53 protein-coding genes and 1 pseudogene (2 of these 54 cut by a window edge) are annotated in these 56,120 nt (G+C 65.7%); 29 read left to right on the top strand and 25 right to left on the bottom strand.

Annotation, left to right across the window (positions count from 1 at the left end):
* Positions 1-415: the 3' portion of a flavin-containing monooxygenase gene (locus Ga0080574_RS02565; protein WP_076695037.1), read on the top strand. The gene continues 1,082 nt to the left of window position 1, outside the view; the window shows 415 of its 1,497 coding nt (coding positions 1,083-1,497); the start codon falls outside the window, past its left edge; it ends in the stop codon at positions 413-415.
* Positions 416-672: 257 nt separating this feature from the next.
* Positions 673-2,271: an acyl-CoA synthetase gene (locus Ga0080574_RS02560; RefSeq protein ID WP_076695034.1), complete on the top strand. Its 1,599-nt coding sequence runs from the start codon at positions 673-675 to the stop codon at positions 2,269-2,271.
* A 79-nt stretch (positions 2,272-2,350) separates the two neighbouring features.
* Here the strand turns inward: Ga0080574_RS02560 and Ga0080574_RS02555 are convergent, their stop codons facing one another.
* Positions 2,351-3,169, bottom strand: a complete 819-nt coding sequence (locus Ga0080574_RS02555) for an SDR family oxidoreductase (protein ID WP_076695031.1) — start codon at positions 3,167-3,169, stop codon at positions 2,351-2,353.
* An 80-nt stretch (positions 3,170-3,249) separates the two neighbouring features.
* Here Ga0080574_RS02555 and Ga0080574_RS02550 point away from each other — a divergent pair, with 80 nt between their 5' ends.
* The 6 genes from Ga0080574_RS02550 to Ga0080574_RS02525 all read left to right on the top strand — a co-directional run bounded on the left by Ga0080574_RS02550 (position 3,250) and on the right by Ga0080574_RS02525 (position 9,153).
* Positions 3,250-3,813: a PadR family transcriptional regulator gene (locus Ga0080574_RS02550; RefSeq protein WP_076695029.1), complete on the top strand. Its 564-nt coding sequence runs from the start codon at positions 3,250-3,252 to the stop codon at positions 3,811-3,813.
* A gap of 126 nt (positions 3,814-3,939) precedes the next feature.
* A complete protein-coding gene (locus Ga0080574_RS26790; RefSeq protein WP_076695026.1) occupies positions 3,940-4,680 on the top strand; it encodes a FadR/GntR family transcriptional regulator in 741 nt (246 codons plus the stop codon).
* Positions 4,681-5,688 (top strand): phosphotransferase family protein, encoded by a 1,008-nt coding sequence (locus tag Ga0080574_RS02540; protein WP_076695023.1) that lies wholly within the window; start codon positions 4,681-4,683, stop codon positions 5,686-5,688.
* Positions 5,689-5,711: 23 nt separating this feature from the next.
* On the top strand, positions 5,712-6,962 hold the full coding sequence (locus tag Ga0080574_RS02535) for an acyl-CoA dehydrogenase family protein (RefSeq protein ID WP_076695020.1): 1,251 nt from the start codon (positions 5,712-5,714) through the stop codon (positions 6,960-6,962).
* A 39-nt stretch (positions 6,963-7,001) separates the two neighbouring features.
* Positions 7,002-7,997, top strand: coding sequence for an NADPH:quinone oxidoreductase family protein (locus tag Ga0080574_RS02530; protein ID WP_076695017.1), 996 nt, complete (start codon positions 7,002-7,004; stop codon positions 7,995-7,997).
* Positions 7,998-8,142: 145 nt separating this feature from the next.
* A complete protein-coding gene (locus tag Ga0080574_RS02525) occupies positions 8,143-9,153 on the top strand; it encodes an IS30 family transposase (protein ID WP_076695015.1) in 1,011 nt (336 codons plus the stop codon).
* Positions 9,154-9,713: 560 nt separating this feature from the next.
* On the opposite strand, the gene Ga0080574_RS02520 is transcribed toward Ga0080574_RS02525, so the two are convergent.
* From Ga0080574_RS02520 to Ga0080574_RS02485, 8 genes are all read right to left on the bottom strand, one after another.
* Entirely contained in the window at positions 9,714-10,910 is a 1,197-nt protein-coding gene (locus Ga0080574_RS02520) for an aminotransferase class V-fold PLP-dependent enzyme (RefSeq protein ID WP_076695013.1), read from the bottom strand.
* Complete coding sequence (locus Ga0080574_RS02515) at positions 10,907-11,404, bottom strand: RidA family protein (protein ID WP_076695011.1); 498 nt, start codon at positions 11,402-11,404, stop codon at positions 10,907-10,909. The genes Ga0080574_RS02520 and Ga0080574_RS02515 overlap by 4 nt, the downstream gene beginning before the upstream one ends.
* Complete coding sequence (locus Ga0080574_RS02510) at positions 11,391-12,356, bottom strand: ABC transporter ATP-binding protein (protein ID WP_076695008.1); 966 nt, start codon at positions 12,354-12,356, stop codon at positions 11,391-11,393. The genes Ga0080574_RS02515 and Ga0080574_RS02510 overlap by 14 nt, the downstream gene beginning before the upstream one ends.
* Entirely contained in the window at positions 12,349-13,350 is a 1,002-nt protein-coding gene (locus Ga0080574_RS02505) for an ABC transporter ATP-binding protein (RefSeq protein ID WP_076695005.1), read from the bottom strand. Before Ga0080574_RS02505 ends, Ga0080574_RS02510 begins: the two co-directional genes overlap by 8 nt.
* Positions 13,347-14,465 carry an amidohydrolase family protein gene (locus Ga0080574_RS02500; RefSeq protein ID WP_076695002.1) on the bottom strand — a complete coding sequence of 373 codons (1,119 nt, stop codon included), beginning with the start codon at positions 14,463-14,465 and terminating at the stop codon, positions 13,347-13,349. The genes Ga0080574_RS02505 and Ga0080574_RS02500 overlap by 4 nt, the downstream gene beginning before the upstream one ends.
* Position 14,466: 1 nt before the next feature.
* On the bottom strand, positions 14,467-15,327 hold the full coding sequence (locus Ga0080574_RS02495) for an ABC transporter permease (RefSeq protein WP_076695000.1): 861 nt from the start codon (positions 15,325-15,327) through the stop codon (positions 14,467-14,469).
* A gap of 15 nt (positions 15,328-15,342) precedes the next feature.
* Positions 15,343-16,284, bottom strand: coding sequence for an ABC transporter permease (locus Ga0080574_RS02490; protein WP_076694998.1), 942 nt, complete (start codon positions 16,282-16,284; stop codon positions 15,343-15,345).
* A gap of 67 nt (positions 16,285-16,351) precedes the next feature.
* Positions 16,352-17,881, bottom strand: coding sequence for an ABC transporter substrate-binding protein (locus Ga0080574_RS02485; protein ID WP_083716747.1), 1,530 nt, complete (start codon positions 17,879-17,881; stop codon positions 16,352-16,354).
* Positions 17,882-18,103: 222 nt separating this feature from the next.
* Between Ga0080574_RS02485 and Ga0080574_RS02480 the strand changes: the two genes are divergently transcribed.
* The 3 genes from Ga0080574_RS02480 (at position 18,104) to Ga0080574_RS02470 (ending at position 21,446) form a co-directional block, all read left to right on the top strand.
* Positions 18,104-18,904, top strand: coding sequence for an IclR family transcriptional regulator (locus tag Ga0080574_RS02480; RefSeq protein ID WP_076694996.1), 801 nt, complete (start codon positions 18,104-18,106; stop codon positions 18,902-18,904).
* 148 nt (positions 18,905-19,052) lie between these two features.
* A complete protein-coding gene (locus Ga0080574_RS02475; protein ID WP_076694994.1) occupies positions 19,053-19,943 on the top strand; it encodes a MurR/RpiR family transcriptional regulator in 891 nt (296 codons plus the stop codon).
* Positions 19,944-19,961: 18 nt separating this feature from the next.
* A complete protein-coding gene (locus tag Ga0080574_RS02470) occupies positions 19,962-21,446 on the top strand; it encodes a sulfatase-like hydrolase/transferase (protein ID WP_076694991.1) in 1,485 nt (494 codons plus the stop codon).
* Positions 21,447-21,494: 48 nt separating this feature from the next.
* Here the strand turns inward: Ga0080574_RS02470 and Ga0080574_RS02465 are convergent, their stop codons facing one another.
* The 6 genes from Ga0080574_RS02465 to Ga0080574_RS02440 form a co-directional block, all read right to left on the bottom strand.
* Positions 21,495-22,538 carry an NAD(P)-dependent alcohol dehydrogenase gene (locus Ga0080574_RS02465; RefSeq protein WP_076694989.1) on the bottom strand — a complete coding sequence of 348 codons (1,044 nt, stop codon included), beginning with the start codon at positions 22,536-22,538 and terminating at the stop codon, positions 21,495-21,497.
* A 22-nt stretch (positions 22,539-22,560) separates the two neighbouring features.
* Positions 22,561-23,559: an ABC transporter ATP-binding protein gene (locus tag Ga0080574_RS02460; protein WP_076694986.1), complete on the bottom strand. Its 999-nt coding sequence runs from the start codon at positions 23,557-23,559 to the stop codon at positions 22,561-22,563.
* A 31-nt stretch (positions 23,560-23,590) separates the two neighbouring features.
* Positions 23,591-25,048: a sulfatase family protein gene (locus Ga0080574_RS02455; RefSeq protein WP_076694984.1), complete on the bottom strand. Its 1,458-nt coding sequence runs from the start codon at positions 25,046-25,048 to the stop codon at positions 23,591-23,593.
* Between the two features lie 116 nt (positions 25,049-25,164).
* Positions 25,165-26,484: an ABC transporter substrate-binding protein gene (locus Ga0080574_RS02450; protein ID WP_076694981.1), complete on the bottom strand. Its 1,320-nt coding sequence runs from the start codon at positions 26,482-26,484 to the stop codon at positions 25,165-25,167.
* A gap of 29 nt (positions 26,485-26,513) precedes the next feature.
* Complete coding sequence (locus Ga0080574_RS02445; RefSeq protein WP_076694979.1) at positions 26,514-27,332, bottom strand: carbohydrate ABC transporter permease; 819 nt, start codon at positions 27,330-27,332, stop codon at positions 26,514-26,516.
* Entirely contained in the window at positions 27,332-28,180 is an 849-nt protein-coding gene (locus tag Ga0080574_RS02440) for a carbohydrate ABC transporter permease (RefSeq protein ID WP_076694976.1), read from the bottom strand. Before Ga0080574_RS02440 ends, Ga0080574_RS02445 begins: the two co-directional genes overlap by 1 nt.
* 139 nt (positions 28,181-28,319) lie before the next feature.
* Between Ga0080574_RS02440 and Ga0080574_RS02435 the strand changes: the two genes are divergently transcribed.
* Positions 28,320-29,246, top strand: a complete 927-nt coding sequence (locus Ga0080574_RS02435; protein WP_076694969.1) for a LysR family transcriptional regulator — start codon at positions 28,320-28,322, stop codon at positions 29,244-29,246.
* Positions 29,247-29,353: 107 nt separating this feature from the next.
* On the top strand, positions 29,354-30,319 hold the full coding sequence (locus Ga0080574_RS02430; RefSeq protein WP_076695102.1) for a formylglycine-generating enzyme family protein: 966 nt from the start codon (positions 29,354-29,356) through the stop codon (positions 30,317-30,319).
* Here the strand turns inward: Ga0080574_RS02430 and Ga0080574_RS02425 are convergent.
* Positions 30,316-31,221 carry a LysR family transcriptional regulator gene (locus Ga0080574_RS02425; RefSeq protein WP_076694965.1) on the bottom strand — a complete coding sequence of 302 codons (906 nt, stop codon included), beginning with the start codon at positions 31,219-31,221 and terminating at the stop codon, positions 30,316-30,318. The two genes, Ga0080574_RS02430 and Ga0080574_RS02425, sit on opposite strands and share 4 nt — an antisense overlap.
* Before the next feature lie 89 nt (positions 31,222-31,310).
* Here Ga0080574_RS02425 and Ga0080574_RS02420 point away from each other — a divergent pair, with 89 nt between their 5' ends.
* The 4 genes from Ga0080574_RS02420 to Ga0080574_RS02405 all read left to right on the top strand — a co-directional run bounded on the left by Ga0080574_RS02420 (position 31,311) and on the right by Ga0080574_RS02405 (position 35,911).
* Positions 31,311-32,840: a sulfatase gene (locus tag Ga0080574_RS02420; protein WP_076694963.1), complete on the top strand. Its 1,530-nt coding sequence runs from the start codon at positions 31,311-31,313 to the stop codon at positions 32,838-32,840.
* Positions 32,841-32,854: 14 nt separating this feature from the next.
* Positions 32,855-33,844, top strand: coding sequence for a Bug family tripartite tricarboxylate transporter substrate binding protein (locus Ga0080574_RS02415; RefSeq protein WP_076694961.1), 990 nt, complete (start codon positions 32,855-32,857; stop codon positions 33,842-33,844).
* An 83-nt stretch (positions 33,845-33,927) separates the two neighbouring features.
* On the top strand, positions 33,928-34,416 hold the full coding sequence (locus tag Ga0080574_RS02410) for a tripartite tricarboxylate transporter TctB family protein (protein WP_076694960.1): 489 nt from the start codon (positions 33,928-33,930) through the stop codon (positions 34,414-34,416).
* Between the two features lie 10 nt (positions 34,417-34,426).
* Positions 34,427-35,911 carry a tripartite tricarboxylate transporter permease gene (locus Ga0080574_RS02405; protein WP_076694958.1) on the top strand — a complete coding sequence of 495 codons (1,485 nt, stop codon included), beginning with the start codon at positions 34,427-34,429 and terminating at the stop codon, positions 35,909-35,911.
* A gap of 57 nt (positions 35,912-35,968) precedes the next feature.
* On the opposite strand, the gene Ga0080574_RS02400 is transcribed toward Ga0080574_RS02405, so the two are convergent.
* Together Ga0080574_RS02400 and Ga0080574_RS02395 are read right to left on the bottom strand one after the other, a co-directional pair.
* Positions 35,969-36,877, bottom strand: a complete 909-nt coding sequence (locus tag Ga0080574_RS02400; RefSeq protein WP_076694955.1) for a sugar kinase — start codon at positions 36,875-36,877, stop codon at positions 35,969-35,971.
* A 12-nt stretch (positions 36,878-36,889) separates the two neighbouring features.
* Positions 36,890-38,683, bottom strand: coding sequence for an IlvD/Edd family dehydratase (locus Ga0080574_RS02395; RefSeq protein ID WP_076694952.1), 1,794 nt, complete (start codon positions 38,681-38,683; stop codon positions 36,890-36,892).
* 129 nt (positions 38,684-38,812) lie between these two features.
* Between Ga0080574_RS02395 and Ga0080574_RS02390 the strand changes: the two genes are divergently transcribed.
* A complete protein-coding gene (locus Ga0080574_RS02390; RefSeq protein ID WP_076694949.1) occupies positions 38,813-39,517 on the top strand; it encodes a FadR/GntR family transcriptional regulator in 705 nt (234 codons plus the stop codon).
* On the opposite strand, the gene Ga0080574_RS02385 is transcribed toward Ga0080574_RS02390, so the two are convergent.
* Complete coding sequence (locus tag Ga0080574_RS02385; protein WP_156876243.1) at positions 39,514-40,401, bottom strand: LysR family transcriptional regulator; 888 nt, start codon at positions 40,399-40,401, stop codon at positions 39,514-39,516. The genes Ga0080574_RS02390 and Ga0080574_RS02385 overlap by 4 nt on opposite strands.
* A 124-nt stretch (positions 40,402-40,525) precedes the next feature.
* Between Ga0080574_RS02385 and Ga0080574_RS02380 the strand changes: the two genes are divergently transcribed.
* From Ga0080574_RS02380 to Ga0080574_RS02350, 7 genes are all read left to right on the top strand, one after another.
* Positions 40,526-41,503, top strand: coding sequence for a Bug family tripartite tricarboxylate transporter substrate binding protein (locus tag Ga0080574_RS02380; RefSeq protein ID WP_076694943.1), 978 nt, complete (start codon positions 40,526-40,528; stop codon positions 41,501-41,503).
* 72 nt (positions 41,504-41,575) lie between these two features.
* Positions 41,576-43,057, top strand: a complete 1,482-nt coding sequence (locus Ga0080574_RS02375) for a sulfatase-like hydrolase/transferase (RefSeq protein ID WP_076695100.1) — start codon at positions 41,576-41,578, stop codon at positions 43,055-43,057.
* A 22-nt stretch (positions 43,058-43,079) separates the two neighbouring features.
* Positions 43,080-43,562: a tripartite tricarboxylate transporter TctB family protein gene (locus Ga0080574_RS02370; protein ID WP_198039717.1), complete on the top strand. Its 483-nt coding sequence runs from the start codon at positions 43,080-43,082 to the stop codon at positions 43,560-43,562.
* A gap of 10 nt (positions 43,563-43,572) precedes the next feature.
* Positions 43,573-45,048 (top strand): tripartite tricarboxylate transporter permease, encoded by a 1,476-nt coding sequence (locus tag Ga0080574_RS02365; protein ID WP_076694939.1) that lies wholly within the window; start codon positions 43,573-43,575, stop codon positions 45,046-45,048.
* 19 nt (positions 45,049-45,067) lie between these two features.
* Positions 45,068-45,973, top strand: a complete 906-nt coding sequence (locus Ga0080574_RS02360) for a sulfite exporter TauE/SafE family protein (protein WP_076694937.1) — start codon at positions 45,068-45,070, stop codon at positions 45,971-45,973.
* The gene (locus Ga0080574_RS02355) at positions 45,970-46,719 is read left to right on the top strand and encodes a TIGR02186 family protein (RefSeq protein ID WP_076694935.1); all 750 of its coding nucleotides are present in this window, start codon (positions 45,970-45,972) and stop codon (positions 46,717-46,719) included. Before Ga0080574_RS02360 ends, Ga0080574_RS02355 begins: the two co-directional genes overlap by 4 nt.
* Positions 46,720-47,021: 302 nt before the next feature.
* Positions 47,022-47,267, top strand: coding sequence for a helix-turn-helix domain-containing protein (locus tag Ga0080574_RS02350; RefSeq protein WP_076694933.1), 246 nt, complete (start codon positions 47,022-47,024; stop codon positions 47,265-47,267).
* A 95-nt stretch (positions 47,268-47,362) separates the two neighbouring features.
* Here Ga0080574_RS02350 and Ga0080574_RS02345 read toward each other — a convergent pair.
* Positions 47,363-48,013: pseudogene (locus Ga0080574_RS02345) on the bottom strand (acetyl-CoA C-acyltransferase); the annotation flags it as partial.
* On the opposite strand from Ga0080574_RS02345, the gene Ga0080574_RS02340 reads away from it, so the two are divergent.
* The 4 genes from Ga0080574_RS02340 (at position 48,012) to Ga0080574_RS02320 (ending at position 52,027) form a co-directional block, all read left to right on the top strand.
* The gene (locus Ga0080574_RS02340; protein WP_156876241.1) at positions 48,012-48,350 is read left to right on the top strand and encodes a hypothetical protein; all 339 of its coding nucleotides are present in this window, start codon (positions 48,012-48,014) and stop codon (positions 48,348-48,350) included. The pseudogene Ga0080574_RS02345 and the gene Ga0080574_RS02340 overlap by 2 nt on opposite strands.
* Before the next feature lie 554 nt (positions 48,351-48,904).
* Positions 48,905-49,585 carry a TetR/AcrR family transcriptional regulator gene (locus Ga0080574_RS02330; protein WP_083716734.1) on the top strand — a complete coding sequence of 227 codons (681 nt, stop codon included), beginning with the start codon at positions 48,905-48,907 and terminating at the stop codon, positions 49,583-49,585.
* Positions 49,586-50,097: 512 nt separating this feature from the next.
* Positions 50,098-51,066: a SphA family protein gene (locus Ga0080574_RS02325; RefSeq protein WP_076694925.1), complete on the top strand. Its 969-nt coding sequence runs from the start codon at positions 50,098-50,100 to the stop codon at positions 51,064-51,066.
* 172 nt (positions 51,067-51,238) lie between these two features.
* Entirely contained in the window at positions 51,239-52,027 is a 789-nt protein-coding gene (locus tag Ga0080574_RS02320) for an IclR family transcriptional regulator (RefSeq protein ID WP_076694923.1), read from the top strand.
* A gap of 78 nt (positions 52,028-52,105) precedes the next feature.
* On the opposite strand, the gene dctP is transcribed toward Ga0080574_RS02320, so the two are convergent.
* The 5 genes from dctP to Ga0080574_RS02295 all read right to left on the bottom strand — a co-directional run.
* On the bottom strand, positions 52,106-53,218 hold the full coding sequence (gene dctP, locus Ga0080574_RS02315) for a TRAP transporter substrate-binding protein DctP (protein ID WP_076694921.1): 1,113 nt from the start codon (positions 53,216-53,218) through the stop codon (positions 52,106-52,108).
* 48 nt (positions 53,219-53,266) lie between these two features.
* Positions 53,267-54,556 carry a TRAP transporter large permease gene (locus Ga0080574_RS02310; protein WP_076694920.1) on the bottom strand — a complete coding sequence of 430 codons (1,290 nt, stop codon included), beginning with the start codon at positions 54,554-54,556 and terminating at the stop codon, positions 53,267-53,269.
* Positions 54,556-55,077, bottom strand: a complete 522-nt coding sequence (locus Ga0080574_RS02305; protein WP_076694918.1) for a TRAP transporter small permease — start codon at positions 55,075-55,077, stop codon at positions 54,556-54,558. Before Ga0080574_RS02305 ends, Ga0080574_RS02310 begins: the two co-directional genes overlap by 1 nt.
* Before the next feature lie 17 nt (positions 55,078-55,094).
* Entirely contained in the window at positions 55,095-55,898 is an 804-nt protein-coding gene (locus Ga0080574_RS02300; RefSeq protein WP_237219238.1) for an SDR family NAD(P)-dependent oxidoreductase, read from the bottom strand.
* An 84-nt stretch (positions 55,899-55,982) separates the two neighbouring features.
* A protein-coding gene (locus Ga0080574_RS02295; RefSeq protein WP_076694913.1) for an SMP-30/gluconolactonase/LRE family protein crosses the window boundary here: on the bottom strand, positions 55,983-56,120 show its end. The gene runs 804 nt beyond the window's last position; the window shows 138 of its 942 coding nt (coding positions 805-942); its start codon lies off the right edge, out of view; its stop codon occupies positions 55,983-55,985.

The raw sequence follows: 56,120 nt of genomic DNA, 5'->3' as shown, positions 1-56,120 counted from the left end.
CTCGAATGAGTGGCAGGAGGTGCCGCATGCCTATTTCGGTACGATGGTCGAGGGCTTCCCGAATTTCTTCCTCATCTGCGGTCCGAATGGCGGCGGTGCCTCGGTGACCGATATGGTCGAGGCGCAAACCGGATTCATTCTCGACGCGATGGCAGAGGTCGGGGCGCGCGATTGCGATATCGTGGATGTGGAGAAGGCCGCCTATGAGCGCTTCAACGCCGATATTCAGGCGCGCGCCGATGCCAGCGTGATGGTCAGAGGCAATTGTGTTTCCTATTATCGGGTCGGTGGCTCGGGCAAGGTGTTCACCCACTGGCCCGACACGATCGAGGCGTTCCGCAACCGCGTGCGCGACGAAGCGCTGAGCGGGCTGACCTACCGCGAGGCGGCAAAGGCCGACCGCGCGCCCGCCTGACGTCCGATCCGGACAGACGCCCTTGTTTGAGGAGGCAAGGGCGCAAACTCCGAAGACCTACCGAGAAGGCCAATCGCTGTTTCCATTGGGAGGAAAACGATGAGGAAATACGCAGCCAGTTCCATCGCATGTGTCGCGTCCCGCGCAGCACCAGCCCCCGGGGCAGGGGGCGCGCCGAGGCCAGTCTAGCATCGCCGTCCCCCCGGCATCCCGGGCGGCAGACCCCGGCACAGACGACACATCAGATTGGAAACGCGATGAAACAAGACGTAAACGACAGTGCGATCACCGATATCAAGCGCGCGCGCAACCAGCAGCTTGGCGATCTCTTGCGGCGCAGCGCGGCGCGCTATCCCGACAAGCTGGCGCTGGCCTTCCGCGACCGGCGCGACACGTTCCGCGAGCTCGACGAGGTGGTGAACCGCGCAGCCAATGCGCTGGCAGAGCTCGGCATCGGCAAGGGCGAGAGGATCGCCATTCTTGCGCGCAACAGCCGGGCCTTTGTCATCCTGCGCTTTGCGCTCGCGCGTATCGGCGCGGTGGCCTCGCCGGTGAACTTCATGCTGAACGCCGAGGATGTCGCCTATATCCTGCAACATTCCGGCGCGCGCGGGCTGATCTGTCAGGATTCGATGTGCGCCCTTGCGGAGGAGGCGCTCGGCATGCTCTCCGGCGGCCCCGATATCCTGCTCTCCATCGCCCATGCGGGCACAGAGGTGTCGGACCGCTGGCGCCCGGCGGAGGCGCTTTTCAAGCATCCCGATACGCGCGAGCCCTGGGTGGCGGTGGAGCCGGACGACCCGATCCAGATGATGTATACCAGCGGCACGGAATCCCGGCCCAAGGGCGCCATGCTCAGTTCCGGCGCGCTCTATGCCCAGTATGTGACGGTCATTTCCGACGGCGAAATGCGTGCCGATGCGGTGGAGCTGCATTGCATGCCGCTCTTTCACTGCGCCCAGCTCGACTGTTTCATCACGCCGGATCTTTATCTCGGGGCCACCAGCATCCTGCATGACGGCGCCGATCCGGTCGCGATGTTCGAGGCGATCCAGACCGAGAAGGTGACCAAGCTGTTCTGCCCGCCGACGGTGTGGATCCTGCTGCTGCGCCATCCCGATTTCGGGAAATATGACCTCAGCAGCCTGCGGCAGGGCTATTACGGCGCCTCGATCATGCCGACGGCGGTCATCAAGGAGCTGTCGGAGCGCCTGCCCAACATGCGGCTCTACAATTTCTACGGTCAGACCGAAATGGCGCCCTGCGCCACCATCCTGCAACCGGAGGACCAGCTTACCAAGCTGGGCTCGGCCGGACGGCCCGGGCTGAATGTCGAGACCCGCGTGGTCGATGACGAGGGCAACGACCTGCCGGTGGGCGAGGTGGGCGAGATCGTGCATCGCAGCCCGCATCTGATCCTGGGCTATTACAACGACCCGGAAAAGACCGCCGAGTCCTTCAAGGGCGGCTGGTTTCACAGCGGCGATCTGGGGCGTTTCGACGAGGACGGCTATCTCTATGTGGTCGACCGCAAGAAGGACATGATCAAGACCGGCGGCGAAAACGTCGCCAGCCGCGAGGTGGAAGAGGCGATCTTTCATCATCCGCAGGTGGCGGAGGTCGCCGTCTTCGGCGTGCCGCATCCGAAATGGATCGAGGCGGTGGTCGCGGTGATCGTGCCCAAGGGCGGCGGCGCGCTGACGGCAGAGGAGATCAATGCCTATTGCTACGAGCATCTCAGCCATTTCAAATCGCCCAAACATGTAGCGATCCGCGAGGCCCTGCCGAAGAATGCCAGCGGCAAGATCCTCAAGCGCGAGCTGCGGATGGAGTTCGCGGAGATCTTCGAGGGCTGACTTTCCGTCCCGAAACGACGAGAGCCGGAGCGGTGGCGGACCGCTCCGGCTCTTTTCGTGGCTCTTACCGGGGGCCTGCTCAGAGGACGAAGAGATCCTTTTGCAGCGCCGCCCCCGGGGTCATGGCGTAGTCGCTGAAATCGCTGATGCCGGCGGCGCCCAGAACCTCTTCGTCGAGAAAGAAGTTGCCGGTGCAATCGGCGGCATCGCGCGTCAGGATTTCATAGGCCGCGTCGGCCACGATCCGTGGGGACCGGCAGGTCGAGGGATCGGCGCCCACGAGGTTCATCGCCGCCGTGTAGATCAGCGTCGCCGGCCAGAGCGCGTTGATGCCGATGCCCGCGCCGCGAAACTCCTCGGCCATGCCCAGCACGCACATGCTCATGCCGAATTTCGACATGGTGTACCCGCAGTGATCGCCGAACCATTGCGGCACCATGTTGAGCGGCGGCGACAATACGAGGACATGCGGGTTCTCCGCCCGGGCGAGGTGCGGGTAACAGGCCTGGGTCATCGCAAAGGTGCCGCGCACGTTGATCTGATGCATCAGATCGAAGCGCTTCATCGGCAGGTCGGGCGTTTTCGAGAGGTTGATCGCGCTGGCATTGTTGATCAGCACGTCGATGCCGCCAAAGGTCTCGGCGGCCTCTGCCACGGTTGCGGCGATGGCGTCGTCATCGCGCACGTCGAGCACCAGCGGCAGCGCCTGACCGCCGGCCTTGCGGATCTCTTCGGCGGCGGAATGGATCGTGCCTTCGAGCTTGGGATTGGGCTCGGCGGTCTTGGCGGCGACCACGATATTGGCGCCATCGTGCGCCGCTCGCAGCGCGATCTCGAGCCCGATGCCACGGCTCGCGCCGGTGATGAGGATCGTCTTGCCGTTCAGAGATGCCGCCATGTGTTTCCCCCCTTTGTCTGTCGTTGTGCCCGGCGCGTATCGGCCTTGAACCGTTTTCTTCATATGGTATGAATCAGACTATGTCAAAACCGAATGCCACCTCTTCCACCGCCGAACCGCTCCGTCTGAGCCCCGTTTCCTATGTGGTGCTTGGGGTGATCCGGCTGCGCGGGCCGTCCACCTCCTACGATCTCAAGCGCGCGGTGGGGCGGTCGATCCAGTATTTCTGGCCCTTCCCGCATTCGCAGCTCTATGTCGAACCGAACCGGCTGGCAGAGGCCGGGCTGCTGTCCTGCGAGCAGGAGGCGGAGGGCCGGCGGCGCAGGCTCTATGCGCTGACGGAGGCGGGAAAAGACGCGCTGGACCGTTGGCTTGGCAGCGGCACCGAGCAGGTGTTCGAGCTGCGGGACATGGCGCTCATGCAGCTGTTTTTCTCTGCCGACCTGCGTCCCGACCAGCTGCGCGATCTGGCCGAGGGGCAGGTGCGCTTTCACCGGCAACGGATCGCCACGCTTGAAGAGATTGCCGGGAATACCGGGGAATTCGCCGGGCAGAACCGCATGCTGCCGCTGGATCTGGGGCTGCGGCTGGCGCGAACCTATGTCGACTTCTGGTCCGACGTGGCGGAGGAACGGAGTGGATAGGGGCGCCATTAGTGTCCGACAATCAGGCATTGACGAGATTTTCTTAGCGACCTAAGATTTCTTCAGGGAGAGCCGGGTGTGCGTCCGTTTGGGCGGCTTTGTCCGGCGATTTTGGAGGAGGAGCCGATGAGCCTGCGCGGTCAGCCGCTCAAGGTGAATTACGCCTATCGCCAGATTGCCGACGCGATCCAGGCGCAGATCCTCGACGGGTCGCTGCCGCCCGGCGAGCGGCTGCCGGGCGAGGTCGCGCTTGCGGAGATGTTCGGCGTCACGCGCAGCACCGTTCGTGAGGGGCTGCGGCAGCTGGAAAGCGACGGGCTGGTGCACCGTCCGTCGCCGCGCCGGCTCGAAGTGGCAATGCCGCAGATCGACCAGCTCGCGACGCGGGCGGGGCGGGCGATGGTGCTGATGAAGGTCACGTTCCGCGAGCTCTGGCAGGTCGCGCTCGAGACCGAACCGCTTGCCGCCGCGCTGGCAGCCGAACACGCGACGCCGGACACCGTGGCGCAGCTCGAAGACCTGCATGTGCGCCTGATCGAGGCGGAAGAGGACGAGCAGGAGACGATCCGGATCGATACCGAGTTCCACTCACTGATCGCCGAGATGGGCCAGAACCGGGTGCTGATCCTTGCGCGCGAGCCGATCGCGCTGCTGCTCTATCGGGGCTTTACTCAGGTCGCACCCAAGGTGCCGCAGGCCTTCGGGCGGCAGATCGAGGCGCATGCGCATGTGCTTGCCGCCATCCGAAACCGCGATCAGGAAACCGCCCGTTTCTGGGCGCGGCGTCATATCGAGGATTTCTGGCGCGGCATCCAGATCGCCGGGCTCGAAGACGAGACTCCAATGACGAACGCAAAGGCCATGTAGATGCCCGTAGATCCGGATTTCGATCCTGCCGCGCTCGAACAGGTGCTGGGCGGGCCGGTGGAACTGTGCCCTGTCGCCGGCGGCCAGTCCAACCCGACCTGGTTCGTGACGCAGGGCGCGCGCGAGCTGGTGTTGCGCAAGAAGCCCGGTGGCGCGACCCTGTCGAGCGCCCATGCGGTGGACCGCGAATACCGCGTGATGAAGGCACTGGCCGGCAGCGGCGTGCCGGTGCCGGAGATGGTGCTCTTCGAGGAGGATCCGGCGGTTCTCGGCACGCCCTTCTATCTCATGGAGCGACTGAGCGGCAGCGTCTCCGAGAGCAGCGCGCTGCCCGACCTCGCGCCCGACAGGCGCCGCGCGCTTTACCACGATGCGGCGCGGGTGCTGGCCAGGCTGCACCGGCTCGACTGGCGCGCGGCGGGGCTGGAGGGGTTCGGCAAGACCGAAGGCTATTATGCCCGGCAGGTCGTGCGCTGGGGCCGTCAATGGGAGGCCACGCGTGTGCAGAGCGACCGGCTGATCGAGGAACTTGCCACATGGTTTGCCGGCAATGTGCCGGAGGAAAGCCCGGCAGCGGTGGTGCATGGCGATTACCGCATCGGCAATCTGATCTACGAGACCGGGGCAGGCCGGATCGCCGGGGTGCTGGACTGGGAGCTCTCGACGCTGGGCGACCCGATGGCGGATCTGGCGCATTGGATGATGTTCTACCGGCTCGCGCCCGATCAGCTCGGCGGCCTGGCCGGGCTGGATCTCGACGCGCTCGGCATTCCCGGCCCGTCGGAATTCCTCGACCGCTACCGCGCCGAGGGTGGGTCGCAGGGCGATTTCACCCCGTTTCACCGCGCCTTTGCCTTCTACCGCATGGCGGTGATCTTCGAAGGCATCACCGCACGGGCGAAATCCGGGCAGGCATCGGGCGCCGACGCGCTGGAGGTGGGCGCGCTCGCCCCGGTCTGCGCGCGGCTCGCGGCAGAGATCCTGTCCAAAGACGCAAACGGCTTCTGACCCGAGCTGAGGAGGAGAACGACGTGGATTTCGACTATTCGGAACGGACCGAAACCTACCGGCGGCAGTTGAGCGATTTCATGGAGGCGCATGTGCTGCCCGCAAACCACCGCTATCACGCTCTGGCGGGGCAGGGGATCTATCCGCTCGACGTGATCGAGCCGCTGAAGGCGCGGGCCCATGCGCAGGGGCTCTGGAACTTGTTCATGCCCGAGCTGGAAGAGAGCGACCCGGGCACGCGGCTCTCCAATCTCGAATATGCGCCGCTGGCCGAGATCATGGGGCGCGTGCCGTGGAGTTCGGAGGTGTTCAACTGCTCGGCGCCCGACACCGGCAATATGGAGATCCTCAAGCGCTTTGCGACGCCCGAGCAAAAGGCGCGCTGGCTCGATCCGTTGATGACCGGCGAGATCCGCTCCATCGTCGGGCTGACCGAACCCGACACCGCCTCGTCCGACCTAACCAATCTGGCGACCACGATCCTGCCGGATGGGGACCACTACATCGTCAACGGGCGGAAATGGTTCTCGACCGGGGCCAAGCACCCGAATGCGAAGCTCGCCATCGTGTTCGGTATATCCGACACCGACGAAGACGCCGACCCGCATCGCAAGCATTCCTTCATTCTGGTGCCGATGGATGCGCCGGGGGTCGAGGTGGTGCGCGATGTCCCGATCATGCATCACCACGCGCCCGAGGGGCATTGCGAGGTGCTGTTCCGCAATGTGCGCGTGCCCGCCGATGCGATGCTCGGCCAGCCGGGTGACGGCTTCATGCTGGCGCAGGCGCGGCTGGGGCCGGGGCGGATTCACCACTGCATGCGCACCATCGGCCAGTGCGAGCTCGCGCTGGAGCTGATGTGCTCGCGGGCGCTCGAACGCCGGACCTTCGGCAAGGCGCTGGCGGACAACGCAAATATCCAGGACTGGATCGCCACCTCGCGGATGGAGATCGACGCCGCGCGGCTGCTGATGCTGCAAACCGCCTTTCGGATGGACCGGGATGGCGCCAGGGCGGCGCGGGTGGATGTCTCGGCCATCAAGGTCACCGCCGCGCGCTTGCAGACGCAGGTGCTGGACCGCGCAATTCAGGTCTTTGGCGCCGCGGGGCTGACGCCGGACACGCCGCTCAGCTTCCTCTGGACCTGGGGCCGGGCAATGCGCTTTCTCGACGGGCCGGACGAGGTGCATATGCGGGTCATTGCCCGCAACGAGCTGAAAAAGGCGAAAGGCGCGGCGGGCGCGAACCTCTGGCATTTCGTGCCGCCGCAATGAGGCGCGCTTGCGCCGCCTCGGTTGCAGGGAGACACTGATATGAAAATTCTGCTGAGCGACGCGCCCGGCGGCCCAGAGACACTGCGCCTGCAAGAGCGCCCGACACCCGAGCCCGGCCCCGGCGAGGTGCGGATCGCGGTGCGCTATGTGGGGATCAACTACCCAGACACGCTGATCATCCGCGATCTTTATCAATACCGCCCCGAGCGCCCCTTCGCCCCCGGTGCCGAGCTGGCGGGTGTCGTGGAGGCGCTGGGTCCGGATGTGCAGGATCTTGCGGTTGGCGACCGCGTCGCCGCGCTGCCCATGTGGGGGGCGCTGGCAGAGCAGATCTGTCTGCCGGCAGAGAGCTGCCACCGGATTCCCGATATGGTCGGCGATGCCGAGGCGGCGGCGCTGCAAATGACCTATGGCACCGCGCTTTATGCGCTGGAAGAGCGCGGGGCGCTGCGCGAGGGCGAGAGCGTTCTCGTGCTCGGCGCCGGCGGCGGGGTCGGCCTCGCCGCTGTCGAGCTTGCCAGCTCGCTCGGCGCGCGCGTGATTGCCGCCGCAAGCGACGCGGACAAGCTGGCGGCGGCGCGGGAGCGAGGAGCGGATACCGGCGTGCTCTATCCGCGCGGGCCGCTCGACCGCGACGGGCAGAAGGCGCTGAGCACCCGTTTTCGCGAGACGCTCGGCACCGAGGGGGCCGATATCGTGGTGGATACGGTCGGCGGCGATTACACCGAGCCCGCGCTGCGTTGCACCGGTTGGGACGGGCGGTTTCTCATCGTCGGCTTTCCCGCCGGGATCGCGAAGATCCCCGCCAATCTGCCGCTGCTGAAATCCTGCGACATTCGCGGCGTCTTCTGGGGCGCTGCGATCGAGCGCGATCCGGAGGCGAACCGGCATGCCATGGCCCGGCTTTTCTCGCTCTGTGGTGACGGGCGTATTTCTCCCAGAATACACGCGACCTATGATCTCGCAGAGGCAGGCTCTGCCATCGAGGCGCTGAACGGGCGCGGGGTGGTCGGCAAGGTTCTGGTGAGGATCTAGCGGCTCTCGGTTTGGGAAACAGGGTATGCGCCCGAGAATGTATTTTACATAACATACCTTATAGGCATCGTGCGTCTGTAGCGGTGGATTCACAAACGAAGTGCAAATTCTGTATCAAAACAGAAGTTTGCATGGAGGACGTGGGATGGGTCGTTGCTACCTTCAGCTGAGTTTCGAGGAACGGATCAAGATTGCCAAGTGGCGTGAAGCCAAGATGCCGATACCCGAGATCGCGGATCGCCTGAGCCGCGCCCCCTCGACGATCTATCGTGATCTGAAGCGCAACCACTTCGACGGCGGCGGACTGCCAGAGCTCGCAGGATACTACGCGCTGAACGCTCAGACCATGAGCGAGAAGCGCCGCGCCCTTCACCGCAAGATGGTTCAGCACCCTCAGCTCAAAGCTGCCGTCGAGCATGGTCTCAAGGCTGGCTGGTCACCGGAGCAGATCGCCGGCCGGATGCGTCTCGAGCAGCATGGTATCCGCGTGAGCCACGAAACGATCTATCGCTACGCCTACTCGAAGGAAGGTCGCGCCGAGCAGTTCTACCGGCACCTGCCCGAGCATCGCAGACGCCGCAGACCTCGTGGATACCGCCGGTACCAGCGCAGCCACATCTCGGATGCGCAGAACCTTTCAAACAGACCGGATCGCGTCGCCGAGCGCGTTGAGTTCGGGCACTGGGAATGTGACCTGGTGATGTTCCGCAAGGAGCACGGCAAGATCAACGTGACCTCCCTGGTGGAGCGCGTCAGCCGCTACACCGTCGTGCAACGCAACGAGGACCGGCGATCGAAGCCGATCATGGAAGCCCTCATCCATGGGCTCTCCGCCCTGCCCGCCGACGCACGCCAATCCATCACATTCGACCGCGGGTCCGAGTTCTCGGCATGGCAACGGCTCAAGGATGGGATCGGCGCGGACAGCTGGTTCTGCGACCCGCGGGCGCCCTGGCAGAAAGGTACGGTCGAGAACACCAACAACCGTCTTCGCAAGTTCCTGCCCCGCTCGACCGAACCGACGGCGCTGACAAATCGATATTTGAGGTCGATTTGCCAGCGCCTCAACGCGACGCCCCGCAAATGCCTGGGCTACCGAACGCCCGCCGAGGTGTTCGAGGCCAAGCTCGTGGATATCCAGAACCGACTGACGTAGAATAAGAAATCAGAATTTGCGCTTTGGCGTGAGTTCACACAGGGCACATTCTAAACTGAGTTGCGACACATGATGGCAGGCGCGCGACAGGTCGCGCGCCTGCCATCATTGAGACCACGGGCGCATGACCTGCGAGTCATGAGCGGCCCCGCGGGCAGACGGGTGCCTTTTATGGTGCTTCGAGGGCGTCCCGCAGCCCCGATAGACCGATATCGATGAATCTCTGCATCGCCTCCACCGCCGCCTCGTCGCTGAACCGCTCTTCCGGCTCGTTGCTCGTGTCGGCCCGGAAGAAGCTTGCCTTCGTTCCGACCGCTCAGGCCGCCAGTTCACGCGGTGGCTGGACAACATGAGCGGCATGATCGCCATTGGAACGACACGAACACCGGGCAACACGCGGGGAAAGCGGCCCCTGCCCCCGATGGCAAGCATCGCCATGGCCATCGGCAAAAACTCCGCCCCGGGGAGCCGGTGGCCGAGGGCGGGAGGCTGCCCAAACGCAGCCTGGTCGCTCGCTTCGCGTCTGGCCGACCACCCGTGCGGGGCGGTCTTTTCGCCTGTCAGACCGCGCCCCAGTTCAGGTAGCCCGCGACGCCGCCATTGCGCGCATCGACCGGCGCCGCCTGTGCCAGTCCGGCTTTGTCGCTCAGTGCCGTGACCAGCGCCTCGGCCACGATCTCGGCCTGACCCGGTAGAAGGTTGCAGGGATCGAGCTGGAAATAGCCAAGCTCGACCTCGTGATCGCGCACGATGATCGCCGGATCGCGCGACGCGAGCAGCCCGGCGACCGATCCTGCCCCGGCGCCCAGCCGTGCCGCATCCACATGCACCTCCAGCCGGTCGAGCGGGTTGCCGGTCGGGTCGGGAACGATCCGGGCGGCAACGCCGTCGATCCCGGCCAGCGCCCCGGTCCAGAGGTCGAGCGCCGCGCGTTCGCGGGCGCGGATGCCGTCGTGATCGCGGGTTTCCCAGGCCTCCAGCGCGGCGATCGCCCCGGCAATGCTCTCCTTGCCGATCTTCATGCCCCGGCCGATGCCGATATTCTGGAGATAGCCCGCCCGCACCAGATCGCGCCGCCCCGCGACGATGCCCGATGTCGGACCGCCGAGGAACTTGTGGCCGGAATAGATGACGATATCGGCTCCGGCGGCGAGGAAGCCGCGCAGATCGTATTCCGAGGCCGCATCCACCACGACCGGCACACCGCGCGCATGGCAGATCTCGGCAAAGCGGCGCAGCGGAATCTGGCCGTAATGCACCACATGGTGCGACACGACATAAAGCGCCGCGGCGACGGTCTCGTCGAGCGCTGCCTCGAGCGCGTAGTCGGTGCAGAGCGTCGACTGCCCGATAGAGCGCACCGCGCCCCCCGTCAGCTCGACCGCCTGCGAAATCGGCGCGCCGTATCCGCAGAGATGGCCCATCTGCACCACCACATTCGGTGTCTGCCCCGGATCGCGGGGCAGCGCCTCGGCGGCGCCCGGATTGAGCCCCGTCATGCAGCCGGCAAGCGACAGGCTCACCCCCGCCGAGGCGGAGGCGGTCATGAAGCCGGCCTCTGCCCCGGTAAGCCGCGCGATCACCTCGCTGGCGCTGGCCTGAAGCTCGTGCATCTTGACGAAGCGCCCCATCGCCGCCGCCACCGCCTGCTGCACCGGCGCGGCGGTGACCGAAGCGCCGAGCCCGGTCATCGTGCCGGAGACGTTGATGACCCGGCTCAACCCCTGCGCATCGTGCCAGTCCCACATGCCGGTCATGCCGCGTCTCCGATCTCGAAAATCGCCTCGATCTCGACACTGATGTCGTTGGGCAGCGAGGCCACGCCAAAGGCCGAGCGGGCATGCACCCCGGTCTGGCCGAACACATCGGCAAGCAGGGTCGAGGCGCCGTCGATCACCGCCGGGTGCCGCTCGAAATCCGGGCTGGCATTGACCAGCCCCAGAAGCTTGATGACGCCGGTCACCCGTTCGAGCCCGCCGAGATGATCGCGCAGCGCGCCGAGGATGTTGACCGCCACCAGCCGGGCGCGGTCGCGGGCCTCGTCAACGCCGATCTCGCGCCCGACCTTGCCGCGCAGCAGCGTGCCGTCGGCAAGGACAGGGCCCTGACCGGAGACATAGACCAGATTGCCGGTCTGCCGGACATTGCAGAACGCCCCGATGGGATCGGGCGCGGCGGCGGGCAGCTCGACCCCCAGCTCGGCAAGACGGTCGGCAATGGCGGTTTCGGATTTGCGTTCAAGCACGGACATATAGCTCTTCAGTTCTTTTGCAGTAACTTTGGTGGGCGGCACCCACGGTGATGGCGGCGGTATCGCCCTGCGCACAGGCATCCTCCGCATGCGGGCAGCGGGTGCGGAACACGCAGCCCGAGGGCGGCGCGAGCGGGCTGGGAATGTCGCCCCTGAGGATCGTCCGGCTGCGGTTCCGCTTGGGATCGGGCAGCGGGATCGCCGAGAGCAGCGCCTCGGTATAGGGATGCGCAGGCGCCTCGTAGAGCGGGCGTGACGGGCCGATCTCGGCGATCTTGCCGAGATACATCACCGCGATCTGGTCGCAGAGATATTCCACCACGGAAAGATCATGCGCGATGAACAGCATGGTCAGGTTGCGCCGCTCCCGCAGGTCGAGCAGCAGGTTGAGCACCTGCGCCTGGATCGACACGTCGAGCGCCGAGACGCTTTCGTCGGCCACGATGAATTCCGGCTCCAGCGCCAGCGCCCGCGCGATGCCGATACGCTGCCGCTGCCCGCCCGAGAATTCATGCGGAAACCGGCCCATGTGATCGGCGCTGAGCCCGACCTCTTCGAGCAGCGATGCCACCGTGTCGCGGCGGCTGCGCGCGGTGCCGATCTTATGCGCCTTCAGCCCCTCGGCGATGATGTCGCCCACGCGCAGGCGCGGGTTGAGCGAGGAGACCGGATCCTGAAAGATGATCTGCATCCGCTTGCGCGCCTCGCGCATCTCGGCGACCGAAAGCGTGTTGAGATCCTGCCCGTCAAACACCGTCTCGCCGGAGGTCGGCTCGATCAGCCGCAGCAGCGCGCGCCCGAGCGTCGTCTTGCCCGAGCCGCTTTCGCCCACGAGCCCGGTGATCGAGCCGCGCGGAATGTCGAAACTGACGTCGCTGACCGCCTGAACGGCACCGCTCGGCGCGTTGAAGGTCTTGGTGAGATTGCGGATTTTCAGCAAGGGCTCAGACATGGGCCTGCTCCCGTCCGGCAAGCGCGCAGGCGACATTGTGCCCGCCGCCGATATCGCGCAGCGCCACCGGCTTTTTGCACACGTCCTGCGCCAGACCACAGCGCGGCGCAAAGGCGCAGCCCGGCGGCATGGCGTGCAGCGCCGGCACCGCGCCGGGGATCGGCACCAGCCGCTCGCCCTCGGGCCGGCCCGGCACCGGGATGGAATGCAACAGCCCCTGCGTATAGGGATGGCTCGGCGTCTCGAAAAGCGCCTCGGCGCCGGCCTGTTCGACAATGGCGCCGGCATACATCACCGCCACGTCGTCGGCCATTTCGGCCACCACGCCCATATCATGGGTGATGAACAGGATCGACATGCCCAGATCGCGCTGCAAGCGGCGCATCAGGTCGAGGATCTGCGCCTGAATGGTGACATCGAGCGCCGTGGTCGGCTCGTCGGCAATCAGCAGCGCCGGGTTGCAGACCATGGCCAGCGCGATCATCACCCGCTGGCGCATGCCGCCCGACATCTCGTGCGGAAACTGGTCGACGCGGCGCGCGGCGCCCGGGATCTCGACCAGCTCCAGCATCTCGATCACCCGCTTGCGCCGGGCCGCCGCGTCGAGATCGCTGTGCAAAAGCAGCATCTCGCCGATCTGGTCGCCGATGCTGAAGAGCGGGTTGAGCGAAGACATCGGCTCCTGAAAGATCATCGCGATCTCGGCGCCGCGCATGCCGCGCAGGGTCGCCTCGTCCGCCTGCGCCAGATCCATCTCGCCGCCGTCGCGGCGGCGATAGCGGATCGAGCCGCCGGTGACCGCGCCATTGCGCGGCAGCAGCCCCATGATGGCCAGCGAGGACACCGATTTGCCCGAGCCGCTCTCGCCCACCAGCGCCAGCGTCTTGCCCGGATAGAGGGTGAAGCTTACGTCGCGCAGCGCCGTCACCTGGCTGCGGCGCGACCGGAAGCCGACCCGCAGGTTGCGCACGTCGAGGATTGGGCTTTCCGTCATGCAGCCCTCCGTTTCGCGGATTGCACCGAGGCGCCGATCACCGTCATGCGCGGCTCGAACATCTCGGCGATTTCGAGATCGGCACCGAGGCTGTCGGTGGCCGTCTTGCCATAGGGTTCCAGATCGAAGAGCGTGAAATCGGCCTTCATGCCCGGGGTCAGCCCGTCGCGGCCCGAGAGGCCCAGCATCCCGCGCGGGCGCTCGGTCACGGCGGCGATGACCTCGTCGAAGGGCAGGCCCACTGCCAGAAGCTTGGCCAGGGTGGTCGACATGTCATGCACCGGCCCCTTGATGTTACGCAGGTGAAGGTCGGTCGAGATCGAGAACGGGCGCAGCCCGTCCGCCAGCGCCCGCCGCGCGGTTTCGAAGCTGAACGAGGCCTGCCCGTGGCCGATATCCATGCGCACGCCCTCCTCCGCCAGGCGCTTGGCCTGCGCGAAGAGCTGCGGCGTGTCGCCGATGGAGCCCGCGCGCTTGCCGTTGAAGCAATGGGTGACGATGTCGCCCGGGGTCAGGATATCGAAGACCTCATCAATGAGCGGGGCGGGTTCGCCCACATGCACCATCAGCGGCAGGTCGAGGATTTCGGCGACCCGCTTGGCGATCTTGGCGGGCGTCAGCCCCCAGCCGCCGGCGATCACGCCGCTGGCGCGCACCTTGATGCCGCAGATCACGTCGCGATTGGCCTCGGCGACGGCAAGGGTGCGGTCCACATCGACCGAGACGCGCGGGTCGAGCAGCTCGGACACGCGGTTGCAGGCCACGAGCCCGATGGAGCCGATATTGAGGAAGGCCTTGATCGTCTCCTGACCCGGCTCGATCACATATTCCCGCAGCCCGTGAAACGCCGCCTCGCCCGCCGAGCCGGCATCGGCCATGGCGGTGACGCCGGTGGCGCGGCCCGCCTCTTCGGGGCGCACGGAAATATCGGTGCCGCCATGCCAGACATGCACATGCAGGTCGCACCAGCCGGGGCTGAGAAACGCGCCCTTGCCGTCGATGACCTCGGCGCCGTCGATGGCCCCGGCGGCGACGCGGCCCGCATCGTCCACATGGATTTCGCTGGGGGCCGTGTCGAAGCCAACGGGCCGGAAGTTCACGAGTTTGAACGCCATGTCAGAGATCCTTTGCCAGGCGCGGGTCCAGCGCATCGCGGAAACCGTCGCCGATAAGTTGCAGAGCCAGGACGGAGACCGAGATCACCAGCCCGGGAAAGACGATGAGAAACGCCGCCTGGTCGAGATATTGCCGCCCTTCGTTGATCATCGTGCCCCAGGACGGGGTCTTGGGGTCGATGCCGACCCCGAGGAACGAAAGGCCCGCCTCGGCCAGCATGGCGTAAGCGAAGATGAAGGTGGCCTGCACCACGATGGGCGAGAGGATGTTGCGCAGCACATGGGTGAACATGATCGTGCGCGTGGAGGAGCCGAGCGCCCGCGCCGCCTCCACATAGGGCAGCTCGCGGATCACCAGCGTCGAGGCGCGCACGATGCGCGAGATGCGCGGCGTGTAGACGATGGCAAGCGCGATGATCACATTGACCACCGATCCGCCGAGGATCGACACCAGCGCAATAGCGAGCAGGATGTCGGGGAAGGCCATCATCGCATCGACCAGCCGCGAGATCGGCCCGTCGAGCCGTCGGAAGAACCCGGCCAGCAACCCGAAGGCAATCCCCGCGACCGAGGCGAGCACGGCGACGCCCAGCCCGATCATCAGCGACACGCGCCCGGCATAGAGCAGCCGGGACAGCACGTCGCGGCCAAAGGCATCGGCGCCGAGCAGGAAGTCTCCGCCCGGCGGGCTGAGCCTTGCACGCACCGACATCTTCATCGGATCGGCGGGCGCCACCAGCGGCGCGAAGAGGCAGAGCAGCAGGATCGCGGTAAAGACGATCAGCGCGAGCAGAACCGCGCGGCGGGAAAAGAGCAGCGCCAGGAACTTGGCGTCGGGGCTGGCGGCGGATGGGGCGGCCATCGAATGTTCTCCGCTTCAGTATTTCACACGCTTGTCGACCAGCAGGTACAGCAGGTCTGTCAGCAGGTTGATGAGCACATAGAGCGAGGCGACCACGATCAGCGCGCCCTGGATGACCGGGTAATCCCGGCGCAGCACCGCGCTGACCACGAGATTGCCCATGCCGGGGATGTTGAAGACCCGTTCCGTCACCACGGCGCCCGAGACCAGCAGCGCGAAGGTCAGGCCGATCACGGTGATGATCGGAATCGCCGCGTTCTTGAGCGCGTGACGCAGCACCACCCGGCGCTCGGTCATGCCCTTGGAGCGCGCGGTCCGCACGTAATCCTCGCCCAGGATGTCGAGCATCGAGGCGCGGGTGAACCGCAGGATCAGCGCCGAATTGACGATGCCGAGCACGATGGCGGGCAGGATGAGATATCCCATCCGCTCGACGAAACTCGCGTCCGGCGCGCCATAGCCCGAGGCCGGGAACCAACCCAGATCGGTGGCGAGATAGCGCTGGAACATCAGCCCGGTCCAGAAACTGGGGATCGAGGCGGCAAGCATGGCCGTGCTAATCGCGCCCTGATCGAGCAGCGAGCCACGCCGGTAGGCGGCATAGATGCCGATGGGTGTCGCGATCACCAGCGCGATCACCAGCGAGAAGAGCGACAGGAAGATCGTCGGCTCCGCCCGCCCCGCCAGCACCGAGACCACCGGCTGTTTGAAATAGATCGAGGTGCCGAGATCGCCTTGCAGCGCGCCCCTGACAAAGGAGAGGTACTGCGCCGTGATCGGCCGGTCGAGGCCAAGCTGGCTGCGCAGCGCCGCCGCATCCTCCGCCGTGGCGTCGGGCCCCAGCATCAGCGCGGCGGGGTCGCCCGGCGCCAGGCGCACGATGATGAAGGCAATGGTCAGGACCAGAAAGATGACGACACACATCCCGAGGATGCGTTTGATCAGATAGCGTGCCATGCGGCCTCCGGGACACGAATGGATCGGGCGGGGTGCCGGACCGGCAGCCCCGCCACGGGATCCTGTATTATTCCGAGACTTCCGAGTTCCAGAAGAACGGCCAGGGGGTGTCGGTCACCCCGGTCAGGCCCTGGCGCTGGCCGGTCAGGGCATTGAACGCGCCGATCTTGATGAAGCCCACATCGGTGAAGACCTGCTCCTGAAGCTGGGCAAAGATCTCCTGCCGCTTGGCCGGATCGGTCTCGGTGGTGAAGGCTTTCATGATCTCTTCCTTCTCCGGATTGGTCCAGCCGAGGCGCGAGGTCGCGTCGTAAAGGCTGGTCAGGGACGGCTCCGGCAGGAAGGGCGAGTGGGTGATGTAGATGTCCCAAAGTGCGGGATCGTTGCGGCGCTGGCCCAGCGTCGCCCAGTCGACCACATCCATCTGCACGGCGAATCCGGCGGCCTCCAGCGCCATGCGCGCGACCTCGGCCATCTTGTAGTGGAATTCGTATTGCCGCGAGGTCAGGATGCGCAGCGGCGTGCCGTCATAGCCCGCCTCTTCCAGCAGCGCGCGGGCTTTCGCCTGGTCGTTCTGGTTGAAGGACTCGGTCCCGGCCTCGTTGCGCCAGGCCCAGCCCTCGGGATACATCGGCCCGTCGACCTGGAAGAACGTGTCGTCGCCGAAGGCCGCGAACAGCATGTCGTCGATGGGCAGCGCCGCCTGCACCGCCTGACGGATCGGCAGATCGGTCAGCAGTCCGGCCTTGTGATTGATCGCGAAGATCGGCCAGCCAAAGGGCTTTTGCAGGATCGGCTCGGCGGTATCGGAGCCTTCGAGCCGCGCATAGCTCTCCGCCGGGAGGCTATCGGCAAAGTCGAACTGCCCGGAGAGCAGCCCCTCGACGCGGGTATTGGCATCGGGCACCGGCACGAAACGGATCTCGTCGGGGATCTGCTGGCGTGCGCCGGAGGCACCGTCGGAGGGCTCGTCGCGCGAGACGTAATCGTCGAAGCGCACCACGCGCAGATACCGGTCGGGCACATGTTCGGCGACCATATAGGGGCCGGTGCCGATCGGCTCGTCGATGGACTCGCCGATGATCTCTTCGGGATAGATCGCGGCGGCGGAATTGGAGAAGGCGAGCAGCGACAGCAGCGGCGAATAGGGCTCGGACATGGTGATCGTCACCTCGTAATCGCCGGTCGCCTCGACCGAAGCGACCTTTTCGGCCACCAGCTTGCCACGCGTCGCGACCTCCAGCCAGCGATCCAGCGAGGCGACCACGTCCTGCGCGTCCATGGTCGAGCCGTCATGGAAGGTGATGCCCTCACGGATGGCGATCCTGTAGCTCAGCCCGTCTTCGCTGATCTCGGGCATGTCCACGGCCAGGAGCGGTGCGATGTTCCACGCGGAATCGAAAGTATAGAGCGTTTCGATGAAATGCTGGGTGGCGATGGACACCACGCCCTTGGTCGACATCATCGGATCGAGCGTGTCGGGCTCGCCGATCATCGCGATATCGAGCGTGCCCTCGGCATAGGCGGGCAGGGCGAGGGACGTACCGGCAAGCAGGGCGGCCAGCAGACCGGCCTTGCCGAATGTATCGAGCATCATTTTGACCTCCACTATTGTGTATGTTATTGTCTTATTAGGATAGTCAGAGGCGAAATGAGCTGTCAAGACAGGTTTGTCGCGTCGTCACAAAAGCTCGGATAGCTTGGAAATTTCTTTAATATACAATATATTAACCGTCTCTTTACAGACGAACGCAACAGGCCGCTTGACCTGCCGAAGAGACTTCCACAATTATGGTATATACATCACAGGGGTGGAGAAATGAGTGAAAGAGGCAAACGAGTCGGGGCGATCAGCCGGTCCCTGCAGGTGCTGGACGTACTGACCGAGACCAACCGCCCGATGAGCGCCTATGAGCTGGCCCGCGCCACCGGCGCCCCCGCGTCGACCATCTACAAGATCGTCGACGAGCTGCTGGCCCGCGACATGCTCAGCCGCGCAGGCGAAAACGCCATCTGGCTCGGGCCGCGCCTGCTGCGTTATGGCCTGGCCTACCGCGCCAGTGTCGATCTCTTCACCGAGGCCCGCCGCGAGATGGACCGGCTCTGCGCCGAGGTCGGCGAGACGGTGCAGATCTGCGCCCGCGACGGTGGCATGATGACCGTCGTGCACATGGCGCGCGGCCCCGGACATTTCGCCGTCGCCTCCGATGTCGGCACCCGCGTGCCGCTGAACTGGACCGCCTCCGGCCGTCTGCTGCTGGGCCATCTGCCCGATGCGGAACGGCGCGCGATCTTTGCCGAATGCGCCCGCCCCTCGGCCACCAAACAGGCCGCGACCGACCCTGCCGAGCTCTCCGAGCTCGCGGGCCGGGAGTTCCGCGAGCGGATCGCCATCCAGATGAGCGCCTCGGAATACGCGGTCGCCTGCATCGCCTCGCCGGTCTGCGACCACGCTGGCAATTGCCTGGCGACCATTTCCATCGTGCTCCCGGAATCGAAGGCGCAGGCCGACGAGGCGCGTCTTGCGCAGGCGGTCCGCAGCGCCGCGACAAACATCGAAAGCGCGCTCGGCACCCCTGCCCCGGCGGCCAGCCCCGTCATGGACAGCGCGGCCCGCTGACAGCTCGCAGCTCGCGCGCCCCTGCCCGTCGCGACGACCGGCGGTCGTCTTTCCACTTGCCCATTTGTAATATTTTTTCATAATTGAGCCAGAATCACCCGATCTCGTAAAAATATTACATTTTCACTCCGCTCTGGGAAGGCATCCGATGGCAGATCCCGACACCAGCCCCATCGACCTGATCTCGCGCCTGCGGGCGCGGCAGGAGGGGATGTCGCGGCAGGAAAACCGGGTCGCGGCCTATGTGCTCGACAATCTCGACCGCGCCGTGCACCAGAATCTCGGGGAAATCGCTGCCGGTGCGGATGTTTCCGTCGCCACCGTGAACCGGTTTTGTCAGACGCTCGGGTGCAGCGGGTTCAAGGAGTTCCGCATCCGGCTGGCGATGAACGTCTCCGCCTCGATGCACTATCTCGGCAATCCCGCCACCGTGCCCACCCGGCCCGACGACCTGATCGGCCAGATCGTCGACGGCATGACTGCCGCGCTGGAACAGACCCGCAGCACACTCGACCCCGCCGCGCTGGAGCGGGCGGCGGAGGCGCTGGCGGGCTCGGAGCGGATCGTTTTCCTCGGCGTGGGCGGCGGTTCCGCCGTGCTCGCCCGTGACGCCGCCAACCGGTTCTTCCGGCTCGGCAAGGCGAGCGAGGCCCATGCCGACGGCTATCTGGCGCGCATGCTCGCCGCCACGCTGGAGCCCGGCCACGCGCTGGTCGCGCTCTCGCAGAGCGGCCGGCCCGCCGAGCTTACCGACGCGGTGCAGATCGCCCGTCAATACGGCGCCGAGACCATCGCGGTCACCCGCCCGGCGACGCCGCTGGCGGAGCTTTGCGATATCGCGATCACCCTCGACCCGCCCGAGGCGGCGGATCTCTTCAAACCCACCGCCTCGCGCGTGGCCTTCATGGCGGTCATCGACATGCTCGCCGCCGCCACCGCGGCCAGAACGCCGGATGTCTCCCGCGAAAAGCTGCGCCGCATCCGCACTGCGCTGGCGCCCCTCAACCCGACGGACAAACCGCATCCGATCGGCGACTGACCCACAAAGGACCCCCCGATGGACGACACGAATTTCCTGCTGATCTGCGTCGACCAATGGCCCGGCCATCTGATCGAGGCCGCAGGCCGCAGCGACATCGAAACGCCGACACTCAACCGGCTCTGCGCCAGCGGCACGCGGTTTTCCCGCGCCTATTCCGAAACCCCGATCTGCGGCCCGGCGCGGCGCGGGCTGATGACCGGCACCAATGCGCGCGCCCATGGCGACCGCCGCTTCCGCCCCGATCTGCGCATGCCCGACATGCCGACGCTCGCGGGATGTTTCCGCGCCGCCGGATACCAGACCAATGCCATCGGCAAGCTGCATGTCTTCCCGCCCCGCGACCGGATCGGCTTTGACGATGTGAAGCTCGCCGAAGAGGGCCGCTCGGGGCTCGACGGGTTCGACGATTACGATGAATATCTCGGCGAACAGGGCCATGCGGGCGAGCAGTTCATGCATGGCATGAGCAACAACGAATATTCCTGGCGCCCCTGGCATCTGGATGAGCGCCACCACGTCACCAACTGGACCACCCGCGAGGCCTGCAAGACGATCAAGCGTCGCGATCCCACGCGCCCGGCCTTTTGGCACGTCTCCTACACCCACCCGCACCCGCCGCTGGCGCCTCTGGCGGAGTATCTTGACCGCTACCGCATGCGCGACGTGCTGCCGCCGGTCGAAAGCGACTGGTCTGCCGACGCGGACCTGCCCTATGCGCTGGCCAACATGCGCGCGTACTGGGACCGGCTGACGCCCGAACGGCTGACCGAGGCGCGGCGTGCCTATTACGCGCTCTGCACCCATATCGACCACCAGATCCGCCTGATCCTCGGCACGCTGCGCGAGGAGAACCTGCTGGAAAACACCGTGATCGGGTTCATCGCCGATCACGGCGACATGCTGGGCGATCACGGGCTCTATGCCAAGCGCGCCATGCTCGAAGGCTCGGTCGGCATTCCGATGATCCTGCTCGACCGGCCGGATGGCGACCGGTTCGCGGCGGGGGCGGTCGATACCCGGCTCGCCGGGTTGCAGGACATCATGCCCACCCTGCTCGACATGGCGGGGATCGAGATCCCCGAAAGCTGCTGCGGCGAGTCGCTCGCAGGGCCCGCGCAACGCGATTATCTCTATTGCGAGGCGATGGAAGGCGCCGGCGCCATGCGCATGGTCACCGACGCGACGCACAAGCTGATCTGGTATCCGGCGGGCAACCGGGTGCAGCTCTTCGATCTCGCGAACGACCCGAACGAGACCCGCGATCTTTCTGCCGATCCCGCCAGCGCCGAGATCCGCGCCGCGCTGGAGCGGCGGCTGATCGGAGAGCTCTATGGCGAAGACCTGTCCTGGGTCAGCAACGGCCAACTCGTCGGCTGCCCCGCGCCCGAGCGCGCGGCCATGGACAATCGCGGCCTGACCGGTCAGCGCGGTCTTCAGTTCCCCCCCGTCAAACCCCTTGATCCCTCCGTGGTGATCGAGCCGGGTGCAAAGGCGGGCTGACGCAAACGCGCCCCGGCCGGGAGACCGCTCCGGGCCGGGGCGGCCCGGTCAGCCGGGCAGCGTGATCTGAAGCTTGACGTCCGTGGGCCGCGCCTCGACCGCGCGGTCGAAGGCCTCGACCGACTGCTCGAAGGGAAAGGTGCCCGAGATCAGCGGCTTGAGGTCGATCTTTCCCGAGGCGATCAGTTCAATGGCGCGGTCGTAGACATTGGCGTAGCGGAACACCGTCTCCATTCGCAGCTCCTTGGCCTGCGCCGCGACGAGATCGAAGCGGAAATCGTCCACGGGCATGCCGACAAAGACCACGCAGCCGCCCGGGCGGGGCGTTGCGAAGAGGGTCTTGAACGCTGACGGATGCCCCGAGCATTCGAACACCACATCCGCGCCCCAGCCGCCGGTGGCCTCCAGCACCTGCGTCTCCACCGGCTGCGCCGGGTTGAGCGCGATCACGCCGTCGTACTGGCCCGCGACCTGGAGTTTCTCGGCCACCACGTCATAGATCATCACCCGCGCGCAGCCGCCCGCGAGCGCCGCCAGTGCGGTCATCACGCCGATGGGGCCGGCGCCGATCACGAGGCCCACATCGCCGGGCACAATATTTGCCTTGGCGGCGGCCTGCATGCCGATGGCGAAAGGTTCGACCATGGCGCCTTCGGCAAAGCTGACGTTGTCCGGCAGCTTGTAGGTAAAGGCCGCCGGATGCACGACCGAGGGCGTCAGGCAGCCGTGGATCGGCGGCGTGGCCCAGAAGGTCACCGCCGGATCGACGTTGTAGATGCCGAGCTTGCTGGCGCGCGACGTCATGTCGGGAATCCCCGGCTCCATGCACACCCGGTCGCCCACGGCCAGATGGCTCACCCTGTCGCCCACCGCCGTCACCGTGCCCGCCGCCTCGTGACCCAGCACCATCGGCTCGTTGACCACGAATTGCCCGATGCGGCCATGCGTGTAGTAATGCACGTCAGAGCCACAGATCCCGACGGTGTGGATGGCGATCTGCACGTCGTCGGGGCCGAGGCTTTGAGCAAGGTCGATGTCGCGGATCGAAAGCTTGCCCTTCTCTTCGAGCACGAGGGCTGTCTGTTCCGTCATTTTCTGGATCCTGGATGGGTGGTCAGGCGCTGACGCGATGACCGTTGCGGAAGATATGCAGCTTGTCGGAGGCCGGGGTCAGCACCACCTCGCGGTCGAGCCAGTCCGAGGCCTCACGCCCGCACCGCACGATCATCGCACTGTGTTCGGTGCTGACATGGGCGTAGCTGTCGCTGCCAAGCTGCTCGATCAGGGTGATCCGGCCGGACCAGCCGCTGCCCTCGGTCGACAGGGTGATGTCCTCGGGCCGGACGCCGAGCAGATCACCCCCATGGGCCTCTGCCTCGGCACCCTCGATCATGTTCATCTTGGGCGACCCGATGAAGCCGGCCACAAACGGCGTCTGCGGCGTGTCGTAAAGCTCCAGCGGTGCGCCAACCTGCTCGATATTTCCCTTGTTCAGCACCACGATGCGGTCGGCCATCGTCATCGCCTCGACCTGGTCATGGGTGACATAGATCATCGTCGCCTTGAGCCGCTTGTGCAGCTCCATGATCTCGACCCGCATCTGCCCGCGCAGCGCCGCGTCGAGATTGGACAGCGGCTCGTCGAACAGAAACACCTTGGGGTGGCGCACAATGGCCCGCCCGATGGCGACCCGTTGACGCTGGCCGCCGGAGAGCTGCTTGGGCTTGCGGTCGAGCAGCGGGTCGAGTTGCAGAATCTTGGAGGCCTCCTCGACGCGGGCATCGATCTCGGCGGGATCGGTCTTGGCGAGGCGCAGCCCGAAACTGATATTTTCGCGCACGCTCATATGCGGATAGAGCGCATAGCTCTGGAACACCATGGCGATACCACGATCCGAGGGCTGCTTGCCCAGCACGTTGTCGCCGTCGATCTTCATCCCGCCGGTGGTGGGATCGTCGAGCCCGGCGATCATCCGCAGCAGCGTGGACTTGCCGCAGCCCGAAGGGCCGACCAGCACGGTGAACGAACCCGAGGGAATGGTGAGGTCCAGCTCGGGAATGACCTCGACCGGGCCGAAGCTCTTGGTGAGTTTGTTGAGAGTGACGTCTGCCATCGGGTTTCCTTCCATCCGGGTCCGGGCGGACCTAGAAATTCGCCACGCGCTCAGGACCCGCGCCGGTGACGCGCATCATGGCGGAGAAATGTTTCAGAACCAGTTCGGCGCGCAGCCCGGCGCTGCCCTCGTCGGTCCAGAGGTCGTGCAACTCGCCGGGATCGGCGGCAAGGTCGAAAAGCTCGCCGGTTTCGAGATCGTGATAGACAACGAGCTTGTGGCGCCCATCGAAATACATCGACCCGCGCGAGCCGGTGCTGCCGGGAAAGGCCAGCGCATCGTGATATTCGCAGAGCACATAGGGCTTGATCTCGTCTGTGGGCGCTTGCCCGGTCAGCACCGGCCAGAGCGAGCGGCCCTGATTCTGTGCGGGCACCGTGAGCCCCGCCGCGTCGCAGAGCGTGGCGGGAATGTCGACCAGTTCGGCCAGGCCGGTGGCCTTCACGCCCTGCTGCACCCGGCCCGGCTGCGACAGGATCATCGGAACATGCACCAGCCCCTCGTAGAAGCGGCAGCCCTTGTAGAGCAGCCCGTGATCGCCCAGCATCTCGCCGTGATCGCTCATAAAGAGGATCAGCGTGTCCTGCCGCTGGCCGCTGGCGTCGAGCCTGTCGAGAAGCTGGCCGACCATGTCATCGACCATCGCCACCATGGCGTAATAGGCCGCGCGCACCGCCAGCACGTCGTAGCGTTCGGGCGGGCTGTCATGGGTCGCTGCTTCCGGTGCGCCCGGATCGGGCAGGCGCATCGGATCGCCCGGCGTCTGCGTCTGCTGATCCACGCCCTTCAGCCGGTGGTGATGCGCAAGATCGCTCTCGGCGAAGACCGGGGGCGGCATATCCGCCGGATCGAAACGGTCATACCACGATTTGGGCGGATCGAAGGGCGGGTGCGGATCGTAGACATTGATCGTCAGCATCCACGGCCGCCCGTCGGCGCGGTCGATAAAGCTCAGGGCGCGGTCCGCCGCCCAGGCGACTTGGCTATGCTCGGCGGCGACCGGATGGCTGATGAGGTCATGGCTTTCGTCGAAGGCCGCCGCGCTTTGGCCGCGCTCGGCGAGCCAGTCGGCATAATCGTGCCCCTCGGGCCAGTCGTTGCCCGGGTGCTGGGACCAGTAGAATTCTTCATAGCCGTCGCGCTCGGGCCGCGTCTCGATCCGGTTCTGCGCCGCCGAGAGATGCAGCTTGCCGATCAGCCCGGTTCGGTAGCCGGCATCGCGAAAGATCTGCGGCACCAGTGTCAGGTGGTCGGGGAAATAAGCGTTGCCGTTGCGCTGCACCTGATGCGCGGCGGGGTACATGCCGGTCAGGAAGGAGCTGCGGCTGGGGGTGCAGATCGGGCTCTGGCAATAGGCGCGGGTAAAGGCAGTGCCTTCCTCCGTCAGCCGGTCGAGATGCGGGGTCTGCGCCGCCGTGGCGCCGAGCGCCCGGATCGTGTCCCAGCGCTGCTGGTCGGTACAGATCCACAGAATGTTGGGTCGGGTCATCGGGCAAGGCTCTTGCGTTGCCGCGCCGCTGGCGCGGTGGCGTGAATACGGATCGGCAGCAGACCGGCGGCGGCAGAGAGGAGAGACCTGCCGCCGCCGGCCATCGCGTCAGGGCCTCAGTCGAGGTAACCGCCGCGCTTGAGGATGCGCGTCACGTCCTCCTGCGCCTCGTCGAGCGCCTCTTGTGCAGAGGCTTCTCCGGTTACGATCTCCTGAAGGGCAAGGCCCACGCGGTCGCCCATCGACCGGAATTCCGGGATCGGCAGGCGGTAGAGCGGGTCACCGGCAGCGAGCGCCTCGGCATAGGCTTCGGTGAAGGAGCCGTTGCCGAAATCATAGCCATGCGCTTCGATGAAGTCGGGATCTTCCCAGACCGAGTCGCGGGTCACGGCCACGAAGGGCGAATTCAGCGTCACCGCCTTCACGGTTTCCTTCGAGGTCGCCCAGAGCACGAAATCCTGCGCGGCTTCGAGGTTGCGCGACGCCGCGCCGACGGCCCAGCCCTGTGCGGTGAACGGCGCTTGCAGCCCGGCCGAGCCACCCGGCGGCGGAGCAAAGCCCAGCTTGCCGCTGACCTTGGACAGTTCGGGGTCGAGAATGCGGCCCGCCAGCGGCGCGCCTTCGACGACCATCGGCACGTTGCCCTGCTGGATCGCGACAACCACGTCGTCATAGCCTGCGGAAACCGAGCCCGGAATGCCGTGTTCGGTGAGCAGCTCGGCGTAGATCTCGGCGGCACGCACCGCTTCGGGCGAGTTGACCGTCGGGGTCATGTCATTGGGGAAATCCGCGACCCAGTGGCCGCCTTCACCCAGCATGATCTGCGTCCAGTACCAGATGTTCTCCGAGGTGTTGGGTTTGCCGCGCAGCGCGGTGCAGGGAGCGATGCCCTTTTCCTTCAGCGTCTCGCACATGGCGAGCATGTCCTCGAAGGTGGCGGGCGGCGCATCGACACCGGCCTCGGAAAGCTGCTCGGCGTTCCAGTAGTAGAGCTGCGTGGCGGCGAAATAGGGCACGCCATAGATCTCACCGTCATAGGTGAAGGCTTCGCGGGTCGAGGCGATCAGATCCTCCGCGTCGTAAGCGGCATCCGCCGCCATCGCCTCGCCCAGCGGCGCCAGGCGACCGCCGGCGGCATAGCGCGGCACGTCCGAGGCTTCGAGGAAGAAGACGTCATAGGCCGCAGAGCCGGTGGACAGCTCGACACCCACCTTCTGCACCGCCTGCCCGAAGGCGTAGAGGTCGAAAACCACCCGCGCGCCGGTCTCTTCTTCATATTCGTTGATCATCGCCTCTACGGCGGAGTCCCAGGGCTGCTGGGTGCTGAGCACGCGCAGGGTGACGCCTTCATAGGGCTTGTCCTGGGCACTGGCGACACCTGCCGTCAGCGCGGCGAGCGCGACACCTGTCGCCAGCCTGTTTACAAAGCGTTTCATGGTTTTCCTCCCTTGGTGAAACATCGTCGTCATCCCTTCACCCCTCCGGCGGAGGTCTGGACGAAATACTTGCGGATACCGATTGCGAAGATGGCGACGGGCAGCAGGATCAGGATGCCGGCGGCGGCGATCTTGCCCCATTCGGTGCCCTCGTAGCCCATGTAGTTCAGGATCGCGACGGCGGCGGTCTTGCTCTCGAAGCGGGTCATGGTCAGCGCGAATAGGAACTCGTTCCACGAAAAGATGAAAACGAGGATCGCGGCCGAGGCGATGCCCGGCGCCGCCATCGGCAGCGCCACGCGTGTGAAGGTCTGCCAGCGGGTCGCGCCATCGACAAAGGCGGCTTCCTCGATCTCGGCGGGCACGCCGTCGAAAAAGGAAATCAGGATCCAGATCGCCAGCGGCGCGGTAAACACCGTGTTGATCAGGATAAGCCCGGTCTTGGTGTCCATGAGCCCAAGCTCGTTGAAGGCCATGAAATAAGGGATCACATAGATCATCCCCGGCGCGGCGCGCACCAGCAGCACCCATGACAGCAGCCCCACCTTGGTCTTCGAGCGGAGCCGCGACAGCCCGTAGGCGGCGGGCAGCGCCAGGATCATCGACAGGATGACCGTGCCGCTCGACACCAGGATCGAGTTCAGGAACGAGTGCATGAAATCCCGGTCGCCCAGAACCTCGCGATAATTGTCGAGTGTGACTGTCGCGATCAGCCGCGGCGGGTCGGCGAAGATGTCGAGCTGCCCCTTGAACGATGTAGACAGCAGCCAAACAATCGGCGCCAGCAGGAACAGGATGAACGCGAAGGCGACAACATAGCAGAAGATCTTTTCCCGGGTGCGCAGCATCAGCGGGCCTCCTCGCGGCTTTCGCGGCGCGCGATATTGATCAGGAAGGGGGAGCAGATGCCCATCATCACCACGAAGAAGAAAAAGATGATCGTGGCGGCATAGTCGACGCGCAGGTATTCGAACCCGTTGACATAGGCATAGTAGTTGATCGGCTCGGTGGCGCCCGCAGGCCCGCCGCCGGTCAGCACGAAGATGATCGGAAAGATCGCCAGCGCCTCCAGAATGCGGAACACGGCGACGGTGAGGATTACCGGGCGGATCTCGGGCAGCGAGATGTGCCAATGCGCCTGGAACCACGAGGCGCCGTCGATGCGGGCGGCCTCGTATTGCTCTTCGCCGAGGCTTTCGAGCGCCGAGAGCATCAGAAGCGCGACAAAGGGCGTGCCGACCCAGACCGAGGTAACGATGACGAGTGTCAGGGCGCTGCCGGGCATGCTGAGCAGATCGAGACTCAGATCCACGCCGATGACATGGCCGAGATAGCTGAGACCGCCCGCACCTGGCACGATGAACAGCTTCCAGACAAGGCCGCTGACGGCCGGCGGGATCACCGCTGGCAGCAGGAAAGCCATGCGCATCCAGCCGGTGCCGGGCAGCTTTTCCTTGAGCACCATCGCCAGCAGCAGCCCGATGACGATCTGAAGCGCGACGGGAATGAAGATCAGCTTGGCGGTGACAGTCAGCGAATTGAGAAAGCGCGAATCCTGGAAAAGCTCGAAATAGTTTTCGAGGCCGGCAAAGCGGGTCATGCCGGGCATTGTGAGATCGACATAGAATAAACTGATACCGAGCGTCACGAGGATCGGTAGCACAGTGATCGCCACCAGTGCCAGAAAGGTGGGCATGATAAGGGGCCAAAGACCCCTATTGGTTTTTCCGGGCATACTGCCTCCTCCTCGCGGAGGGTGTCGCAGAATGTTCCCCTTCCCGCAAATATCAAATTCGAATAAGGTATCAACAAAACGCATACCATGAGGCCGCGCGATGCTCGTCGACTACCAACGCTTCCTTGCGGTTGCGGACCGCCGCAACATCTCTTCCGCAGCGGACGAGCTGAACGTCTCGCAGCCGGCGCTGTCCCGCACCATCCGGCAGCTCGAAGACGCCTTCGGCACGCGCCTTTTCCGCCGCACCGGGTCGGGCATGGAGCTGACCGAAGCCGGGCGGACGCTCTATCTCTATGCCAGCCGAGCGGTGCGGGCCTTGCAGAGTGCGCAGGAGGAGATCGGCCATTTCGTCGAACAGCAGCGGCTGACATTGCGGGTCTGCTGCGGCGACAGCTGGGGCTATGGCGTGCTGCCTGAAGTGGTCAACGCCTTCGCCGCCGAGGCCCCCGAGGTCACCGTGCAGGTGGATCTGCTGGAGCACAACGCGCGGCTGCGCGGTATCGAAACCCGGAACTACGATCTCGCGTTCGGTATCGTCGCGCCTGAAACCCTCGCGACCGGGCGCTATGTTTTCGAACCGCTGCTTCAGGCACCCTACGACATCTATTGCGACGCGGCCCATCCGTTGCTGGACCGGCCGAAGATCGCGCGCGCCGATCTGCTCGATTATCATTGGATCAATCACCGCTTCGAATACGACTTCGATCCCAGCCTTGCCCTGCGCACACGCAGGGTCTTTGCGCGGCGCAGCAACACCATGCTGCATGCGCTGGAGACCATGCGCGGTTCGCAACTGTTGCTTTCGACGGCCAAAACCATGGCGCCGATCTTCCAACGCTTCGATCTCGTGCCGCTGATGGAAGACCCCGAGAGCCCGAATTTCGTTTCGGGCATTCTTTGCCTGTCGCGGGTCGAACTGTCCTCCGTGACGCGGCGCTTCCTGGCGCTGACACGCGCTTCCTGCCTGCGCCGCTGGGGACCGGTGGGCGAGCTGCGCGCCGCACTGCCCGAAGCCACGCCCTGACGGCCGGTCCGCCGCGCCTATCCGGCGGGCGGATATGCCGCCTTGGCCCGGCGCGCATGGGCTCCTATAAGAGCCACCGCTCCTGCTTGCTGAACGAAAGCCTTTCCATGTCCGAGGAAAAACCGACCTGTTGTGCCCCCGCCGGCGGTGAGCAGATCACCGACGCGCATCTGCGCCGGGCGCTTGTGATCGGCCCTGCCGATGACAGCACCCGGGCCGCGCTGGCTGCGGAGCTGCGCCCGATCCCCGGCGGTTTCTTTGAGATGGGGGCGCGCAAATCGACCTTTGCCGCCGATCTCGACAGCCCGCGCCGCCGGGTGCGGCTCGACCCGTATCGCATCTCGGCGACCGCCGTCAGCAATGCAGAGTTCGCCCGCTTCGTGGCCGCCAGCGGATACCGCACGGTCGCCGAGCACGAGGGCTGGAGCTATGTCTTTCACCTGCTGCTGGCGCGCCCCGATGACTGGCCGGAGCATCCGCCGGGCCTGCGCTGGTGGCGCAAGGTCGACGGGGCCTACTGGGCCGCGCCCGAAGGCCCCGGCAGCGATGTGACGACCCGCGAAGACCACCCGGCGACGCATATCACCTGGTACGACGCGCTGGCTTATACCCGCTGGGCCGGGCTGCGCCTGCCGAGCGAAGCCGAATGGGAGCGCGCCGGACGCGGCGGGCTGGTCAACAAGAAATTCCCCTGGGGCAACGAGCTGGTGCCCGGCGGCGCCTATGCCATGAACACCTGGCAGGGCCGCTTTCCCGACGAGAACAGCGCCGAGGACGGCTTTGTCGGCACCGCCCCGGTGACCGCCTATGAGCCGAACGGCTACGGGCTCTACAATATGACCGGCAATGTCTGGGAATGGGTCGCCGACTGGTTTGGCCCGCGCGCGCCCGGCCCTGGCCCGCTGCGCAACCCCAAGGGCCTCGAGAGCGGCACGGGCAAGGTGCAGCGCGGCGGATCGTTCCTCTGCCATGTCAGTTATTGCGACCGCTACCACGTCCATTCCCGCACGAAGAACGACCCCGACAGCTCGACCTCGAACAGCGGGTTCCGCGTGGCCGGTGACGCGGGCTAACCGCCCTCGACCGCCGCCAGGATGGCGCGGCGCAGCCTCTCGGTGAAGTCCCGTGTCACCGGGCGGTCCGCCACCAGCTCGCGGCAGCACAGGCTGACCGGCATGTCCCAGAGCGGCTCTTCGAGCGGCAGCGTCACGAGGTCGTCGTCGCGCATCGCCGAGGCCAGCGAAGAGATCACCACCATCACCGCATCCGTGCCACGCACAAAGGTGCTGAGCGCGGCGACCGAATTCGCCCGCATCGCCATGCGCGGCGGCGCCAGCCCGTGGCGCGCGGTCAGCAGCGCCGCCAACTGCACAAAGCTGTCGTCGTCGTAAAAGCCCACCCAGTCATAGCCCGCGAGCTGCCGGACACCGACCAGCCCCTGCCCCACCAGCGGGTGATCATGCGACACGACCAGCCGCATCGGCAGGGTCACAAGCTGTTCGCGCCGCGCGTCGCTCAGCTCGTGACCGGCCAGCCCGCCCGCCACCAGAAGCAGGTCGATGCGCCCTTCGGCGAACTGCATGGCGAGTTGGTCGCCCACTCCGGTCAGCAGGTCGATGGCAAGGTCGGGATAATCCCGCCGCATGTCGCGCAGCACCTGCGGCAGCACCGTCGCCGACCAGGCCACCCCCGCGCCGATGCGCAGCGCCTTCAGTTCCTCCTGCGCCTGACGCGAGGCGGTGCGCAGCGCGCCCGCGTGGCGGTAGAACAGCTCTCCCGCCGGGGTCAGCGTAACCCCCTTGACCGAGCGCTCGAAAAGCGTCGCGTCGATGTCCTGTTCGAGATTGCGCAGGCTGACTGTCAGCGCCGGTTGCGACAGGCCCAGCGTCTCGGCGGCGCGGTGGATATTGCCCGCATCGGCGGTGGCCAGGAAATGCAGCAGCCGGCGGTTCAGGAAGGCATCGTAGGAGGACATTGATAAATTTTCTGTATCACTAACTGCTCCATTTCTATTTTACACTATCGTTATGTTTCGTCCATGGTCCCGTCCGGACCGGAGGAGCCATGCGCACAGTTTTCCTGCTTTTCGACAGCCTGAATCGCTCGGCGCTCGGCGCCTATGGCGGCGATGCCATCGCCACGCCGAATTTCGACCGGCTCGCCGCGCGTTCGATGAGCTTCGACCAGCATTATACCGGCTCGCTGCCCTGCATGCCCGCGCGGCGCGATCTGCACACCGGGCGGCTGAACTTCATGCACCGCTCCTGGGGGCCGCTCGAGGCCTTCGACAACTCCTTTGCCGACTGCCTGCGCGACAAGGGCGTCTATTCGCACCTCATCACCGATCATGTGCATTACTTCGAGGATGGCGGCGCGGGCTTTCACACCCGCTTCGACAGCTGGGAGTTCATCCGCGGGCAGGAATACGACCCCTGGGTGCCGATGGTGGCGCCGCCGATGGAAAAATTCCGCCGCGAATTCTCGGAGAAGCACTATCCGCTCGACCGCTCCAGCAAGCGGTTCCAGCATATGGTGAACCGCGAGGTCATGCAGGACGAGGCCGATTTTCCCGGGCCGAAATGCTTTGCCGCGGGTTTCGATTTCCTCGACCGCAACCGCGACGCGGACGACTGGCTGCTGATGCTGGAATGTTTCGACCCGCACGAGCCGTTCCACGCGCCCGAGCGGTTCCGCGAGGCCTTCCCCACCGGTTACAATGGCGGCGCGCTCGACTGGCCCTATTACGCCCGCGTCACCGAAAACCAGGCCGAGATGGACGAGATCCGCGCCAATTACGCCGCGCTGGTGGCGATGTGCGACGAGTATCTGGGGCGTCTGCTGGATTATTTCGACCGGCATGACATGTGGAAGGACACCGCGCTCGTGGTCACCACCGACCACGGCTTCCTGCTGTCGGAGCATGGCTGGTGGGGCAAATGCCGGATGCCCTATTACGAGGAAATCAGCCACATCCCGCTGATGATCCACGATCCGCGCACCCCGCAGGCCGCCGGCACCCGCTGCGCTGCGGTCACCCAGACGCCGGACATCATGCCGACCCTGCTGGGGCTGCACGACGCGGACCTGCCGCCGGAGGTGCGCGCGCATGACCTTGCGCCGCTGCTGGCGGGCACGTCCGGCAAGGTCCGGGACAGCGCGGTGTTCGGCATCTTCGGCGGACCGGTGGGCATCGCCGACGGGCGGCATGTCCTCTATCACTACCCTGTGGACTGGCGCGCCCCGGGGCTGAAGGAATACACCCTCGCGCCACAGCACATGACCGGGCATTTCACCGCCGCCGAGCTGAAGACCGCCACCATGGTGCCGGGCTTCGACTTTACCAGGGGCGTGCCGCTGATGGCCATCGACGCCCTGCCCGACGCCAAGCGCGTGCCGATGAATGACGGGCTGGGCTTTGACGACGACGAGACCCGGCTCTACGACCTCGCCGCCGATCCGGCGCAGAAGGCGCCGGTGACAAACCACGCGGTGCAGGCCCGCCTCGTGGCGCAGGCCGCCGCCGAATTCCGCGCACATGACGCGCCCGCTGAAACCTATGACTGGTACGGGCTGACCCTGAAAGAAACCGCATGATTGGGAGGAACATCATGACACTGACATCTCGCCTCGTCGCGGCGGCCCTCGGGCTCGCCGCGCTGGCCGGCCCCGCGCTGGCAGACTTCCCCGAGCGCAATATCGAAAGCATCTACCCCTGGGCGCCCGGCGCCACCATGGCAGCCAGCCAGGTGATCGCCGACGCCATGGGCGACGAGCTGGGCGTGAACATCTCGGTGGTCTCGACCCCCGGCGCGGGCGGCGTGAAGGCCTTCGAGACCGCGCTGTCGCGCGATGCCGACGGCTATACGCTCTTCGACGGCTATGTCGCGCCGCTGGTCATCCAGCCGATGAAGGGCAATGCCGACTGGACCTATCAGGACTTCACCCCGCTCTGGTCGGCCACCTCGAACAGCTTTGCCATCGCCGTGCGCGCCGATGATGATCGGTTCGACGATCTCTCTGACCTCATTGCCTATATGAAAGAGAACCCCGGCGATCTGCGCTACTCTCCCGGCGTGGCGGGCGGCATCCCGCATATGGTCGGCGCCGCGACGCTGATGGCCACCGACACCGTCGCGCAGCTGGTCCCTTACCCCGAAATCGACGTGGCCGTGCGCGACATGCGCGGCGGCATCCTCGATTTCATGGTCACCAATCCCGGCGTCTATAATGTCAACAAGGCCGACATGAAGGTGCTGGCGGTGCTGTCCGACATGGAGGATGCCTCGGCCACCTATGGCGGCGCGCCGCTGGTCGGCGCGTTCGACATCGACATCGGCATGGCCAATCTCAGCCCCTCGGGCTGGAACTGGTGGCTCGTGCGCAAGGACACGCCCGAGGATGTCGTGACCACCCTGCGCAACGCCATGGAAGCGGCGCTGAACCGCGACGACGTGCGCCAGCGTCTGCTGGATATGGGCTATGTGCCGACCGGCTTTTCGCCCGATCAGTACGAGGAAATCGTCGGCGCCGTCGCCGGCGAGCTGGAGCACGGCCAGAAAGCCATCGAGTGGGAAACCGAGAAGCTGAACGGGCTCTGACCCGACGCTTTGCACAGGCGTTCGGGCGGCACGCTACAGCGGCCGCCCGTCCTGCTTTCGCCGCAACCGGAAGACCAACCAACATGAAACTGCGTGAACATGCCTATGACTGGCTTGCCTGGCTGCTGATCGGCGCGGTGCCGCTGCTGATCTTCTGGCAGAACGCGACCTCCCTGACCGAGCAGAGCGTGGCCTCGGGCGGGCCGATGTCCAACGCTGCCGCCTATCCCGCGATCATCGCCTGGATCCTGCTTGGGCTGACCGCGATCAACGCGCTGCGCATCCTCGCCGGGCGGATCTCGCAGCACTCGCCGCTCGACCCAACGCCGACCACGCGGCTTGCCCTGATCGCGACCGTGCTTTTCGTGGCCTATCTGCTGTGCCTCGGCTGGCTGGGTTATTACATCGCGACGCCGGTCCTGCTGACGCTGCTCTTTGCGATGCTCGGCCTCGGCCCCATCGCTTCGCTGGCAGGCGCCGTCGCCGCCACGCTGATCGTGGCCGCCGTGTTCGAAGGACTGCTGAACGTGGTCCTGCCGCTCGGCATCTTCAACTTCACCCTGTTCGGATAGGCCGCGTCCCGTGTTCGACCTGCTGCTTGAGGGCGCGCCCCTCTATTTCTCTCCCGCCTCGGTGCTGCTGACGGTGCTGGGCATCATCGGCGGGCTCGTCATCGGCGTGCTGCCCGGGCTCGGGCCGCTGATGGGGATCGTGCTGCTGCTGCCCGTGGCGTTCCATCTCGAGCCGATCCCCGCCATGGCGATGCTGATCGCGGTCTATGTCGGCGGCTCCGCCGGGGGCTCGATCTCGGCCATTCTGCTGCGCATTCCCGGCACACCGCTGGCCGCCGCGACGCTCTTTGACGGCTACCCGCTGGCACAGAAGGGCCGCAGCCAGGACGCGATTGGCCTCTCGATCACCGCCTCCTCGCTGGGCGGGCTGGTCGCGGGTATCGTGCTGATTTTCTTCTCGCCGGTTCTGGCCGATTTCGCGCTGAATTTCGCGCCGCCGGAATATGCCGCCATGGCGCTGCTCGGTCTGCTGACCATCGCCGTGGTCTCCGAAGGCTCGGCCATCAAGGGCATGCTGGCGGGCGGGCTCGGGCTGGCGGTGGCGACGGTGGGCACCGATGAGTTCACCCAAGCCTATCGCTACACCTTCGGCACGATCAACCTGACCTCGGGTCCGAACCTCGTGGCGGTGGTGGTGGGGCTTTTCGCGCTGTCGGAGCTTTTCGTGCAGATCGAGGGCGGCAATTTCCGCGACCGCCCGCAGATCCAGAAGCTGCGCATCTCGTTCCGCGCTTTCCGCCTGATCGTCAATCACCGCTGGAACGTGGTGCGCTCGGCGCTGCTGGGCACCGGGCTTGGCGCCATTCCCGGCGCCGGCGGCGATGTCAGCGCCTTTGTCTCCTACGCCGTGGCCAGGCGCCTGGCCTCGGAAGAGGAAGCCTATGGCGAAGGCGCCGAGGGCGGGGTCGTCGCCACCGAAGCGGCCAACAATGGCACCTGCGGCGGCGCTCTGATCCCGACGCTGTCGCTGGGCATTCCGGGCGACGCCTCGACCGCGGTGCTGCTGGGGGCGCTGTTCCTGCTGGGCTTCTTCCCCGGCCCCGAGCTCTTCCAGTACCACGCCGATGTGGCGGGCGGGATCTTTCTCGCCTATCTCGCCAGCAATGTGGTGTTGATCGTGCTGGGCATCGTGCTGGTGCCGTTCTTTGGCACGGTGCTGAAAGTGCCCAAGGCCTGGCTGCTGCCGCTGGTGCTGCTGCTCTCGACGATGGGCACCTATGCGTTGCAGAACTCGGTCTTCGATCTTTGGGTGATGCTGGCCTTTGGCGGCATCGGCTATGTGCTGCGCAAGGCGCATTACCCGCTGGCGCCGATCATCATCGGCATGATCCTCGGGCCGGTGCTGGAGAACAATTTCCGCCGGGCGCTGCTGCTGTCGCGCGACGGGCCGATGATCTTTCTCGAACGCCCTATCAGCGCGACGATCCTCGCCATCGCGGCGGTGATGTTGGTCTATGTGACGATCACCACGGTACGCCCGCGCAAACGGAGCTGAGGCGGCTGCATGGACAAGGGCCGGGGCGGAAGATCCGCGCCGGCCCGTTCATATCCCTCAACCGGCAAGCCGGTCGAACGGAATCAGCGCCCCGCGCCAGCCGACGACCTTCCGCGCCAGCGCCTGGGCCTGCGCTACCGCCTCTTGCGCATCGCTCCCCGTCAGCCGCGCCGCCAGATAGCCGCCGTTGAAACTGTCCCCGGCACCGGTGGTGTCGATCGGGCGTGCCACCGCCTCGGGCGTGCGGGTGAAGCGCGCGCCCTCCGCCACGACATGCACCGGCCCCGCGCCGTTCTTCACCACCACCTCGGCACAGCCGAGCGCCGTATAGCGGGCCAGCGTCGCCTCCGGATCGGCATCGCCGAAATGCGCCGCCTCGTCATCGAAACTGGGCAATGCGATGCCCGCCAGCGCGGCAAAGCGCGTCACCTCGCGGCACATGGTCTCGCTGTCTTCCCAGAGACGCGGACGCAGGTTCGGGTCGAAGACCACCTTCACCGTATCGGGCAGCGCCGCAAGCGCCGCGTGCAACCGGTCGCGATCCTCCTGTGGCAGGATCGCGACGGTGATGCCCGAAAGGTGGATCACGTCGCAGCCCTCCAAGGCCGCCGCCAGCCGCGCCGGATCCTCAGCCAATGTGCGCGCGGCAGAACTGTCGCGCCAATAGGTAAAGCTGCGCTCGCCATCCTTCAGGGCGATCATATAAAGCCCCAGCGTGCGTTTGGGATGGGTGAAGAGCCGATCGGCCTCGATCCCCGCCCCCTCCAGCAGCGCCCGCAGCCCCGCCGAAGGCTCGTCCGCCCCGACCCCGGTGTAATAGGCCACCTGCCAGCCGGACGGCAGCATGGCGCGGGCATACCAGGCAGTGTTCAGCGTGTCGCCCGCATGGCCTGCGCGAAACAGCCCCGGCTCGCCCGAGGGCGCCAGTTCGACAAGGGCCTCGCCCACGGATAGCAGCCTTGGCATTGTGTCGCCTCCTCAGTGATTGTTGCGCGGCATATGCTTGCGCGCGATATCGCGGAACTCCGGCGCGCCCTTCAGCACCATGCCGTCGCAGAGCTGCGCCACACCGGCGCGGAACATCGCCTGCCACGGCGTCTGGCTTTCCGGCACGGCATAGCCGCCCTCCGCCTCCAGCGCCGCACGACGCTCGGCCAGCTCTGCCTCGGTCAGCTTCACATCGACCCGCGCCTTGCGCAGATCCACGCGGATGCGGTCGCCATTGCGCAAAAGCGCCAGATTGCCGCCAGCCGCCGCCTCGGGCGAGGCATTGAGGATCGAAGCAGACCCGGAGGTGCCCGATTGCCGCCCGTCGCCGATACAAGGCAGCGCCTGCACGCCCTGTTTCAGCAGATAGGCGGGCGGGCGCATGTTCACCACCTCCGCCGCGCCGGGATAGCCCAGCGGCCCCGCCCCGCGCATCACCAGCACCGCGTCCGGCCCGACCGCCAATGCCGGGTCGTCGATGGTTGCGTGGAAATGCTCCGGCCCGTCGAAGACGAAGACCGTGCCTTCGAAGGCCTCGGGGTCGTCGGGGTTGGACAGGTAGCGGGCGCGGAAATCCTCGGAAATCACCGAGGTCTTCATGATCGCGCTGTCAAAGAGATTGCCCTTGAGGTTCATGAACCCCGCATGCGCCAGCAGCGCGCCATCGACCGGGCGCACCACCTCGGGCTCGTGGCTGCGGATGGCCCCCGCCGAAAGCGGCTGGCCCGCGACAGTGCCCGCCTGCGGATGCGGCAGCAGACCGGCCTCGATCAGCTCGCCCAGAATCGCGGGCACGCCGCCCGCACGCTGGAAATCCTCGCCCAGATAGATCCCGGCGGGCTGCATATTGGCCAGCAGCGGCACCTTGTGGCCCAGCCGCTGCCAGTCGTCATTCTCGAGCGTCACCCCCGCATGGGCGGCAATCGCATTGATATGGATCGGCGCATTGGTGGATCCGCCAAGCGCCGAACAGCCGACAATGGCGTTCTCGAAGGCCGCACGTGTGAGGATGTCGAGCGGGCGCAGATCCTCCCACACCATCTCGACGATGCGCGCGCCGGTGGCCCGCGCCATCTGCCCGCGCTCGCGATAGGGCGCCGGGATCGCGGCGGAGCCGGGCAGCTGCATCCCCAGGATCTCGGCCAGCGAGTTCATCGTCGAGGCGGTGCCCATCGTGTTGCAATAGCCCACCGACGGTGCCGAGGAGGCCACGAGGTCGAAGAACCCGTCATCGTCGATTTCGCCCGCCGCGTGCTGTTCGCGCGCCTTCCAGATCACGCTGCCCGATCCGGCGCGCTCGCCATTGAACCAGCCGTTCAGCATCGGCCCGACGGAAAAGGCGATGGCGGGAATGTTCACCGTCGCCGCCGCCATCAGCAGTGCCGGCGTGGTCTTGTCGCAGCCGATGGTCAGCACCACCCCGTCGATCGGATAGCCGTGCAGCGCCTCGACCAGCCCGAGATAGGCGAGGTTGCGGTCAAGGCTCGCCGTGGGGCGCTTGCCGGTCTCCTGAATCGGATGCACCGGGATCTCCATCGGGATGCCGCCGGCGGCGATGATGCCGTCGCGCACCCGCTTGGCCAACTCGATATGGTGGCGGTTGCAGGGCGACAGATCGCTGCCGGTCTGGGCAATGCCGATGATCGGCTTGCCGCCCTGAAGCTCTTCGCGCGTCAGCCCGTAATTGAGATAGCGTTCCAGATAGAGCGCCGTCATCTCCGGATCGTCGGGGTTGTTGAACCATTTGGCGGAACGCAGGTCCTGCGGGCGGATCTTGGCGGTCATCTTAGGCACCTCCTGAGGGGCGGCGCCGGTCGGCGGTTGCAGCCGGGCCGGTCGCGGGGCAAACTCTGTTGCGGCAGTATTGGCATTTTGGACCATCAGAATGCAAGGAATTGTAGGATAGGTTTGCCGATGACCGATGAGAAAAAGCCCGGGCGGGTCGATCAGGTGATGCAAGACCTGCGCCGGATGATCCGCGATGAAGGCCTGAAGGTGGGCGACGCGATGCCCGCCGAGCAGACCATCGCCTCCGGGCTGGGCGTGTCGCGCAACGTGGTGCGCGAGGCGATGCGGGCGCTCGCCGCGCTTGGCGTGGTCGAAGTCGGCAATGGCCGCCGCGCCCGCGTCGCCGGGGTCAGCCCCACCGCCATGGCCACACTGCTGGATCACGCCGCCTATACCGGCGAACTGACGCTGCAACAGATGATGGATGTGCGCCGCACGCTTGAGATTCGCGCCGCGGCGCTCGCCGCGTTGCGCCGGAGCGAGGCGCAGGCGCGGCGCATGACCGAGATCGCCGACGCCATGCTGGCCGGAATCGATGGCGACCCGGACGAGATCCGGGAGCTGGATGTGGCCCTGCATACCGAGATCGGCGCCGCCTCGGGCAATGCGCTCTTTGCGCTGCTCATCGAAAGCTACGGCGCCATCACACGGCGTATCTGGGAGATCGGCTGGCAGGCGCGTGCCTCTCGCGAAAACCGGCTGGAGAACCTTCACTGCCATGCTCGCCTTGCCGCCGCCATCGCCGCCCGCGACAGCGTGCAGGCCGAACACGTAATGACCGAGCATTTCGACAGCGCCATTGCCGCGCTGGTGCGGGCGGGCGTGACCTAACCCCGGTTGCGCAGCTCCAGTGCGAAGGCGAAGAAAGCCTGCACCAGCGCGTTGGTGTCATGCTCGCGGCTGCACGCGTGCAGCACCGCTTCCGGCGCGTCTTCATCGCGAATCGGGCGGTAGCAGACACCGGGAATCGACAGGCCGGTGGCCGAGCGCGGCAGAATCGTGAACCCGCCCCCCGCCGCCACCAGCGCGATGATCGCCGGCAGCTGGTTGACCTCCTGCCCGATGCCGAGGTGAAATCCGTGCCGCTCGAACAACGCCGCGAACTGGCCGCGCAGGTAGTTCGACTTGCGCCCGGCGGCGGCGATAAAGGTCATGCCGCCAAGCGCGCGCACCGGCACCGTGTCCTGCCGTACCAGCGGGTCGCCATCGGACAGCGCGACGAAATAGCGTTCGCGCATCACCTCATGCACCCGCAGCGTGTCGGTGGGCAACGGCCGGGTCAGCGCCACGTCGATATCCCCCCGCACCAGCGCATCGGGAATGTCGGGGGAGATCATCTCGACCAGCTCGATCTGCGCATTGGGAAAGCGCCGCCGCAGCCGGGTAATCACATGAGGGACAAGGTGAAAACTCGCATTCTCGACAAAGCCCACGCGCAGAAATCCCTCGTCGCCCCGCGCGATGCGGCCCGCGCGGGCCAGCACAGTGTCGATGCGGGTCAGCAGCTCGGGAAGATCGCCCACCAGCGCGGTGCCCGCAGGCGTCAGCACCACATGCCGCTGGCCCCGGTCGAAGAGCGTCATGCCGATCTCGGTTTCGACCTTCTGGATCTTTTGCGACAGCGCCGGCTGGCTGATGCCGAGCTTGCGCGCGGCGCGGGCAAAATGCAGTTCTTCGGCGAGAACGACGATCGCCCGCATCTGTCCCGTGTCCATCTTGCCCCCGAAGAATGATAAGCATCACTTATTTCTTAATTATGCACCTATGGCAACACTTATCAGTCCGATCCGGGCCGCGCTCAGGATCCATCGACAGAAGGAGGAGGAACTCTTGCAACACATGTTCACCATCACCCGCCGTGCCCTCATGCTGGCAGGCGCCGCCGCGCTCGGCCTGACCGCAGCGCCCGCGCTGGCCCAGGACGGCTGGCCGCAGAACCCCATCAACATCATCGTGCCCTACCCGCCGGGCGGCAACACCGACCTCATCGCGCGCACCCTGGCAGAACCGCTCTCGGAACTGCTGGGCCAGCCCGTGGTGATCGAGAACCGTGGCGGCGCCGGTGGCACCGTGGGCGTGGGCGAAGCCTCGCGCGCCGAGGCGGACGGCTACACGCTGGTCGTGGGCGACATCGCCACCATGGGCATCAACCCGCATGTCTATGACAACCTCGTTTACGAACCGCTGGAAGATTTCGACCCGGTGATCCAGATCACCTCGATCCCGCTGGTCATGGGCGTCGGCCCCCGGCTCGAAGAGGTCACCGACCTGCCCGACCTGATCGCGCGGGCCAAGGACGATCCCGAATATCTCGATTATGCCTCCGCCGGTGTCGGCACCGCACAGCACCTGGCCTTTGAGCTCTTCCGCTCCATTGCCGGGATCGAGGCACTGCACATCCCTTATCAGGGCTCGGCCCCGGCGCGCACCGCGCTGATGAGCGGCGAGGTCGGCGTGATGATCGACGGCACGCTGGTGCCGATGATCAAGGACGGCACCCTGCGTGCGCTGGCGGTCACCTCGGAAGAGCGGGTCGCCGCCCTGCCCGACGTGCCGACGATGAAGGAACAGGGTGTCGACATGGTCTATACCTCGTGGCACGGCATCATGGCGCCCAAGGGCACCGATCCCGAAATCATCGGCAAGGTGAATGGCGCGCTGGACGAAATCCTCGCCCGGCCCGAGATCCAGGAGCGGTTCGGCGCCCTGAACATCGGCCTTGTCGGCGGCAGCCCCGAGGAGTTCACCGCCTTTGTGACCGAGCAGGCCGACACGCTCGGCAAGCTGGTCGAGATGTCGGGCGCCAGCCGCGACTGATCTCGATCCACGGGCGCCGGCCCACCCGGCGCCCGCTTTTCCACGAATTTTCCGACGAACCCGAGGTGGATGATGTCCGATCAACCGCATGTGCTTTTTGTCACCGTGGACCAGTGGCCCGCGCATCTGCTGGGCTGCATGGGCCATCCCGACATCGAGACCCCGACGCTCGACATGCTGGCGCGCTCCGGCACGCTCTACCGCAACTGCTATGCCGAAACGCCGATCTGCATCCCCTCGCGCCGCTCGATGATGACGGGCCTGACTGCGCGCGGACATGGCGACCGCGATTTCCAGCCGGCGCTGCGAATGCCCGCAAAGGCGCAGACGCTGGCGGGGGCCTTTTCCGCCGCCGGCTATCAGACCGGCGCCATCGGCAAGCTGCATGTCTTCCCGCCGCGCGACCGCATCGGCTTTGACGACGCGCTGCTGGCCGAAGAAGGCCGCGGCCATCTCGGCGGACCCGACGATTACGAGATGTTCCTCGCCGACCGAGGCCATCCGGGCGAACAGTTCACCCACGGCATGAGCAACAACGAATACGGCTGGAACACCTGGCATCTGGACGACGACCTGCATGTGACCAACTGGACCACGCGCACCGCCGCGCGGCAGATCAAGCGGCGCGACCCCACACGGCCCGGTTTCTGGCACGTCTCCTACACCCATCCCCACCCGCCGCTGGTGCCGCTGCAACGCTATTTCGACCGCTACGCCCGCCGCGGCGTGGCGGACCCGCTGCAAAGCGACTGGTCGGCCGAGACCGCCGCGATGCCCGCGCTGCTGCGCTCGGTGCGGGGCTATTACGCGGCGCTGCCGCCCGCGCAGCTTGCCGATACGCGGCGCGCGTTCTATGCGCTCTGCACGCATATCGACCACCAGATCCGCCTGCTGATCGGCACGCTGCGCGAGGAAGGGATCCTTGACGACACCATTATCGTCTTTTGCTCGGACCACGGCGACATGCTGGGCGATCACGGCATGTTCGGCAAACGGCTGATGTACGATGCATCGGCCAATGTACCGCTGCTGGTGATCGACACCCGCAGGCACGACCGCATCGGGCGCAATGCCACCAGCGACCGGCTGGTCGCGCTGCACGATCTGATGCCGACAATGCTCGACATGGCAGGCGTGGCGATCCCCGAAGGCGTCGAGGGCAGCTCGCTGCTGGCGCCCGACACTCGCGATCACCTCTATGGCGAAAGCCAGTCCGGGGCCAAGGCCACGCGGATGATCCGCGACCGCCAGCACAAGCTGATCTGGTATCCCGCCGGCAACCGCTTCCAGCTCTTCGACATGATGGAAGACCCGCGCGAACAGCACGATCTGGCCGCCGATCCGGCCCAGGCCGAAACGCTGGAAAAGATGAAGACGCTGCTGCGCGGACATCTCTATGGCAGCGATCTCGACATGATCGAGGGCGACCGCTTTGTCGGTCTCCCCGAACCCGCCGATGCCACTCCCGACAATCGCGGATTGTCGGGCCAGCGCGGCTTTCACTATCCGCAGGTTCCGGCCAGCGACCCGTCCGTCGCCGTCGGCTCGGCCTGAACGCGACCCAGGGAGGGTAAACGTGACACGCAGGACATTCGCTCCCGATGCAGGCGGGCTGATCGCCGGAGCCATCATGCTGACCATCGGCATCGGCGTTACCGTGACCTCGGTCGGCTACGGCATCGGCTCGCTGCGCCGCATGGATACAGGGTACTTCCCGATGCTGCTCGGCAGCTGCGCCATCCTTCTGGGGCTGGCGATCACCGTGCGGCACGGCCTCTTCCCCGCCCCGGCAGAGGATGCCGAGCCCGAGACCATCGACTGGACCGAACGCTGGCACAGGCTGCGGCCCATGCTGCTGGTGCCGCTGGGCATCGCCGCCTTCGCCGCGCTGCTGGAAAGTGCCGGGTTGCTGATCGCCACCTTCGCGCTGGTGATGATCTCCGGCCTCGCCGCCGAAAAGCCGAACCTCAAGCGCCTGTTCGTAATCGCGCTGCTGACGCCGGTGGGCGCCTGGGCGATTTTCGTGCTGGGCTTCGGCCTTCCCTTCAAGCTTTACTGAGAGCCCGAACATGGACCTTCTCGCAAATCTCGCGGACGGCGCCAGCATCGCGCTCAGCTGGTCGGCCGTCTTCTACTGCTTCCTCGGCGTGACGCTCGGAATGATCGTGGGCGTGCTGCCCGGCATCGGCCCCCTGCCCGCCATCGCCATGCTGCTGCCGCTGACCTTCTATATCGATCCGTCCGAGGCGATCATCATGCTCGCCGGGATCTATTACGGCGGGCAATATGGCGGCTCGACCGCCTCGATCCTGTTGAACCTGCCCGGCACGCCCGCCGCCGCCGTCACCTGTCTCGAAGGCTATCCGATGGCCAAGAAGGGTCGCGCCTCGGTGGCGCTCTTCATGACCGCCATCGCCTCGCTGGTGGGGTCGATGGTGGGCATCGTCCTGGTTGCCTCGTTCGCGCCTGTGCTGGCCCGCTTCGCGCTTGAATTCGGTGCCGCCGAGTATTTCTCTCTGATGGTATTCGCCCTGTTTGCCGCTGCCGCCGTGGGCGGGTCCGACATTCTGAAATCGCTGTCGATGGTGGTGATCGGGCTGATCCTCGGCATCGTCGGGCAGGACGTCACCTCGGGCACCTTCCGCTTCACCTTCGGCCTGCCCGCCATCGCCGACGGGCTGAACATCGTGGCGGTGGCCATGGGGGTCTTTGGCGTCTCCGAGATCATCTCGACCATCGCGATGCGCAGCCACGCCACCACTTTCGAGAAATTTTCCTTCTCCTCGATGATGCCTACCCGCGAGGAATGGCGCCAGTCCGCCCCCGCCATGGGGCGCGGCTCGGCCATCGGCGCGGTGGCGGGCATCCTGCCCGGCGCCGGCGCGGCCATGGCCTCATTCGTCGCCTATGCGGTGGAGCTGCGCCTCAGCCGCGTGCCGCATCTCTTCGGCAAGGGCCGGATCGAGGGGCTGACCGCGCCGGAAAGCGCCAACAACGCCACCGCGCAGGCGGCCTTTATCCCGACGCTGACGCTGGGCGTGCCCGGCGACGCCGTCATGGCGGTGATGATCGGCGCGCTGATGATCCACGGCATCACGCCGGGGCCGACCTTCATCGCCGAGAACCCGACGATGTTCTGGGGGCTGGTGGTCAGCTTTTTCGTCGGCAACCTGCTGCTGGTGCTGCTCAACATCCCCTTCGTGGGGATCTGGACGCGGCTCTTGCAGGTGCCCTACAACGCGCTCTTCCCGATCATCCTGGTACTGGTCTCCATCGGCGTCTATTCGATCAACTCCTCGGTGGTGGATATCTACCTCGTGCTGGGATTCGGCATCTTCGGCCTTGTCATGGCGCGGCTCGGCTTTCCGCCGGCGCCGCTGGTGCTGGCCTTCATTCTCTCGCCGATGATGGAGGAGAATTTCCGGCGTGCCTTGCTGCTGTCGCGTGGCGATTTCAGCACCTTCGTCACATCTCCGATTTCAGCCGTGTTTCTCGGGTTGTGCCTCGTCGCCCTGCTGATAATGGTCTTTTCCAAAAAGATGTGACCGCTAACGCCAGGACAGGATGCACATTTACCTCCCCGTTGCCGAAATTCCCGTGAACCTCTTCCTCATCGTGGGGCTGGGGGCCTTCGTCGGGATCATGTCCGGGCTCTTCGGGGTCGGCGGCGGCTTCATCCTGACGCCGCTGCTGTTCTTCATCGGCATCCCGCCAGCGGTCGCCGTGTCGACCCAGGCGGTGCAGATCGTCGCCTCCTCCTGCTCCGGGGCACTCGCGCATTGGCGCCGCAAGACACTCGACATCCGAATGGGCACCGTGCTGCTCATCGGGGGTCTGGTCGGATCGACATTGGGGGTCTGGCTATTCGCTTTCCTGCGCTCGCTGGGTCAGATCGACCTCGCGGTGCAGCTTTTCTACGTGGTCTTCCTCGGCTTCATCGGGCTCATGATGTTCGTGGAGAGCCTCAAAGCGCTGCGCGGCCGCAGCGCCCCGCGCAAACGCGGGCATGGCTGGGGTCAGGGTTGGCCTCTCAAGGTGAAGTTCCGCACATCCGGCCTCTATATCTCGGCCATCCCGCCGCTGCTGGTGGGGCTGCTTTGCGGCGTGCTGGCGGCGATCATGGGTGTGGGCGGCGGTTTTATCATGCTGCCCGCGATGATCTACCTGCTGAAAATGCCCACCAAGGTCGTCGTCGGTACGTCGCTGTTCCAGATCACCTTTGTTTCCGTCTTCACCACCATATTGCACTCAGCCACCAACCACACGGTGGATATCGTGCTGGCGCTGCTGCTGCTGATCGGCGGTGTCGTGGGCGCACAGCTGGGCACGCGCTTTGGGGCAAGGTTACGCGGCGAACAGCTACGCATCCTGCTGTCGATCCTGGTGCTCGGGGTCAGCGCCAAGGTTGCGGTCGATCTAGTTCGGATGCCTGCGGAAGCGTTCGCGCTGTTCTGGGAGGCAACGCGATGAGGAAAGCCCTGGCGCTGCTTCTGGCGCTCCTCCCCGCCGCCGGGAATGCGGCCGATGCACCCGAGGCCACCTTTGCCCTCAGTCTCGACGAGGTGGAGATCACCACCGGATTCCATGGCGCCGAACTGCTGGTCTTTGGAGCCCCCACCGGGGGGACCGCGGGCAACTACGACGTGGTCATCACGGTCACCGGCCCGCCCGGCCGCGCCACGCTGCGCCGCAAGGAACAGGTCGCCGGTATCTGGATGTTCACCCGCGAAGCCCAGTTCGTCTGGATGCCCAGCTTCTACACGGTTGCGACGACCGGCCCGCTAGACGAGATCGTCGACCCGGTGGAAAACCTGCGGCACGGCATCGCGCCCAGCACCTATATCCCCGCCCCCATCGGCCTCGAAACCCGCGAAGAGACCGATCTCTACTTCGATGCAATGCGCAGGCTGACCAGCGAAAGCCGCCGCATCACGCTGGAGGAAGGCATTGTCGAACTGTCGCAGGGCGTGTTGTTCCAGGCCCGGATTCCGCTGCCGGTGAGCCTCGTTCCAGGCACCTATGACGTGCGGGTCTTTCTGCTAGAGGACGGTGTGGTGCTAAGCCGTTCGGACGTGGATCTGCCGGTTCGAAAAAGTTCGCTGCAACGCCTGATCTACCGGGCAGCGCAGGATTACGGGCTGCTCTACGGGATCGCCGCCGCGCTGATTGCGCTCTTCGCGGGCTGGCTCGCTTCCGCTATCTTCAGCCGGCGCTAGACCGAATGATCGGGATCACCAGTTGACTGGGCCGGGGGCCTCTCCCGCGGCATTCCCCGTTCAAGGGTTGCGCCAGATTGGCTGGCGTAGTGCCTCCACAATGAACGCGGCGTCGGACATCACTCCTCGCGTGACTCTGCCCAGCCGTGATGAACTTGTCCCTTAGTGCTTCGTTCCATTCCGACGAATGGATCGCACCATCAAACTGTGGGATCAAACACCGAGGGGGGTGCGCTACCCTCGAGCGCGCCTCCTATTAGAAAACAGAGCGTTATCTAGTGGAAAGAGATTGCCATGGAGCCGTGTACAAGCCACTGAGCATCAACGAACGCACGCAGATCGAAGGCCGGAATCTGGCAAAGATCCCCGTCCATGAGATCGCGCGGATCCTGAAGCGCTCGAAAGCCACGATCCATCGCGAGATCAAGCGGAATTGGTTCAGCGACGAAAGCATGGCGCTGAAACTGGCCCCGAACGACGACTTGGGGAACGGCCCAGCTCACCCGTGCGTCGGTTCTTCAGCGCTGCGACAGCCATCTTCAGTCTGAGATCGTCTCCGCCGAGGTTTTGCATCGCACACCACGGCAGGCCGCCGGCACGTCGGAGGCGCTCTCACCTGCGCCCGCGCCGTTCGGGCCCATCGTCATGCCGCGTTCTCAATGACGACGGCGATCCCCTGCCCGCCACCGATGCACATGGTGACCAGCCCGTACCGGCCCCCGATCCGGCGGAGCTCGTACACCAGCTTGACCAGCAGGATCGCCCCCGACGCGCCAATCGGATGACCCAGCGCGACAGCCCCGCCGTTCGGGTTGGTCTTGTCCTCGGGAAACCCCAGCTCTTCGGACACCGCGCAGGCCTGCGCGGCGAAGGCTTCGTTGGATTCGATGACATCCATATCCGAAATGCCGAGCCCCGCCCTCGCCAGTGCCTGCCTGACCGCCGGCACGGGACCGAGCCCCATGACCTCCGGCGCAACACCGCCCAGGCCGTAGGATACGATGCGCGCAAGAGCTGCAATCCCGCGATCAGCCGCAGTGGCCGCGTTCATCAGGACCAGCGCCGCGGCGCCGTCATTAATGCCGGATGCATTGCCCGCCGTGACAGAGCCGTCGCGGTCGAACGCCGGTCTCAGCTTGCCCAGATCCTCGAGCGTCACGTCGGAGCGGACGTGTTCATCGGTGTCGAACATGGTCTCCGAGCGTCCGCGCTTGACGGAAAGCGGAAGGATCTGTTCCCGAAACCGCCCCTCGGCAATCGCCTTGGCCGCCCTTTGGTGGGATGCCACCGTGATGACGCTGACGGACGAAACGATCATCGTGAACGACGGAGGTTTTGCGTCGGAGGCGGTGTATCACACATTCATGCCGGCGGAGGCGGCGATTGCGAAGGGCTACGAGGTTGACGACATAGACGCGACCTATGTCGAAGACCGCTGGACCTGCATGCTGTGGCCTTACAGCGCAGACGGCCGGATGATGGGCGAACACGTCTACACCGCCAAGGGCGAGCTCAGGAAGTGTCCGCCCGACGAGGTCATCACGATGGAAGAGGCGAAAGAAAAACTGACGCCGATGATCGACGAACTCTGGAGCCAGCTGGAGGAAGAGGCGCTGGAGACCGCCGGATAATCTGACGTCTCCCAAAGCTCCTGGGCCATATCACCCGTGCTGGCCCGATGCGGTGTATCCTTCACACAGCGCGTCGGGCCAGCAGCAGTCAGGGTGTTCCCGGGTCTTGAAACGCCAGCTCTCGTTGCCGGTTTCATCGATGTCGCGGTGATGCGTGAGCCGATCACTACTCTCTTGAATCCGAACGGAAATTACGTCGTTTAGACAGAAAGAACTCCTATGAGGCTTTGTGCATGATTCAAGCTGGTCTCTGGGATGGAAACCAGCTTGGCAGGAGGCCTTGTGTCGAACGAGGAAGGGGCCGTCTTTGAGGGTTTCATTCTCGTCGTCCGCGCGCTGAATGGGCGCAAACCCACCAACCACTGCCTCGTTCTTTCCGCCTTTGGCTCCGCCATTTGTCAACATGACCCAGGTGACGTTAGAGATCCGGAAGATGCGGCAGGCTGCGCCCGGCGTCTGTCCGGCGTTATTTGCCGTAGCCTCTTGACCCCGGGCTTCTCAACTGCGCGTCATGCACCCTTGTCGGGAAACGGCGTCTTGTGGCACATGGAGCTATGTCCAGAAAGACAGCAAATAAAAAGGCCTCCGGCGCGGCCGGTGTCGGCTCGCTCGCGCAGGCGCGTGCGAGTGTTCCGTTGGAGCGCGAGCCGCGTACCCTGCGGGAGGAGCAACAGCGCGCCACGCGCTACAAGCTGATTCAGGCGGCCTTCAAGTGCTTTACGCACAAGGGCTTTCACGACACCACGATCGCCGAGATCGTCAAGGCAGCAGGGACGAGCCGGGCCACCTTCTACCTGCATTTCGCCGGCAAGAGCGAGGCACTCGCCGCCTCCTGGGCCGAGCTCGAACAGTCGCGCATGATCGAGCAGTGGCACAAGCTCGATGCGATGGATCCGTGGACGGAAGCCGGCATTCATGGCTGGATGGCGGACATGATCGACGTCTGGGAAGACGCGCGGAATTTTGCGATCGCCTCCAATCAGGCGGTCTCCAGCAATATCGAGATGAGCCAGCAGTGGTTTCGCGGCATCTCCGAGTATATGGAATACGTGCCCAATGTGTTGCGGCGCCTCGCGCAGGACAGCGATAATCCCGCCTATCGATTCATGATGCTTTGCACACAGATGGATCGCAGCGTCTTCATGTACCTGACCGAAAGCTTCCCGGGCACGCGCGACGAGTTCGTCGCCACCCTCGGCGAGTTCTGGCGCGACGCGCTGGTCGAACGGAGCTGAGCGCCCCCGTGGCGCCGCCTTCTCCCATGCCCGTAATACGCGCCGCCCCCCGCTCCGAAGGCATTTGAAATTTCACTAGACACGAATCTAGTTATTTGGCAATTTCGCTATACCGGTGTCAATTGAGTGGCCACAAGGTCAGCCGGTCGCAGCGATGCTGCGGGGAGGAGGGACAATGAACCACTATAAAAGCCCGCAGGGCTTACAGCCTTTGTGTGTCATCACGCGCGCGTCCAGCCGGATCACGCGTCACGCAAGGTGCAGGCTTCCGATCTAGAGCCACACTTACCGCCAAGTCTTTCCGACCGTCCCGTCCGCGCCTCCTGACCGAGCGCGGATGGATCTGACGCATGTGTGCCCGGTACTGCCGGCACGCATCGGACATCAACGCACGTCTCTGACGTCTCAGCGTATCCCGCAGCCGGGATGCGCCACGTCCCCGCATGCCTGCAAACTCAGGGTCACCGCGGGGCGCCTAGCGCAGTCATCCACAACAGAGGGGGAAAACCATCGTGATCAGACTTAGCAAGCGGCTCGCCCAGGCGGCCATTATCCTATTCGCGGCGACCGGCACCGCGCAGGCCCTTGAAGGCACCGCGCCCGCCGGGCCGATCGGCGGCACCGATCTCAACCAGGCGCTGCTTCCCCAGCCCGGGCTCTATCCGTTTCTCGTGGGCGGCGGCGTCGACCTCAGCCGCTACCGGCTTGGCGGCGGCGACGATGTGCGGGGCGACGGCCATGTGGGCTTCGGTGCGGTGGGTGCGTTGTTCGTCTATCCGCAGACGCTGTTCGGCGGCCAGCTCGCCTCGTCCTTCGGTGCCGGGAAGCAGCGCGTCTGCTATAGCGCAGGCCCGGCGCCCGAGTCCTGCTCGGAAGGCGCGATGGACATCTATACGGACCTGCTGCTGTGGAGCAAATTCAGCCCCAGCAAGGCCTTTGCGGACCAGCCCCGCGACCGGGCGTTCCCGATCCCCTACGGCACCGCCTTCATGCTCGGCCTCGGGGTGACCTGGCCGACCGGGGAATACAGCTCCAGCGATCCCGTCAATGTCGGGTCGAACTTCTTCACCATCTCGCCGACCATGGCCGTCACCCATACCGCGCCCTCGATCTTCGGCGCCGGGCCGGGCCGGGCCACGCAGGTGAGCGCGCGGCTTTTCTACAACCACTACACCGAAAACGGTGACACGGATTACAACACCGGCAACACCGTTTCGCTTGATTTCAGCGCCTCCGAGATCGTCGGGCCCTGGCAGTTCGGTGTGGCGGGCACAGGCTGGACCCAGATCGCCGACGACAAGATCGACGGAAACAGCAACGGTCTGCGCGGCAGTGCGATGAATCTCGGGCTGATCGCGCAATACAGTTTCACCGTCGCCAACCGGCCCGCCTTCATCAAGGCCAAGTATCTCTGGATGGTCGAGGGGGAGTATATTCCCCAATCCGAAGGCCTGACCGTGAGCATGGGCTTCAAGTTCTGAGAGCTTGTCCAGCCTCTCCGGCGGTGGCGCATCCTGCCGCCATCGCTGGAGAGGTCTGCCCGTGACACGCCGCTCGTGAGGGGATACCCAACGCCGTCTCACTCATGCTAGGGAAGGCGGCGCGCTGGCTTCGGCGCGCGGACCGCAGCAACAAGAACGGGTTCCCGACGGAATGGGTGAAGACAGCACGCGCAGCGGCACCGTGGCCCGGGCCATCCGCATCCTGCAAGTGTTTGCCGAGGCGGATGGCGATCTGTCCATCAAGGAACTTTCCGCCATCACCGGCCTCGCGCCCAGCACCTCGCACCGGCTGCTGCACCTGCTGGCCGAGGATGACATCATCACTCTCGACGCCGATCACAAGCGCTATCGCATCGGCCCCGAATTTCTGCGCATCGCGTCGCTCGTCGCCGGCAGGACCGGGCTGGCAGAGATCGCGCAGCCGTTTATGGAGCGCGTCGCCGAGACCGCCAACGAGACCTGTGTCATCGTGCGCTATCTGCGTGCCCGGGGGCAGATCACCGTGGTCGGTGCCTGCAACTCCGCGAACCCGCTGCAATACCGCACCGAGCTTTTCAGCACCCGCAGTCCGCTCTGGGGCGCCACGGGACAGTCGGTCGTGGCCTTCCTTCCGCGCGCGGAACAGGAGGCGCTTTACGACAGTCGCGAGAGCGACAGCTTTCCGCAGACCGGCGCAAGGCTGCCTTCGAAGGACGTCTATCTCCATCAAATGGAGGTGTTCGCGGCGCAGGGCTATGCGCTGTCGCGCGGCCAGACCATCGAGGGCGCCGTCGGGATCGGCGCGCCGGTATTCGACAAGAGCGGCGACACCATCGGCGCGCTCTGCGTGACGGTCCCGGAGATCCGATTTTCGCAGGAGACAGAGGACCGAATTCTCGGCGTGTTGCTGCCGCAGGCGCAAGCGCTGAGCAAGGCACTCGGCCATCTCGGCACGAGATAGGCCAACACAGGGCGTCACCGCCCGGTCAGGCTGCCCTAACGGTCGGCGGGCCGTCTCCGGCCCGCCTGGAAAGGCTGGTCACATGGGCAGGTCGTCATAGACCCGCGCGCGCAGAGCGTCGGCAAAGGCCGCCCGGTCGCCGCCGATCTGCTCTGACAGGGCCTCCCATTCCGCGTAGTTGGCAAGGAACCGGTCTAGCAGCGCTTCGACATCTTCTGCGCCCCGCGCCTTGCCCGCCTCGATCACCCGCGCTCGTTCCGACACCAGAAACGCCTCGCGCAGATCCACGATGCTCTGGCCGAGATCGACCTCGGCCATACCCGCCTCGCGCGCGGTGGCGGCGGCCTTTTCGTCGTTCTCCATCACCGCGATTGTGCCGTTGGCGATGTACTCGGGCAGCGCGGCGATCATTGCGCTCCGGATCTCCTCGCTCCAGCCCTCCCAGGCGCTGCGCTGGAAACTCATCATCGCGGGCAGGGAAATGGTGCCGAAGCTGACCGTCGACAGGCGGGTCTCGATCAGTTCGGTGATCCCGAAGGTCTCCATCCAGGTCGGCCCGCCCAGCATGCAATCGACATTGCCGCGCTCAAAGGACTGGGCAATGTCGCCAAAGGGAATGTTGACCCCGTTCGCCCCCAGCGCATTGATCAGCGCGAAGTGAAAGTCGATGGAGCCGCGAATGCGCAGCCCTTTCAGATCGTCGAGGCTGCCGATCTCCTTGGCGCACATGATGGTGTAGGGCGCGGTCGCCGAACCGCCAAGGGCTATGAGATTGTTCTCGGCCATCTCCGCCAGGCATTCCGGGCAATCGTGGAAAAACGTCTCAAGGCTGGCCCCCGCCCCGGCGACCGGATCGGGCGCAAAGGCAATCAGGTCGCTGAAGGTAGCGGTATAGGGCAGATCGTTGCCGTAATAGGAGGCGTCGATCATGCCTCCCGACACCGCCCCGTCGCGCACCCCCTGCATGGTGTTGAGCGGCCCGAGCATCTGCCCGGCGGTAAAGAGCTGAAAGCGCGCCTCGCCGTCGGTCGCCTGTTCCACCGCTTCGAAATAGGGCTCGAACAGCGCGGTCACGATCACCTCGCTGGGCGGCACCCAGACGTTAAAGGAAATGCGTTCGGCGCTGGCGCTCCCCGCCGCAAGAACGCTGGCAAGGGCGCAAAGCCCGGTGGTTTTGGTCATCAAGGTCATCGGTCTCCTCCTTCGTGACGATTGATTTGGGTCTTGTGGCGGCGCGGCTCACAAAATCTGCGTGATGCCCGGAAAGGCGCAGAGGATGGCGACGACGATCAGCTCGCAGAGCAGGAACCAGCCCACGCCGCGAAAGATCACGCCCAGCGGGATGTCGCGTTCGAGCGACTTCACCGCAAAGACGTTCAGCCCCAGCGGCGGTGTCAGCAGCCCGATCTCGACGAATTTCACGATCAGGATGCCGAACCAAACCATGTCGAAGCCCGAGCTCTCGAACATCGGCAGGAACACCGGCAGCGTCAGCAGGATCATACCCATCGGGTCGATCAGACAGCCGAGGATCAGAAAGATCACCACCGTGATCGCCAGCAGCTGCCAGGGCCCGACCGCATGGGCATTCATGATGTCGGCGATCTCCTGAGGCAGACCGCTGAACGCCATGAGACGCACCATCAGGATTGCGCCGAGCGCGATGAAGAACAGCGACGCGGTGGTCTGCACCGACTCCACCACACTGGTGCGAAACGTCGCCAGCGACAGACGCCCCTGCAACAGCGCGATCAGGAAGGCCAACACCGCGCCCACGGCGCCCGCTTCGGTCGCGGTGGCGATGCCGGAATAGATCGAGCCGATCACCCCGATCACCAGAACCGGCAGCGGCCAGATCTCGCGCAGCACGGCGAGCTTTTCCGACCAGGAGGCGCGTTCGTCCGGCATCGGCGTCAGCTCGGGGCGCAGCTTGCAGCGGATCATGATCATCGCGCCATAGGCAAGCGCCGTCAGGACGCCCGGCACGATTGCCGCGACGAAGAGCTTGGTGACCGAGACCTTGGCGAAGATCCCGTAAAGCACCAGCAGGATGCTCGGCGGGATCAACGAGCCAAGGGTGCCCGCCGCCGCCACGACCCCGGTGGCGAGCCCCAGATCGTAGCCGTGACGGCGCATTTCCGGGATCGCGATGCGCGCCATGGAGATCGTCGTGGCGAGGCTCGATCCGGAGGCGGCGGCAAAACCCGCGCAGGCGAAATTGGTGGCAATTGCGAGCCCACCGGGCAGCCGCGACATCCAGACCCGCGCCGCGCGGAACAGACTGTCGGTCATGCCGGAATGGAACACCAGATTGCCCATGAAGAGGAACATCGGGATCGCCGAGAGCTCCCAGCTTGCGGCGAATTCATAGGGCACGCTCGTGACCACGGCCATCATGGCGGCGGAGCCGACAATGGCGTTGATCCCGACAATCGCCGTCAGGCCGAGCGCCAGCCCGATATGCACGCGCAGGCCGATCAGAACGATTGCGCCGACAAGCGCCAGCGCGCCGATTGCGATTCCGGACATCAGCGCCGGTCTCCTTCCTGATGGGGGTCGTGGGGCAGCGCCCGGAATGCCTCGGCAAGCCGAACCGCCACGGCGAGCCCCGCCGCGCCAAGCCCGACCGGCACGATCCATTGCGCCGGCCAGACCGGGAACAGCCCGATAGTGGTCGAGATCACGTCGCCGCTCCGGGTGCGGTCGATGGCGCCAAGCGCGGTGCGCCAGCCAAGGAAGCCGAGAAATCCCAGCGCCAGCGCCGCGTTCAGCACATCCATCAGCCGCTGCACCCGCGTCGGCATCAGCACATAGAAGAACTCGGCAAAGAGATGTCCGTGTCGCCGGTCGACCAGAGCCAGCGGCAGATAGGTCAGCGCGACCATGTAGTAATAAGTCGCAAGCTCGGTGGTGACGGGAATGTCCTGCCCGAACAGCCAGCGCGACGCGACCGAGGCGCTGACCTGCACCGCCATGAGGATCAGCGCCGCATAGGCCAGCCAGGACAGGGCGTTGCCAAGCCGCCCGGCGGCGCGGTCGAGCCCGCTCATGAGACCATCCACCCCGCTCATTGCCGCGCCGCCGAAAGCGAGGCACCGCCGTCGATGGCGATCTGCTGACCGGTGATAAAGGAGGAGGCGGACGAGGCGAGAAACAGCGCCAGCCCCTTGATCTCCTCCACCTCCGCCACGCGGCCCATGGGCACGATCCCGGCGAAGGCGGCGCGCTTGTCGGCATCCTGCATCGCGCCCCCCGCGATATTCGTGGCGAACGGCCCCGGCGCGACGGCATTCACCCGCACCCCGTCCGCCGCAAGCTCCAGCGCCAGATGGCGCATGAGCTGCGCGGCGCCAGCCTTGGAGGCGGCATAGGCCGAGGCCAGCGCGGCGGAGGGGCGCAGCGCCGAGATCGAGCTTGTCACCACGATGCTGCCCGCGCCCTGCGGGCGCATGTGGCGGGCGGCAGCTCGCAGGGTATAGAACACCCCATCGAGATTGACGCGCATCACCCGCGCCCACCGGGCATCCGCATAATGTTCGATCCTGTTCGCGTCCGACAGCTGCCCGTCGGCGTCGCGCGCGGCAAATCCCGGCCCCGGGTCGATGCCGGCATTGGCAAATACCGTGTCGATCCGACCCTCACGCGCTGCAACCTCATCGAACGCGCGGTCGAGATCCGCGCGGTCGACGACATCGAGCCTGCGCCCGGCAACCAGTTGACCAAGCCCGCTCAACCGCGCCACCTCGCGCGTCAGCGCCGCCTCGTCGAGATCCATGAGCACCACTTTCGCACCGCCCTCGCACATGGCCTCGGCCATCGCCAGGCCAAGGCCGCTTGCGCCGCCGGTCACGATCACGCTCTGATCCGTCACTCGAAATCTGTCTTGCATTGGGTCTTTCCCGGAAACCGCTCCCGGCACCTCAGCGCCGGGAGACTGGATATATGGCCGCCGCGTTCAGCCGCGCGGCAGGGCGGTGGTCTTGACCGGCAGGCGCCAGACCACGTTATGGCTGGCTTCGGTCACGTAGAGATAGCCGTCATGCAGCGCGAGATTGGTGGTCCAAACGCCCGCCCCCTCGGGCAGGCGCAGCGT

This window comes from Salipiger abyssi (assembly GCF_001975705.1).
GTDB classification, from domain to species: domain Bacteria; phylum Pseudomonadota; class Alphaproteobacteria; order Rhodobacterales; family Rhodobacteraceae; genus Salipiger; species Salipiger abyssi.
Note: the sequence above shows the minus strand (reverse complement) of the source record. Positions and strands in the feature narration are given on the sequence as shown.

Bases quoted from the DNA above. Each gene is read 5' to 3' on its own strand.
- Ga0080574_RS02560 (WP_076695034.1), top strand. From the start codon at position 673: ATGAAACAAGACGTAAACGACAGTGCGATCACCGATATCAAGCGCGCG.
- Ga0080574_RS02555 (WP_076695031.1), bottom strand. From the start codon at position 3,169: ATGGCGGCATCTCTGAACGGCAAGACGATCCTCATCACCGGCGCGAGC.
- Ga0080574_RS02550 (WP_076695029.1), top strand. From the start codon at position 3,250: ATGTCAAAACCGAATGCCACCTCTTCCACCGCCGAACCGCTCCGTCTG.
- Ga0080574_RS26790 (WP_076695026.1), top strand. From the start codon at position 3,940: ATGAGCCTGCGCGGTCAGCCGCTCAAGGTGAATTACGCCTATCGCCAG.
- Ga0080574_RS02540 (WP_076695023.1), top strand. From the start codon at position 4,681: ATGCCCGTAGATCCGGATTTCGATCCTGCCGCGCTCGAACAGGTGCTG.
- Ga0080574_RS02530 (WP_076695017.1), top strand. From the start codon at position 7,002: ATGAAAATTCTGCTGAGCGACGCGCCCGGCGGCCCAGAGACACTGCGC.
- Ga0080574_RS02525 (WP_076695015.1), top strand. From the start codon at position 8,143: ATGGGTCGTTGCTACCTTCAGCTGAGTTTCGAGGAACGGATCAAGATT.
- Ga0080574_RS02520 (WP_076695013.1), bottom strand. From the start codon at position 10,910: ATGACCGGCATGTGGGACTGGCACGATGCGCAGGGGTTGAGCCGGGTC.
- Ga0080574_RS02515 (WP_076695011.1), bottom strand. From the start codon at position 11,404: ATGTCCGTGCTTGAACGCAAATCCGAAACCGCCATTGCCGACCGTCTT.
- Ga0080574_RS02510 (WP_076695008.1), bottom strand. From the start codon at position 12,356: ATGTCTGAGCCCTTGCTGAAAATCCGCAATCTCACCAAGACCTTCAAC.
- Ga0080574_RS02505 (WP_076695005.1), bottom strand. From the start codon at position 13,350: ATGACGGAAAGCCCAATCCTCGACGTGCGCAACCTGCGGGTCGGCTTC.
- Ga0080574_RS02500 (WP_076695002.1), bottom strand. From the start codon at position 14,465: ATGGCGTTCAAACTCGTGAACTTCCGGCCCGTTGGCTTCGACACGGCC.
- Ga0080574_RS02495 (WP_076695000.1), bottom strand. From the start codon at position 15,327: ATGGCCGCCCCATCCGCCGCCAGCCCCGACGCCAAGTTCCTGGCGCTG.
- Ga0080574_RS02490 (WP_076694998.1), bottom strand. From the start codon at position 16,284: ATGGCACGCTATCTGATCAAACGCATCCTCGGGATGTGTGTCGTCATC.
- Ga0080574_RS02485 (WP_083716747.1), bottom strand. From the start codon at position 17,881: ATGATGCTCGATACATTCGGCAAGGCCGGTCTGCTGGCCGCCCTGCTT.
- Ga0080574_RS02480 (WP_076694996.1), top strand. From the start codon at position 18,104: ATGAGTGAAAGAGGCAAACGAGTCGGGGCGATCAGCCGGTCCCTGCAG.
- Ga0080574_RS02475 (WP_076694994.1), top strand. From the start codon at position 19,053: ATGGCAGATCCCGACACCAGCCCCATCGACCTGATCTCGCGCCTGCGG.
- Ga0080574_RS02470 (WP_076694991.1), top strand. From the start codon at position 19,962: ATGGACGACACGAATTTCCTGCTGATCTGCGTCGACCAATGGCCCGGC.
- Ga0080574_RS02465 (WP_076694989.1), bottom strand. From the start codon at position 22,538: ATGACGGAACAGACAGCCCTCGTGCTCGAAGAGAAGGGCAAGCTTTCG.
- Ga0080574_RS02460 (WP_076694986.1), bottom strand. From the start codon at position 23,559: ATGGCAGACGTCACTCTCAACAAACTCACCAAGAGCTTCGGCCCGGTC.
- Ga0080574_RS02455 (WP_076694984.1), bottom strand. From the start codon at position 25,048: ATGACCCGACCCAACATTCTGTGGATCTGTACCGACCAGCAGCGCTGG.
- Ga0080574_RS02450 (WP_076694981.1), bottom strand. From the start codon at position 26,484: ATGAAACGCTTTGTAAACAGGCTGGCGACAGGTGTCGCGCTCGCCGCG.
- Ga0080574_RS02445 (WP_076694979.1), bottom strand. From the start codon at position 27,332: ATGCTGCGCACCCGGGAAAAGATCTTCTGCTATGTTGTCGCCTTCGCG.
- Ga0080574_RS02440 (WP_076694976.1), bottom strand. From the start codon at position 28,180: ATGCCCACCTTTCTGGCACTGGTGGCGATCACTGTGCTACCGATCCTC.
- Ga0080574_RS02435 (WP_076694969.1), top strand. From the start codon at position 28,320: ATGCTCGTCGACTACCAACGCTTCCTTGCGGTTGCGGACCGCCGCAAC.
- Ga0080574_RS02430 (WP_076695102.1), top strand. From the start codon at position 29,354: ATGTCCGAGGAAAAACCGACCTGTTGTGCCCCCGCCGGCGGTGAGCAG.
- Ga0080574_RS02425 (WP_076694965.1), bottom strand. From the start codon at position 31,221: ATGTCCTCCTACGATGCCTTCCTGAACCGCCGGCTGCTGCATTTCCTG.
- Ga0080574_RS02420 (WP_076694963.1), top strand. From the start codon at position 31,311: ATGCGCACAGTTTTCCTGCTTTTCGACAGCCTGAATCGCTCGGCGCTC.
- Ga0080574_RS02415 (WP_076694961.1), top strand. From the start codon at position 32,855: ATGACACTGACATCTCGCCTCGTCGCGGCGGCCCTCGGGCTCGCCGCG.
- Ga0080574_RS02410 (WP_076694960.1), top strand. From the start codon at position 33,928: ATGAAACTGCGTGAACATGCCTATGACTGGCTTGCCTGGCTGCTGATC.
- Ga0080574_RS02400 (WP_076694955.1), bottom strand. From the start codon at position 36,877: ATGCCAAGGCTGCTATCCGTGGGCGAGGCCCTTGTCGAACTGGCGCCC.
- Ga0080574_RS02395 (WP_076694952.1), bottom strand. From the start codon at position 38,683: ATGACCGCCAAGATCCGCCCGCAGGACCTGCGTTCCGCCAAATGGTTC.
- Ga0080574_RS02390 (WP_076694949.1), top strand. From the start codon at position 38,813: ATGACCGATGAGAAAAAGCCCGGGCGGGTCGATCAGGTGATGCAAGAC.
- Ga0080574_RS02385 (WP_156876243.1), bottom strand. From the start codon at position 40,401: ATGGACACGGGACAGATGCGGGCGATCGTCGTTCTCGCCGAAGAACTG.
- Ga0080574_RS02380 (WP_076694943.1), top strand. From the start codon at position 40,526: ATGTTCACCATCACCCGCCGTGCCCTCATGCTGGCAGGCGCCGCCGCG.
- Ga0080574_RS02375 (WP_076695100.1), top strand. From the start codon at position 41,576: ATGTCCGATCAACCGCATGTGCTTTTTGTCACCGTGGACCAGTGGCCC.
- Ga0080574_RS02365 (WP_076694939.1), top strand. From the start codon at position 43,573: ATGGACCTTCTCGCAAATCTCGCGGACGGCGCCAGCATCGCGCTCAGC.
- Ga0080574_RS02360 (WP_076694937.1), top strand. From the start codon at position 45,068: ATGCACATTTACCTCCCCGTTGCCGAAATTCCCGTGAACCTCTTCCTC.
- Ga0080574_RS02355 (WP_076694935.1), top strand. From the start codon at position 45,970: ATGAGGAAAGCCCTGGCGCTGCTTCTGGCGCTCCTCCCCGCCGCCGGG.
- Ga0080574_RS02340 (WP_156876241.1), top strand. From the start codon at position 48,012: ATGACGCTGACGGACGAAACGATCATCGTGAACGACGGAGGTTTTGCG.
- Ga0080574_RS02330 (WP_083716734.1), top strand. From the start codon at position 48,905: ATGTCCAGAAAGACAGCAAATAAAAAGGCCTCCGGCGCGGCCGGTGTC.
- Ga0080574_RS02320 (WP_076694923.1), top strand. From the start codon at position 51,239: ATGGGTGAAGACAGCACGCGCAGCGGCACCGTGGCCCGGGCCATCCGC.
- dctP (WP_076694921.1), bottom strand. From the start codon at position 53,218: ATGACCTTGATGACCAAAACCACCGGGCTTTGCGCCCTTGCCAGCGTT.
- Ga0080574_RS02310 (WP_076694920.1), bottom strand. From the start codon at position 54,556: ATGTCCGGAATCGCAATCGGCGCGCTGGCGCTTGTCGGCGCAATCGTT.
- Ga0080574_RS02305 (WP_076694918.1), bottom strand. From the start codon at position 55,077: ATGAGCGGGCTCGACCGCGCCGCCGGGCGGCTTGGCAACGCCCTGTCC.